The following is a 57671-nucleotide window of genomic DNA, read 5'->3' on the forward strand; positions in this document are numbered from 1 at the left end:
GTATTGATAGCCATCATTTCATTTAGTGTATTATTTGGGGGTTGTAAATTTTTACTAGGGAATCTCCTGTGGTCAACTTGGGAGTACAAGGTAAAAGATTTTGATACCTATAAAAGCGATTTCCAGACTATAGCGGACTTGGCTTATCGTGAGTTTGGCAAAGGTCAAATGAAGCGCTCTTATATATTTGTAAATGAGAATCCTGATGGAACAGTCAATTTAAGTTATGAAAATGTTAACAGTGAAGATATCGTTGAAGTAACGATGAGCCAAAAAGAGAAAAAGTCTCTGGAGAAAATTGTGGCAAAGGCTTTTCATCAAGGCGATATGGCTTATTTATCTGTTATCAGAGTTTATAAAGACCAAGTAGAATTTGAAATCGAAAATGGTCAGTATTCATTGATATACAGAAAAGATGAACATAAACCTAAATTTTTAAACAAGTCGTCATCTATCCAAGGAACCTTTAAAGTGAAGAAGATATCAGATCACTGGTATCATGCAAGGTTCGTAGAAGATTAGTAAATGTTTGATTCAATAATTATAACGAATAGAGAGAGCCTAAAAGATTGGACAGTAGGCTAGGTACTTCAACTTGTCGAAGCTTCAGTATGGATAAAAGCCCATCTCCCGGAATAGCGGAGGAAGGGCTTTATTATAGGGCGAATTTCAAACCCTTCTGCATATCACTATTCACATGTTATCATTCAGGTTGGTGCTTTATGCAATCACCGCACGCTCTCAACAGTATTTTTCAGTTCCTGTTCGGATACAGGCTTAGTAAATTGCACGGAATAGGAGAAGCCGTCGCTTTGCCAAAGCGCAAGTACGTATTGATGATCAGTTCCTTTCATAGTCACGATGTTTCCATTAATGGTTAAGTCCTTAATACTGGTGTATTCTGCGTAATCTCCACTTACTTCCTCGTTGCCGGATGACATTCTGAACACAACGCTATTGGCTTCTCCCGTGTAGGTGACTTGCCCAAGCTCATTCCAGTAAGCCGTATACTGTACGCTATCAACGATAAATGGTAAATGTTCGGGTTCCCGCATGGTGAATCCTACAGCCTTGGACAAGTCTTGAACTGAATGGAGTTCAACGATGTTGGGTTTCACCATAACCGGAGGGTCGCTTGGTGTTTGGGTAGCATGGTGGATTATTAATGAACCCGCCAACAAAAACATGAAACATGCTGCTATGGCGATGTACCTTCTGTAAGTTGAAAAAGAGAAACTTGTTTTGTTTGGTTCCTGTTCCCAATCCAGCTTTTGAAGATGGTCTAGAATGCGCTCTTGTATCTCTGGGGTAACTTCTATCCTCTCCATCACTTCATTATACTTATTCTTCAAAATCGTACCCCTCCTTCAGTACAACCTTAAGCTTGGCTCTTGCTCGCAGCAGACATGAACGTACCGTTGACTCTCTGGCTGTTAATAAAGATGCGATTTGAGCCGTAGAATAGCCCTCATGATAATAAAGGTGCACGACCTCACGATATTTCATGGGAAGCTGCTTGACAGCCTCCCACAAAAAAGCCAGATCCTCTGCGGCGCTTGCTACCAGGTCTTCATTGAGATCATCGGTTTTACGGACCTTATTATAATTGATCTTGTTTTTGCTAATATTCATGGCAACCCTTAGAAACCATGCCTTTTCATGCTCGGGGGATTCAAAATGAGGTTGAGCTTTTATATATTGTATCAATGCATCCTGCAAGACATCCTCTGCATCACTCGTGTTGTGCAGATAAGAATAGGCAAGACGCAAGACACTTTTCCCATAGAGAGACATTAATTTCTGGGCTTGGTCATTTATCTGTGCTGACCGTAAATGCTCCTGCATGGGAAGTACCTTTTTACGGCTGTCCCCGGCTGCCGCAGAAAACAAGGAGTACAACGGGGAACAAAGCTCCATCCTTAAGAGAAGGAACCATTCCCAAATCAGATTCCGCTTCCTGCATATACCAATCATCCGATCACCTTCCTGAATTAGGCTATGGCGGTCCTGCGGCTACAGTCCCGCCATCCCCGTACATCCTCTGGTTTAATTAATGAATCGTGTCAACCATTGCACTTACGGCAGCAGCATCGAGGACAGCCTCGTCACTTGTAGACGAGATCGAATAGGTATATTCCCCGTCAATCCATGTAGCAACGCGGATTTTACCATCATCCCCTTTGGTTACGACTTTCTTGTCGCCAACCGTCAACGAAAGATTTTCGCTATATTTGTTATGATCTCCGCTAATATCCTTACTGCCCTTTGCTTTACGGATCACTAACTGCTCATCGCCAGATTGATAAGTAATCTGAATCATGTCATTTTTAATCGCCTCGATCAGCTTCTGGGTGTAGCCTGCAGGCACTTGGGATGGCAGTGTAATAGTAACCCCGGCAAACGTTTCTGCTTCTGCAATGCTGTCGAATTTTTGAAAAGGATTGGGGATCTGGGCATTCTTTGCCCCGATGACTTGCGTACTTTTCGGCGCTTGAGAATTGTTTTTTGCAGACCCATTAGTAGAACACGCCGTAAAGGACATCAACATCATACCGCTAAGCACAACAGCTACCACTTTTTTCATTGTTATAACTCCCTCTCTTATTTGGCTCAAAATTTACCACCGTTTCCGTGGTTCTGCCCTATATACATTTGAGGAAGCGATTATGTTGCAATGCTAAAAAATTATTCACAAAAACATTTGCCTTGAAGTAAGCTGGACAGGGAAAAGTTCTTGTTGAAAAAATGTATTTGTATGGTTTTGACAAAGAGGACCCATGGTGAGGAGAGAATGAATGTCAGTTTATTATTTGGACAAAGTCTTTCAGGGAAGAAATAACGGTATGGATTTTTTATTGGACATTATATATAGCTTTCCTGCCGGTGGAGAATATTTGTATTTTGAATACGGTTATTCATACGATAACGAGTTCCCCTATGAGAATGTTGTGAATTTCGAGGATGCAGTTCATCGTATTTGGTATCAACCCAAAGACAAAGAAGAGGCAAAATCAATCCTCAATTTTGATTTTCTAGTGAATGCTATGGTCTTGATGAAAGATAAAGATATTGAATCGTGCAAGTACAGACTTAGGGTTGTTGAAGGCCTTGAATCAATTGAGTTAATGGTTACAGAAATGAGAGAGGGTGATTTTCAGGTTCTGCTTAAGACTAGTTTAAAACCCTTTCTGGAGCAAGGCGTGAAGGTTTTGACAGAATAGATAGAATAACATTCTCGAGAAACATATTAGCCGCAGCAGATTTTATTGTAAAAATCCGTAAATCCCCTTTCAGCAGGGAAATGGTGTAAACGGTGCGATGAACCATACAGCCCCTTCGGGCAGAACGTGCAGGGAACTCATGATTTCATGATTCCGGCTACGTCTGTTAGAAGGGGTTTTTGTAGTTTGCGGTGTACAAAACGCCAGCAGCGCCTGATACAGGCACTGCTGGCGTTTTGGGTCCGGGACCATTCTTAGAGCACCCCCACGTTACACCGGGACTTCCCGGCTGCTCTTCTCCATCGGGGAGCTACACAGCGGGCATGGTTTGGAGGACAGGTGATCCTCGGCGCCGCCTACCTTCATCCTTGTCCAGCCCGGACAGCTGCTGCCGGTGCAATTCCAGACGGGAACCGTATGGGTTCTTCCCCCGTGGGATCGGCCGGAGGAAGTGCGTGCTGCTGCCGGGGTTCTGCTTACGGCAGCTGCGCTGGCCGGAGTAGCCGGGGCAGCAGATACGGCAGAGCGGAAGGCGGACAGCATAAATCTGGAGACCTCCGCCTTCTTGCCCCGGTGCCGCGCCGGCGAGCTAATGAACAGTTCCTCGCGGGCCCGGGTCACGGCCACATAAGCCAGCCGCCGCTCCTCTTCAAGCGCGTCGAGGCCTGCTGCATTGCCAACAACTACCGTGCTGCTTTGGCTGCCCGGTGCTGTTTTTGCAGTTTTTCGGTCCTTCAGCCGATCGCCCTCCAGCGCAGAGCTATGAGGGAGAATGCCTTCGGATGCCCCAAGTAGGAAGACTACCGGGAACTCCAGCCCTTTCGACTTATGAATTGTCATCAGCGCAACCCGGTTTCCTTGCTCTTTGAGGCCGGGCAGGCGGCTCTGCTCATTGCGTTCGGTCACATGATCGATGAACTCCAGGAATACCGGGAGGCTGTCGAACCGTTCCGCTGACGCTTCCAGCTCATCGAGCATTTCTTTTAGCATCTCCCGGTGGAGGGTGGCTTGATGCCGCTCATTGGCTTCGATGAAGTAGTCATAGAAGGTAGTGCGGATCTGGCGGATTGCCTGAACGGGGGTCAACTGAGCCAGACCACGGATCAGCTCCAGCCGTTCCTTCAGCTTTGCGCCTTTGAAATCCTCCATCCCCGGCAGGGACATCAGGTGAATCAGCGGCCCTTGCTTGGGCTGAACGGCTTCCATCCGGCGGATGTGGTTCATACCTTTTTCCCGGTTCATGTACAGAGTCGGCAGAATATTCTCTATCGCTGCGAAGTTTCGCCGGTTCAGCGACAACCGCAGATGATCGAGTACCGGAGAGATCAGCCAATGCTCGTAGAGCAGCTGGCCTTCACCGTAGTCAATATACGGAACATCGCGCAGCAGCAGCAGCTCCAGCAAAGCCCGGTTGCTGCTGGAAGCCCGGTAGAGCAGGGCGAAATCGCTGTATGCTCGATTTCCGCCAGCCACCTCACTCAGGATATGATCCACGATCTGCTCGGCTTCCTCGTCCGCGGTCTGCGGGCGCAGGTACCGGGGCTGGCGTCCGCTGCCCTTGGCCGCTTGCAGCGTTTTGGATCTCCGCCGTCTATTGTGGCGGATAATTCCGTTGCCGAGGCCGACAATCGCGGGGCCGGAACGGTAATTAATATCGAGTGTGATAACCCTGGCACCCGGATATAACTTCTCGAATTCAAGAATGAACTCGCTGCGCGCTCCGTTGAAGGAATAGATCGTCTGGTCATCGTCACCGACCACCATCAGATTATGCTGCGGGTGGGCGATCATTTTGACAAGCTCATACTGCAGCGCATTCGTATCCTGGAACTCATCAACCATTACATACAGAAACCTCATCTGTAGCTCCAGCAAAAGCGCGGGCTTCTCCCTTAGCATCCGGTAGGCAATCAGCAGCACATCATCAAAGTCGATTTTGAAATTGTCGGTCTTCCACTGCTCATAGAGCATCAGAACCGCCTTCATTTCCTGCTCAGCGGTTGATGTTTCCGGAAGATCGCCAGGCTCACCCAGGTTCATCTTGCAGGAGGAGAGCAGAGCGAGCAGGGTTTCCGGGGGATAGGCATCCTTCGGCAGCCCCAGCTCGCGCATGATCTGCTTCAGCAGAATATGCTGGCGGCGGGTCTCATTGAAAATTTCCTGCTGAAGGCCCTGACGGCGCAGGAAATAAAGGAAAAAAGAATGAAACGTGCGGGCCTGAAGGCGGGCGGCGTCACTCTCGCTGACGCCAGGCAACAGGGCGATCCGGTCGCGCATTTCCGCCGCTGCTTTATTGGAGAAGGTTAGCAGCAGCAGTTGACTCGGGGAGATTCCCCGGACGGACAGCAAATATCCGGTTCTGCAGATCAGCACCGAGGTTTTGCCGGAGCCTGCTCCGGCCAGGGTCAACAGCGGGCCCTGGTGATGCCGCACCGCAGCGATCTGCGGAGAGTTGAGCAGAATTCCGCCCTCCTCCAGCCTGCGGAAGTAAGCGCCATCGGGGTCTCCGGGCTTCACGATGTCGCGGCTTGTCCGGGCAGAGGCGATGTTCGCCTGCGGAATGCGTTCACCGGTAGCTCCCAGCGGTATATTGTGAAATAAAAGCTTGTTCATTAGATTCACCTTCGTTTATATCATTGCGGGATAAATTAAATTTTAGCCGATCTATACTATACCATCAGATTTGCAATGTTGTCCCTGCAATCGACGAATTGGAACAGTTCTACTTAATTAAATCGGTTAAGGGTGTCACTCCTTGGGGGCTGTGAATATTCTGACTAGTATACGTATGCTATGCTCTGAAATCTATTACTCCAAAGGTGTGATCGTGATGAAGCCTGTCACCCGGATAAGAAAGCCGACAGTGAAAAGGAAACACCCGGGCCTTCTGGCAGGCCCTCCAAAAACCTTGCTCTACCAGAGCCCGAAGTATGGCTTCAGCATCAGGCTCCCCCGCAGCTGGAAATGCTACACAGTGGTCAGAAGCAGAACCCGGCGGCTGGAGGATGCAGAATACGCTCTGGATTTCCTTTTTAAATATAAAGGGAAAGTCTATGAATCGGCGCTCACACTGCTGGTGTTCCGGATGACTCTGAAGCAGTGGCGGGCCAAGGGCTACGATGAATCCCCTATAGTCAGACTGGCTGTGCGTAACGGGCTAATCTACGCTTACCTGGTTCCCGAGGAGCTTCCCGACGAGTTTCTGAATGCCAAAGGCGATGACTATGATTATGCAAGATTCGGCAGACCGATCCGCATCCTGTCCCGCATGGTAAATGACGATATCCCCGGAATCGTCCGAACGTTCAAGCTTCGCTGATCTTGTCCGCCCGTCCGTGGTGTTTCATTGTAATTGTCCAAGAACGGCATTCACCTTGCGCTCATATGTCCTCGGGTTGTCCTCTTTGATCTCCTCCAGCAGAAACGCCAGTGATTTCTTGATTCTTGGGCTCATTCCGGCGGCGATATCGGCGTATTCCCTGCGGCTGATGTCGTCGTCCAGAATTCTTTGGTTCAGCACAATGGCCCAGTTGCGCGCATTCTCCAGCATGTCCGGCAGGGACTCCAGCAGCTGCGTAAGGTACATCTCCATCTGGTAGCTCTCCACGAAATGGACAAGTCCGAACATAATCTCCTCCTGCTCGGTATCATCATCGAAGACGCGGAAGATTTGCTGGATCACTGCATCCTCTGTATCTCCAGCCAGTCCTTCCAGGGCCAGATCAAATGCCTCGCATTCCAGCTCTGTCCGCAGCATACGGTTATGATATAACTGGGCAATCCCAGGATACATATTCAACTTGTGATTCCCCCTAATGTTTGTATTGTTTGGCATTTCGGCAATCTCCCGTACATATTAACATATTAGCATTCAGGCAGGGGAGCGCAGGGCTGGTCCATTAACCGGATATTCGGGCATTGTGCAAATAAATAGGCGCGGTTCAATGCGGGTTCCGTTTTTTGACAGCTTGTACTAAAATATTACACAGAGGAGGTGGAACGATGCAGAACAATGATAGTGCGACACTGCTTCGTGTAGAACGTGCCAGGGAGAAGCTATACCAGATGCAAAAAAAATACGGGTTCTTGACACATCCCAAGGTGATTGAACAGTCTGTAGCTTTGGATCATCTGCTTAATCAATACAGCACTCCAAAAACCGTCTGCTAACGGGGTACCTTTATTAATTATGAATAGGGAGGAAAATTATGTTTATTCCAATTCTGACTGCACTGACAACGACGCAACATTTGATCCTTTTAATTTTGCTAACGGTGAATATTGGAGCTATATACTGCATCGTCAGATATAGAGCAGGCCGGCACTAGGACTCTCATTATTCCCCCTACCTCTCTTCAAAATAGATGTGCATACCCCCAGTGGCACTATTCTTCGCGTAGCTCCCCGCAACAAAGTCGGCCGTTTCTTTTAGAACCGGTGCGGCGTTCTTCGTGGCAATTCGGTAGCCGGCCAGCCCGATCATCAATAGGTTCGCATCCAGCCCGTCTCCTCTTGAATATCCTCATCATACAGCTCGAACTGTTCTTCCACATTTCCCCTGCTTGTCGAGCTCCATACATACGTTATCTTCTGTGAATCCCTCATCATACAATTCAGGAATCCCGTTCATCCAGCACATTCCGGCTCCGCGGGAGCAATTACTCTTAGTCCAGTAATGGAGGATTTTTCGAAAAGAGTTCTGCCGTGGTACAATATAAGGCAGACCTACAGATAGCATCCATTCATTTAGGCAAGGGGGAACTGCGAATGAAATCCAGAAATTTAGCGACTATCTCGCTGGCTGTTATGGCCTGCGGTTTTTTGATTACACTCTTTTTGCCGGAAAATTTGGCCGTTATCCTGCTGAGGGGCGGCTTTGAGGCCGGACTGGTTGGGGGGATTGCTGACTGGTTCGCCGTCACTGCGCTCTTCCGTCATCCGCTTGGATTGCCCATTCCTCATACCTCACTTCTGCTGAAGAATCGGGACAAAATTATTCAATCGTTGATCTCTGCGATGGAGAATGAGCTGCTGAACAAGGCGAGTATCGAGAACAAACTTCGCAAGATCCGCATAGTGGCGCTTGGCAGCACTCTTCTAACCCGGCTGTTCGCCCGGAAAAAAGCGAGAATTGAAATGCTGGAGCAGATCAGCAGCTTCGTACAGAAGCTTCCGGTCATTCAGGCTGTGCCTTATATTCAGTCAGCAGCCGCCAGCTATATCCGTGAAGCGAAGCTTGGTTCGGCAGCGGATACCATTATCACCAAGCTCATGAATGACGGGAAGGACGTTGCTGCCCTGGATTATGCACTGGGTGGAATCTCCGGCTGGACGGCCCGTCCTGAGACACGGGCGATGCTGGGCAAGATCGCCAGCGAGAAATTGGCTGAGGTGAAGCTGGGCGGACTCAAGGGAATGGCTTTTCAGGCTTTCGTCGGATTTGTGGATGCCGAGATGCTGGGAGAAATGCTGCAGGGTATGGTGCAATCCGGTATCCGTGATTTCCGCGAAGAGGATAGTCCTTATCGTGACCAGATCATCCAGGAGATCCGTGTTGCCATTTTTCAACTGGTGAATGACGAGGCGCGGATCGCTGCGATTAAGGATTGGGGCTTGAATGAACTGCAGAGTGAATCCACTGTGGCGTTCCTGCAGGAGCAGCTTGAAGGATTCCGCGGCAAGGCGGTTGCCCTGCTGGAAGAAGAGAAGTCTGCGGGGGGGCGCAGGCTGTTTGGACTGTATGCCATGCTGGCCCGCCGTGTCAGCAAGGAGCAGGAGTGGATTCAAGGCTGGGAGGAGCGGATTCGTGCTTCCCTGATCAACTTCGTAGAAGCGAATCATTACCGGCTGGGACTTCTGGTCAAAGAGAACCTGGATCAGATGGATGACGCCAGTCTGGTAGATATGCTGGAGGATAAGGTGGGTAAGGATCTGCAATGGATTCGGGTCAATGGCGCGGTGTGCGGCTTTGTAGTGGGGCTGGTCCTGACCGTTATCCAGATGTTTTGAACCGGAGAGCATTAGTATACAAAAAGGCAGCAAGCGGTATCCCCTGAATCAGATTCTGAACAGGGATGCGCTTTGCTGCCTTTTTCGCAGGTGTTTATCATAGATGGACAAGTAGCCTATAACTGGTTCTTTCCGTTGCTGATCGTGTAGGCTTCCTGCACAGGCAGCACGAATATTTTACCGTCACCGAAGGAGCCGTGCTCACCGGTTCTTGCCGTTCTCATAATAATGCTGATGACATCTTCCTTCTCATCATCCTGGATGACGATCATCAGCAGCTTCTTGGAGATTTGATCATAATGATTGGTGCCGACCTGAATCCCTTTTTGTTTGCCGCGGCCGAGCAGATCCATCTTACTGATGGAGGGGAAACCGGCAAGCAGCAGTTCAGCCATAACTGCATCCGCCTTCTCGGGTCTTACTATAGCCTTGATCATTAACATAACGATGCACCCTTTCTACAGCGAATAGTGTGTTGTAGGGGGTTGCCAATGTCTAGGTAGCCGTATAAGTGATACATTTGCATAATGGCAACGCTTACAATCTAAGTATAATATTAACTGTAGCTGTATCCTGCGAATATGATCACAAATTCTGTGTTACACATTGTCGCATAGTCAGGGAGCTGGCGGCTTCCCTGAATTCTCCTTATATGGCAAAAGAACACGGTACAGATTCTCCATTGCTGCCGCCGTCTGCTGCCATCCGAAATTCTGCAGCGCGTCACTCCGCCCCTGGAGTCCGATCCTGGCTGCCAGCTGCGGCTGGCGGCCTATCTGCAGCAGGTATTTGGCGAATGGAGCCGCTTCACGGTAACGATCCACTAAATATCCGTTATGACCGGATACGATGATCTCCCGGATACCGCCGTTGTTCGAGGCGATGACCGGCAGTGCTGAGGCCATTGCCTCCACGTTGACCAGTCCGAAGGATTCATGCCGCTGGGACGGGCAGACGAAGACATCGGCCGCCTGATACAGACCATGAATATCTTCATGGGCGATCTTGCCGATAAAGGTGACCCGAACCCCCAGGCGCCGGGACATGGCCTTAAGCTGCCGGATATACCGCGGCTTGCCGTGGCCGGCGATAATCAACTGTGCCGGCAGACGTCTATTGAGCAGTCGCATGGCTCTAATTAATATGGGCACTCCCTTACGGGGGATAATCCGTCCGACGAACAGAACAGTAAAAACAGGACCCAGGCGAAAGATCCTGCGCGCCTGCTGCTTTTCCGCTTGCTCTGCCGGAAAGAACCGGGTCAAGTCGGCACCTAGTGGTACCACCCGGATGTTTCCGCCCAGACCGTGGAACCGCCGGGACAGTCTCTGCTGCAGCGAACGGCTGTTGACCGCGATAAGATCAGCCCTTGCCAGGCTGCGGGCAATCCGGGTTTCAGCCGGAACAAAGGTCAAGGAGTGGAGGAACAGGACCACCGGTGTGCGTGGATGCCGGCGCTTAACGGCGGCCATCAGCTGGGGGCGGTTGTCGACCTGTATCACATCGAAATGCTCCCCTTCAAGGTAGTCCAGCACCGAAGCAAGATAACGTGCAGGTGTACCTGAAGCCAGACGGATCATGTGCACCTGCTCCAGTTTATCGGCTTCGGGAAGTCCCGGAGCCTTCCGGCTTACGATTGTCACTGTATGCCGCCGGGCCAGTTCTCTGGCGATTGCCCAGATACAGATTTCCACAGAGCCATCTCCCGGCACCGGAAACTGTTCCGGCGCGATCATACAGATATGCATAGATGTAAGCCTCCTTCATCCTATAGCTGTGCCTCTTACCTAACATATGCCGATCAGCAGGCGGAAGACACATTTGTGGGGATCAGGATGTAATCTGTCTGGAGGCGGCTGCGATTACAGCGGCAACCTTTTGTTCCAGTTCAATAATCTTTTGCTTGCTGGCTGCGATCTGCCGGTGGCCGGAGAGCAATGATGTCAAGGAGCCGCCAGTCAGGGCAGGGTTCTTCTTGCGGATGGCAGATTTGAAGTCACTCCAATCTGCAGTCAGGCGTTTGTTCAGTGAAACGGCAACACTTTTCTGTGTCTTGATGGACGTCTGCGGACTTTCAATCCCGGCCAGTGTCTTGCGTACTGCAGCTATTTTCTTGGTCCGGATATCCTTGGCGGCTTTGAGTTGTGCCTCTTGGTCGCGGATGTCCTGGCGTGCCATCTGGACAAGGATTTTCATAGCATCGGACTGGGCACGCAGTATAGAATTTAAGGACTTGTCCTTAAGGCCCCTGAGCAGGGAGATGCGGGTGTTCAGCGCACTGTACTGGTCAAAGAGCGGCTGGTAGCGGCCCTTGGTGCTGACAACCACAGCACTAAGCCGGGTTACAGTGGCCTGATCAATATTCTTGATTTGCTCCTTCACGGCTATGAGTGACTGTGCGTTGTCTTCATGAAGCTTGCGGATTTGTTCCTCTCTGCTGTCATATTGCGCCGACAATGCAGACAATTCGCTGTACTGGCTCTTCAGCTTGCTTCTTGATGAAGAATCGGCAACCGCGGCAGTTAAATCAAAAGCGGCCTGAATCGAAGGGGTTAGCTCCGTTCCGGAAGCTGCCGTCAGACCTGCAAGGGGCAGCGATAGAAGCAGCAACGACAGAAGGGCCAGGACAGCATGTTTAAGAGTATTCATTTTTCTCCTCCTATGGGGTCATCCGTCTGCCTGTACCCAACAAAAAAAGCACCCGCAGCAAAGGCTAATAAGCCTTCATTACGGGTGCTTCCGGTAACAGGTCACGAATAAATTATTAACTTAAACTATAGATGAACCTCCTATATCCGTCAATATTCACAATTTATTTTGTTCTCATTTGAAAAAAGGGGCGGCTCATTTCTTTCCTTAATTCTCTTATCGTATACTTGGGTAAATAGACAACAGTGAGTCTGCACCAGCAGCGGCTCGTGATGAGGGAGGCCTGATTGATTTGGATAACAATAACAGGGGAATTCTGGATCAAGCGTTCCTGATGTCTCCGATGGGGATGGGAGTATTGTCTTCAGAAGAGGCCGAGTGGATAAAAGTTAATCCTGCTTTCTGTCAACTTCTTGGCTGCAGTGAACAGGAGTTCCTGGCGGAGGGTTTGCTCTACAATGCTTCTGCTTCGCGGGAGGAAGCCCGGCAATTGCACAACCATCTTATAAATGAACTAGACTCTTCTGCGGCGGGCTCTCTGGTCAAGGAGAAAAGATTCCAAGCCCGTTCGGGACGTACGGTATGGCTTCTGCTTACATTCGTCAAGGCTATGGAGGGACTGGCTTACCGGCATGTTATCGTGTACGCCCAGGATATCACCGACCGCAAAATTGCCGATCAGCTGACCGTGGACAGCCGTGATTTGTATGATTTATTTATAAAAGATGAACAAACGATGATTTCCTTCACCCTGCCTGATGGAACGCTGAGTTTCATTTCTCCTTCTTCGCTGCTGCAAATCGGTTTCGCCCCTGAGGAGTTAATTGGTAAGAACCGGCTGGAGTTCTACCATCCAGATGATACTGAAGGAATGAATAACCAGTCCGAAGGACTCCTGGAGAATAAAATTAATGTCCGCCGGCTGCGCCATAAAGAGGGGCATTATCTGTGGTTCGAGTCTTCTTTTCATATCATCCGTGATGAAAACGGTGAAGTCGTACGGATCATGGGCGTTGGCCGTAATGTGAACAGCCGCAAGCTGAACGAGGAGGCCTTGGCCACTGCCCAGCGGGTTGCCAAAATAGGCTCCTGGGTTTGGGATTTGTCCAAAGAAAGGCTGACGTTCTCAGAAGAACTGCAGCGGATGCTCCACTTTAGTACAGGGAAGAACGTGAATTATAAGACCTTCCTGTCTCTGGTGTATCCTGAGGACATGGTATTGCTGACTGAGGGAGTCGAACGGGCTGTGGAAAAAGGGGAATCCGGCGAAACCTCCTTCCGTCTGGTTCTTTCTGATGCCACAGTACTTGCAGTACACATTCAGTGGGATGTCATGCGCGGTCCCGACGGCAAGCCTGTGCAGCTGATCGGCATGATGCAGGATATTACCGAGCGGCGGCAGATGGAGCAGCAGCTTAGAGAGAGCGAACGGAATTACCGGCTGATGTCAGAGAACTCCATCGATATGATTTCGCGTCAATCGGTAGCAGGCACTGTCTTTCTCTATTGCTCTTCTGCCAGCCGCTCCCTGCTGGGCTACGAGCCCGAGGAGATGGTAGGGACAAGTGCCTTGGATTACCTGCATCCCGATGACCTGCAGCGGTTGAAGAAGACACTGGCCGAAAGTGAGCACTCCGGATTCATTCCCGTAGTAACCTTCCGGTACCGCCGCAAGGATGGAAGCTACGCCTGGTTTGAGACGAATAGCCGGTATATTTATGATGACCATGGCCAGATCCTGGAGATTATATCAGTCAGCCGTGATATCACCGAGCGCAAGCGTTTTGATTCTATGCTTCAGGAGAGTGAGCAACGCTACAAGTCTCTCTTCGAATATAATCCATCCGCGGTCTATTCCATGAATCTGCAGGGGGATTATCTGACAGCGAATGCCAATCTGGAGGAACTGACAGGTTATAGTCTGGATGAATTGATTGGAATGTATTTTGGACCTATTGTGCATGAGAAGGATATCGCGAAGACCCTGCATCATTTCACACTGGCCAGCCAGGGAGAGCCCCAGAGCTATGATCTGACACTGATCCATAAAGATGGGCATCTTATTGAAATCAATACCATCAATATCCCGATTATTGTCGACAGACAGGTGGTGGGTGTATTTGGGATTTCCCGTGATATCACTGAGCGTATCCGGTATACCGAGCAGATTGAGAAGCTCAGCAATGAATACACGCTGATTCTGAATGCGGTGTCCGAAGGTATATTCGGTCTGGATACCGAGGGGAGAATCACCTTCATCAATCCGGCGGGAGAGCGGATACTGGGGTTTGAGCATAACGAAATTATGGGCCGTTCTTACTTGGATCATATCCGGCAAACGGCGCCGGACGGCATTCATTACCGGCCTGAGGATTCTCCCCTGATGCGGGTTATCCGGACAGGAGAGTTCCAGCGGAGTATGGATGCGGTACTGTGGCGCAAGGACGGCTCCAGCTTTCTTGCGGAGTATCAGGCAACACCGCTGTTCGACAAAGGAGAACGCAAAGGGGCGGTTGTCGTATTCAGGGACATTACCGATGAGCAGGAAATTATCCGTGCCAAGGAGTCGGCCGAGAAGGCGGATCAGGCCAAATCCGAGTTTCTTGCGGTGATGAGCCATGAGCTGCGGACCCCGATGAATGGAATTATGGGGATGACAGATCTTCTGGCGGAGACGGAGCTTAATGAGGAACAACGCGGTTATGCGGAGATCATCAGCCAGAGCAGCGCTTCCCTGCTGTATATTCTCAATGAAATTCTGGATTTCAGTAAAATCGAAGCCGGTAAAATGACACTTGCTCATGAACCGGTTAGTGTGGAGTCTGTCATGGAGATGGTTACCGAGCTGTTTTCACCTAAAGCCAGGGAAAAGAATGTCCGGCTATCCAGCCGCATCGCCGAAGATGTTCCGGAGCTGATCATGGGTGACGCGGACCGTCTGCGCCAGGTGCTCGTGAATTTGGTGAGCAATGCGGTCAAGTTTACCGAAGAAGGGCAGGTCTCTATTGCTGTCGAAACGGAATATTGCCCGAACGCCAAGAAGCTGAACCTGAAGTTCAGTGTACGGGATACGGGAATTGGCATTCCAACCGCCAAGCAGCCGCTGCTGTTTCAATCGTTCTCCCAATTGCATCCGTCGATTAACCGCAAATATGGGGGTACAGGCCTGGGACTTGCGATCTGCAAACGGCTTGTCGAGCTTATGGGCGGAGCGATTGGAGTGGAGAGCGCAGAGGACGAAGGTTCGACCTTCTACTTCACCCTTCCCATCATTACCGATGAGGAGTGGAAAGAGAATAAGGCAGATGACAATCCGTTGCCCATTAATTCTGAAGCACGGAATGGCAGTGTTCATCCTGAGTCCAATACCAACCAGAACCAAGTACAGGTGGAGAATGGCAGTATACCGCCAGCCGCTAGCCCCGCGCCCGCTCTGCCTGAAGCGAAGTATGGCCCCCTGCGGATATTGGTTGCGGAGGATCATCCCGTCAATCAAAAGCTTATACTGACGATGCTGGAGAAACGGGGATATAGGGCGGATCTGGTGGAGAATGGCCAGCAGGCGCTTCAGGCCGTTCTTGAGCGTCCGTATGACCTGTTGTTAATGGATGTCCAGATGCCCGTGATGAGCGGAATTACTGCGTCGGCCAGAATCAGGGAGCAGGCTCCGCTTCACCACCGGCCGTTCATCGTTGCGGTAACGGCTTATGCCAGACCAGAGGATCGGGAGCGGTGCCTCATGGCAGGCATGGAAGACTTCGTCAGCAAGCCGTTTCTCGCCTCAGATATTGAGCGGATACTCAGGGAACGGAAGGAAAAGATATCCTTATGATCGAGGAAAGGTCTGAATATCGGCTGGAAGTGGAACCATATACACAATGGGAGCCGGGCGTAGCCTCTCCCGGCTCTGCCTGCGGGCCGGCGACCATGGCCGCTTTAATCGAATATTGGCATACCAGGAGAGGTTATGGGCGTATTCCAGGTTCGGGTCATTTTGACTCCAAAGCGGAGCATATCAATTATATATACAGCCATCATGGGGGGACTCCGTTGGGGATGAGTGCGCGCAGTTTTGCCAAAGGCCTTCAGGCCTATATTGGTGCTGCTCTCCCGCGCGTAGAGCGCAGGCACCGGCCGGTTTCAGTATCTGTTTTTAATGACATGGGGAGGTATCGGGCGGAGATTGACGCCGGGCGACCGGTGGCCGTGAAGTTTGACAAATGGTTCAGCCTCCGCTGGAGGGGAAGGTATGCCTATGATTATCATTGGGTGCTGGGAATCGGATACGATCTGACCGATACGGGAGCGGGACCTGCGCTGATTGTCCAAGATAACGGTATACGCCATAAGAACGGAGGGTTTACCCCTGGCCGGGAGCGCCATATTCCTTATTTGCCGAACCAGCCTATTCTTACCATGGTAGCGCTGAACATAGAATGACGGAACCTGAAATACAGCCGTACAGAATTCAGACCCCCGCTCATCCCATCTAAAAAATCTTTCTGTACAAACGTTTGCGCGAAGCGGATAATTAGGTTGTAATATCCATTTAATAAAGGGTAAAGGGGACAGATTGCTTTGTCAGTACAAAGGGAAATGGAAGAAACCATCTTTTATGGGGATCCTGCAGCTACCGGAGGCATTTCCGTATTCGACCAGGATTTTGACGAGCTGTTCAGCTATGACGGAGACGATCTTGGCCTCATCTATACTTCTGCTTACTCCGCCTTTTGTCTATGGGCTCCCACGGCGCAGGAAGCGGAAGTGGTGCTGTACGACTCTTGGCAGCAGACCGCCGGCGACCGCCTGCCCATGATACGTGAGGTGCGGGGGACCTGGAGGCTGACGGTTTCCGGTGATCTGGATGGCAAGCTGTATACCTATCGTGTACGTATCGGGGACCAGTGGAATGAGGCAGCGGACCCGTACGCACGTGCAGTCGGTGTAAATGGGGACAGAGCGGCCATTCTTGACCTGCGCAAGACGGATCCTGAGCGTTGGACTACGGATAAGCCGCCTTTGGCGAGCCCTATGGACGCAGTCATCTATGAGCTTCATGTGCGGGATTTGTCCATTCATCCGGCCAGCGGAACTGCCTACAAGGGACAATTTCTGGGTCTCGCCGAAGGCGGAACACGGGGTCCCGGGGGGATTCTGACCGGGCTCGATCATATTGCCGATCTTGGGGTGACGCATGTTCAGCTGCTGCCAGTCTATGACTTAGCCACAGAGAGCGTGGATGAAACCAGGCTGGACCAGCCGCACTATAACTGGGGGTATGATCCGAAGAATTATAACGTGCCGGAGGGCTCTTACGCGACAGACCCGTATCTGCCGGATGTGCGCATTACCGAGCTCAAAACCATGATTCAGGCGCTGCATGACCGTGGTCTGCGCGTAATCATGGATGTGGTCTATAACCATGTGTATGACGGGTACCGTGTGAATTTTACCAAGCTGGTTCCCGGCTATTATCTGCGCTACAAGCGGGACGGCAGTCTGTCAAACGGTTCGGGCTGCGGCAACGATGTCGCTTCCGAGCGGACCATGATGTCCCGGTTTATTGTGGATTCGGTTCTCTACTGGGCCACAGAATATCATATGGACGGCTTCCGGTTTGACCTGATGGGTCTGATTGATGTTGACACGATGGCGGAAATCCGCCGCCGTCTGGATGAAGTCGACCCTTCGATCATGACCATCGGCGAGGGATGGATCATGGAGACCGAGCTTGCCACGGAACGGCTGGCCAATCAGAGTAACGCAGACGCACTGCCGGGAATCGGACAATTTAACGACGGTTTTCGGGACGCGGTGAAGGGCAATATTTTCAGGTATGAGGAACCAGGCTTTATCGGCGGCAGGTCGGGACTGGAACAGGTGGTGAAGACAGGCATTACAGGGGGAGTGGTGTACGGACAGACTACCGGCCAGTTTGCCGATGAACCCCGGCAGTGCGTGAATTATATGGAATGCCACGACAATCATACCTTGTGGGATAAAATCGTCCTGTCCTCTGCCGGAGTATCCGACAAGCAGCGCAGGGCGATGCACCGGCTGGCTTCAGCCATGGTGCTGACGAGCCAGGGGATTCCGTTCCTTCATGCCGGACAGGAATTTATGCGTACCAAAGAAGGTGTGGAGAACAGCTTTGAATCACCGGTAGAGATCAATTGGCTGGACTGGGAGCGCTGCGCTGCTTATGCGGACGAGGTGGCTTACATGAAAAAGCTCATATCGCTGCGCCGGGCACATCCCGCCTTCCGCTTGCACAGTGCAGAGGAAATCCGTGCGAAGCTATTCTTCGAGAAGGCGCCTGCGGGTACAGTGGCATATACGCTTCGGGAGCATGCCGGAGGTGATGCAGCGAAGCACCTGTACGTGGTCTACAATACCAATCCGGGCGGATCAACGCTTTCGCTGCCGCCGCTGGGGGTATGGGAGCCACTGTTTGGGGAGGAACTGGCAGTATTGGGGACAGAGGGGCAACTGACCGTTAAGGGTCTCGGAATGGTCGTTCTGGCCGTTCAGGCTTAGCACGATTAACACCGGAATACCTAGATGAGGAACATGAAGACTGTTTTGTAGGCAGAGCCATCTGCCGACTGGACAGTCTTTTTCCTGTGAAAATTCTAAAAACAGGATTACTTTTGAAATTTAGTACTACACCTGTCGTAGTAATCATGCTACAATATTATTACTACGACAGATGTAGTACGACAGATGCAGTAGGGAGGAAGGATATTGATCAGCAGCGATGTGATCCGCGGATACAACGATACATTTATTCTATATATGCTTTTGGACGGAGAATCCTATGGCTACGAGATATCCAAGAATATCAGGAGGCTGTCGGATGAGAAATATATTATGAAGGAAACCACCCTGTATTCCGCGTTTACCCGGCTGGAGAAGAATGGGTACATCTGCTCGTTTTATAAGGATGAGACCCTGGGGAAGCGGCGTACCTACTACCGCATTACTCCGGAGGGGCTGGCGTATTATCATGACAAATGTGCGGAGTGGCTGATCACCCAGGAAGTTGTGAACAAATTTATTAAGGAGCTGTGATTAGGAATGGAAACCATCATCAGTTATTTGAACAATATGTTTGCCGCTCTCCCCAGAACCGCGCAGATGGATGGGGTCAAGCAGGACCTGCTGTCGAGCATGGAAGAGAAGTACCATGAATTGAAGCAGGAAGGCAAAACCGAAAATGAAGCCGTGGGCATCGTGATTTCCGAGTTTGGCAACATTGATGAACTGATCGAAGAACTTGATATTCCCGTTGAAGGGGAGGAGAACAAGCTTCTGATGCTTGCTCCGGAGGATACATTTAGCTATATGGCTGCCAAAAAGAAATCGGGCTTCATGGTGGGGCTAGGTGTAATGTTGTGCATTATCGGTCCCGCATTGCTGATTCTGCTGAACACTCTGACCGAGTCCGGATTTCTTAAAGGGGTCATTTCAGAGGATGCTGCATCCATTCTTGGTGTGGTTGCTTTGCTTATACTGGTGGCATTGGCAGTGGGTCTGTTCATTTTCAGCGGCATGATGCTGGAGAAATATAAATATCTGCACAAAGGCTTTAACCTGCCATATGATTTAGGGTCCGAGATTCAGCACCGCAGCAGTGCATTTGTCTCTACGTATACCTTGTCGCTCGTGATGGGCGTATGCCTGTGTGTATTAAGTCCGGTTCCGGTGATTGCATGGTCTCTGATCAATGAAGATTCTACCGGTTATGGCGTGGTCATTTTGCTTCTGCTGATTGCTTTGGCGGTCTTTCTGTTCATTTATTATGGTAACATTAAGGAGAGCTTCAGCTTCCTGCTTAAGGAAGGCGAGTTCACCCGGGAAAAGAAAGAAGAGAAGCGCGTCATGGGCAACGTCTCAGCGATTATCTGGCCGGTGGCAGTCTGCATTTTTCTGATCAGCGGGTTTGTTTTTGAGAACTGGGATATCAACTGGATCGTGTTCCCGGTAACCGCGATAGTCAACTCCGTGTATAGTGCTGCCAAAGAAAAATAACCTCTGATAGCCGCTTTGCCCATCTCCGAAATTTTATCTAAAAATGTGACTTTCCTCATTTAGGCTATACAGGATAGATGATAATATAGAGTCATTTCAGGCGGGAAACCGTCTTGTCACAGCTTCTTGCTTTGCTGCTTTACAGTGACAAATAATCAGTCGGTGACAGAGAGTAACTGTCTTTTTGGAGCCGAATGGGGCAACAATGCCGCCTTTGGGTGATTCGGCGGCCAATCAGAGAGACTCGGAGGATGACAGGTATGGGTAAAGCAACAGGATTTCTTGAATATCAGCGGCAGACTCCTGCGGAGTGCGAGCCTTTGGAACGGATTAAGAACTGGAATGAATTTTCGCAGAAGATGGACGAGGAGAAGCTGAAGGAGCAGGGCGCGCGCTGCATGGATTGCGGTACACCGTTCTGCCATGTTGGACGGCTGCTCTCCGGGATGGCCTCCGGCTGTCCGCTGCATAATCTTATTCCGGAATGGAATGATATGGTATACCGCGGCAACTGGGAGGTTGCGCTTAAACGGCTTCACAAGACCAACAACTTTCCGGAGTTTACCGGACGTGTCTGTCCAGCACCTTGTGAAGGCGCTTGTACAGTGGGGATGAACGGCAATCCGGTCACGATCAAATCGATTGAGAAGGCCATCGTGGACAGAGGTTTTGCTGAGGGTTGGATCGTTCCCCAGCCGCCGCTCAGCCGTACCGGCAAAAAAGTCGCCGTAGTCGGCTCCGGTCCTGCAGGTCTTGCTTGTGCCGCACAGCTTAACAAAGCCGGACATAGTGTAACCGTGTATGAACGTGCGGACCGAATCGGCGGCCTGTTGACCTACGGAATTCCGAATATGAAGCTGGACAAACAAACGGTACAGCGCCGAGTAGATCTGCTGGCGGCAGAAGGCGTTACCTTCGTTACCCGGACCGAGATCGGCAGAGATATTGAAGCATCAAAGCTGAAGGAAGAGCATGATGCATTGGTGCTGTGCGGCGGCTCTACGCAGGCACGTGATCTGGCGCTGGAAGGGCGCGAGCTTCGGGGCATTCATCAGGCGATGGAATTCCTGACACTGAACACGAAGAGTCTGCTCGACTCCGGCCTCGCAGACGGGGAATACATCTCAGCAGCCGGCAAAGATGTGGTCGTTATTGGCGGCGGGGATACAGGTACGGACTGTGTCGCTACCTCCATCCGCCACGGCTGCCGCAGTGTAGTTCAACTGGAGATTATGCCGCAGGCGCCGCTTACCCGCCAGGCGGGCAACCCTTGGCCGGAATGGCCGAAGGTGATGAAGGTGGATTACGGCCAGCAGGAAGCAGCGGCCTTGTATCAGGAAGATCCGCGTCGTTATCTTGTGAATACGAAGCGTTTTGTCGGCGACGACGGCGGACATGTGCAGGAACTGCACACCGTGCGCATCGAATGGACCCGGAATGAGCAGGGCCGGATGGTGCCGGTAGAGGTTCCAGGCAGTGAAGAAGTCATCCAGGCACAGCTTGTGCTGCTTGCCCTGGGATTCACCGGACCGGAAGAAACGGTGCTGGGCCAGCTAGGGGTTGAGCGTGATGAGCGCTCCAACGCCAAAGCCGAGTTCGGAACGCAGGCTACCAATGTGGAAGGCGTGTTTGCTGCTGGAGATATACGGCGCGGCCAGAGCCTTGTGGTATGGGCTATTAATGAAGGACGGCAGGCAGCGCGCGAGGTGGACCGGTTCCTGATGGGTTCTTCCAATCTGCCATAATTCATAATATAAGAATGTAAAGTGCAGGGCGCCCCGCGGGCGCCCGCTTTGCGTTAGGGACTCAAGGAGAGTTAAAATAATTAGATACATAGGACAATAAATAAACAATGAAAAGGAGAATGCATCATGAAACTGATGTTCATTTCAGATATTCACGGATCACTGCATTGGCTGGAGCAGGCTTTGGCTAAGGCTGAGGAGGAGCAGCCGCACACTCTCGTTATTCTTGGAGACTTCCTGTACCACGGGCCACGAAATCCGCTGCCGGATGGCTATGATCCCCAAGGAGTCGCAGCCAGGCTGAATGCCTATGGCAAATCACTGGTGGCCGTACGCGGCAACTGCGACGCCGAGGTCGATCAGATGCTGCTGCAGTTCCCGATGATGGGCGACTATGTGCTGATCCTTCATGAAGGCCGGAAGATCTATGCTACCCACGGACATGGCTTCAGCATCGACAATCTGCCACAGCTGACACCGGGCGATGTTTTTATTCAAGGTCACACCCATCTGCCGGTAGCGGATGTCAAGGAGGGCATCACGGTGCTGAACCCCGGCTCCATCTCGCTGCCGAAAGAGAACCATCCCAATTCCTACGGGATTCTGGAGAATGGGGATTTCATCATCAAGGACTTTGCGGGAAATATAGTGAAACAGATCAAGCTCTAAAATACAGCTAGACTCTGATCCCCCTGGATTTTCCCAGGGGGATTTGCTTGTCCGGCAATTGAGCGCATCCTCATATTATTGTATGATGGGTAAGGAGCTTTTCCGGGACAGCCGGGCGCTCCAAATATGAATAGCAGAGGTAATTATAAGAATGTATCCCAAAGAATTAAACTATACCATGCCACCCGAATGGGATGAGCATGAACGTACTTTTATTTCCTGGCCGGTCGAGGCTTCCATGGTGTTTCCCGACAATTATGAAGCCGTGAGGGGCGGCTATGCCGAGATTATCCGGGCTATTGCCGAGTTCGAGCCGGTAACCGTAGTAGTGAACCCGGAAGAGTTGGAGCAGGTGGACAAGCTGGCTCTGGGAGACAATGTTACGCTGCTGCCGATCCGGCATAATGATGCCTGGCTGCGTGACAACGGTCCAACCTTTGTTAAGGGTGAGGATGGAACACTTGCAGGCGTGAACTGGAAATTCAATGCCTGGGGCGGCAAATATTCACCTTGGGACCTGGATGATGAGGTGGCTCCTCAGATTCTGAAGCAGGTGCAGGTTACCCGTTACGATGCTCCGCTGGTCATGGAGGGTGGATCTATCCATAGCGATGGGGAAGGAACACTTCTTACCACAGAGGAATGTCTGCTGAACAAGAACCGCAATCCGGAGCTGGACCGGGAAGAGATTGAAGAATACGTGTGTAAATATACAGGTACAGAAGCCATCATCTGGCTGAAACGCGGCCTGAGCGGTGATGAAACCGATGGGCATGTCGATAATATTGCCTGCTTCGCCGCACCTGGCAAAGTAATCATCCAGGTCTGCGATGACCCGCAGGACGAGAATTATTCGATTACCCAGGAGAACTTAAGGATTCTGGAAAATGCCGTGGACGCCAAAGGACGGAAGCTGGAGATCATCACGATTCAGCAGCCGCCTCGTACGGATTATGAGGACAGCCGTCTGACGCTGAGCTATTTGAATTTCTATTTTGTGAACGGAGGGATTATTCTGCCGGTGTTCGGAGGAACTGCTGCGGAGACAGATAAACTTGCCGAACAGAAGCTTGCCGAACAGTTCCCGGACCGCAGAATCCGCACGGTGAATGGAATGGCCGTAATTGGCGAAGGCGGCAATGTACACTGCACCACCCAGCAGATGCCTGCCGGGAGATCATAATTTTTGCAAGGAGGACTGAATGGTGAGAAAAGTAAAAGTAGCCGCGACACAAATGAGCTGTTCCGGTGATATTGATGAGAATATCCGCAAGGCGGAAACCCTGGTTAGGGAAGCTGCTGCCCAAGGCGCGCAGATTATCCTGCTTCAGGAGCTGTTTGAAACTCCGTATTTCTGCCAGAAGGAGAAATCAGATTATTATGCTTATGCGACCGAGCTTGAGCACAACAAAGCGGTGAACCATTTCAAAGCGGTAGCGAAAGAACTGCAAGTGGTGCTGCCGATCAGCTTTTATGAAAAGAAAAACTATGCCCGTTACAACTCCCTGGCTGTGATTGATGCTGATGGCACGGTGCTGGGCAAATACCGCAAAAGCCACATCCCCGATGGCCCCGGCTATGAAGAGAAGTTCTACTTCAATCCCGGAGATACCGGCTTTAAAGTGTGGAATACCCGTTACGCCAAAATTGGTGTCGGCGTCTGCTGGGATCAATGGTACCCGGAAGCCGCACGGGTGATGAGTCTGATGGGAGCCGAGATTTTGTTCTACCCTACAGCCATCGGTTCGGAGCCGCAGGACGGGTCGATTGACTCCAAAGACCACTGGCAGACCTGTATGCTGGGCCATGCGGCAGCGAATCTGATTCCTGTCGTGGCCTCCAACCGGATCGGAGAGGAAACGGATGAGGAGTCCAGCATTAACTTCTATGGCTCCTCATTTATCGCCGGTCCTCAGGGCAACAAGATTGTCGAAGCCGGACGGGATGAACAGACTGTATTGGTCAGTGAATTCGACCTGGACGCCTTGGAGGTTGGCCGGATCGAATGGGGGATCTTCCGCGACCGGCGTCCGGAGCTGTATCGGTTAATTGCTTCGTATGACGGGGATTTGACGTTTTAATCTGTACAACGTTAATGAAAGATAACAAAGGCTGAAATACAGCATAGCAATGGCACCGCCGGGGATATTCACATCTCATGGCGGTGCCTTTTTTTGATAATAGAGACGGTAGTAGGGATGGATCCTCCAGCGGATAAGTGAATGAGCAGAGTCCAGTAAAGGGAGGAAATGCTACAATATAACGATTTCGTGTTATAAAACATTACATAGAATAGAAAAGTTAATTGTCATCACTACTTTAATCTGATAAAATCTCCTTAAGTTATTACACGAATAAGTAGGGGGATTGAAGAATGGGAATTAAAAATAAATGGTTTATGTCAGCTTTGATGTCATTCGTAGTGCTTGCAATGGTGGGCTGCAGTTCCGACAATAAGGCAGACAGCGGCAGCGCCGGCGGGGAGACGATTAAGTTCGCCAGTGACGCGAGCTATGCACCGATGGAGTATATGGATACAGATACAATCAAAGGATTTGACATCGATTTCATCAAGGCGGTAATGGATGAAGCTGGCATCGGCTATACCGTTACGAACACGGGGTGGGACACTATGCTGACCAGCGTGAAGCAAGGCACGGAATACCAAGCTGGTTTGTCTTCGGTTTCTATTACAGACGAGCGGAAAGAAACCTATGATTATTCCATTCCTTATTTTGAATCCACCAACATGATTATGGTTAAGGAAGGCAGTGACATCAAGAGTGCGCTTGACCTGAAGGGTAAAAGGGTTGCTGTGCAGGCGGCGACTACGGCGGATGAGCTGATGAGCGGAATTATGGGTGTCGACAACGCCAAACTTAAGCGTTTTGACAGCAACGCGGTAGCCCTGATGGAGCTGAATAAAGGTGGAGCTGATGCGGTGGTGGCAGATATCGCTATCGTCAACGAATATATCAAGAACAACCCGAAAGAGAAATTGACAGGGATCATCGATAAGGAAAACTTCGGCTCTGAATATTATGGCATCTTATATCCTAAGGGCAGTGAATGGAAAGCCAAGCTTGACCCGGCGATCAAGAAAATTATTGAGAACGGCAAATATGCCGAAATCTACAAAACCTGGTTCGGTAAAGATCCGGACACCCAGACTCTCTTGAACGCAGAGTAAGCGGACGAACAATTGAGCATGCGTAATGATTGCTATTGCGCATGCTTCTTTTTTTGAAATAGAAGAGAAGGGAAGAGTCCTATGGATTTCAGATTTGACATTATCGCTCATTATATACCGGTATTGCTGAGGGGCACCGCATTTACCATTGGCGTATCTATTGTCTCCATTATATTGGGTTCAGTTCTGGGGCTGGGCATTGGTTTTGGCAAAATGGCACCGAAAGCGTATTTCCGCTGGCCGTTTCATTGTTACATCAATTTTTTCCGCGGGACCCCGTTGTATGTGCAGATTTTGATTGTCCACTTTGGGGTGATCCCGGCGTTTTACGGCAGCACCAATGTGTTAATGACCTCTTTTGTGGCACTCTCCCTGAACTCTGCCGCTTATTCCGCCGAGATTTTCCGCGCCGGTATCCAGTCTATTGATCCGGGGCAGCGGGAAGCGGCGGTTTCGCTCGGAATGACCCAATTTCAGGCCATGCGCTTTATCATTCTGCCGCAGGCGGTCAAACGGATGGTTCCTGCATTCGGGAATGAATTTATTGTGCTGGTGAAAGACTCTTCCCTGCTCGCGCTGATTGCCGCACCGGAGATTATGTATTGGAGCAACACGATGAAAGGCCAGTATTTACGGATATGGGAGCCGTATTTGACTGCCGCATTGATCTATTTCATTCTTACCTATTCCCTCAGCAAGCTGCTCAATTATATCGAACGGAAGGTGTAACCGCATATGGAGCCTATGATCTCAGTTAGACATCTGCATAAATCATTCGGGACGCACAAGGTGCTCACTGACATCAGCGTCGATATTCATATCCGGGAGGTAGTAGTGGTGATCGGGCCTTCGGGCTCGGGCAAATCGACCTTTCTGCGCTGCCTGAACCTGCTGGAGCAGCCGCAAGAGGGCGACATTATTATTGAAGGCACTTCCTTGATGGCCAAAACCACTAGGATTAATGATATCCGCACAGAGCTTGGCATGGTTTTTCAGCAGTTCAATCTGTTCCCTCACAAAAAAGTAATCGAAAATATTATGCTCGCCCCGGTTCGGGTCCGAAAATGGCCTGTCGGGCAAGCCCGTCAGAAGGCGCTGGAGCTGCTGGACAAGGTCGGTTTAAGGGAAAAAGCAGACGTCTATCCGGCCTCACTCTCCGGCGGTCAAGCCCAGCGGGTGGCAATTGCCCGGGCGCTGGCCATGGAGCCCAAGATCATGCTGTTTGATGAGCCCACCTCTGCACTTGACCCGGAAATGGTTGGTGAGGTGCTGGCGGTCATGAAGGATTTGGCGCGTGAAGGGATGACAATGGTCGTAGTTACACATGAGATGGGCTTTGCCCGTGAGGTGGGAGACCGCGTGCTGTTTATGGAGCAGGGTGTGGTGGTTGAGGAGGGGGACCCGGAGCAATTGTTCGGCCATCCAGCGCATGAGCGTACACAAGCCTTCCTGTCCAAGGTGCTGTGAAATTCTGGCAAAGTAGAATCTTCTCGATGAATCGGTTATATTAGAAGTGTAAGCACTTGGATATGGAACATTAAGTAAATGTTTGTCGAAACGGCGGAGAGGAGGCTCTGGGATATCTTTTGTTTATCATCACTTAATGATAGAAGGAGAATACGATGAGCACATTTAAAAACTGGTTGAACAACACAAAAAACGGACTGACCGAACAGGTGAAAAAGTTTAAAAATAAAGATTTCATGAACGCAGTTGTTGCGGGCTGTGCCCTGGTAGCTGCTGCCGACGGCAAGATTGAGGAATCCGAAAAGAACAAAATGGCCGGATATATGAATCTCAGCAATGAACTGAAGGTATTTGACATGAGAGATGTCATTAACCAGTTCAACTTCTATGTCAGCAATTTCGAGTTTTCTCCGGAGATTGGCAAGCAGGAAGCGCTGAAGTCCATCGCCAAATTCAGCAACAAACCAGAAATTGGACGCGTCATTGTAGGCGTATGCTCTGCAATTGGGGCGGCTGACGGTGATTTTGACGAGCAGGAAAAAGCGGTTGTGCGGAACATTTGCAGCGTACTGGGACTGAGTCCAAGCGAATTCAGCCTGTAAGCATATTACCGAAGTTCACTATAAAAGGTTGAAACGTATTTGTTTTTGTGTCGTATCACTGGTATAACACCCACAAGTAAGACTTACAGCTGTGATTCTTTCCGAAACGGAGGTACGTAAATTTGGCTGGTATTAATCTGGTAAAAGGTCAGAAGATTGATTTAACAAAAGGAAATGCCGGACTTTCCGGTGTTATCGTAGGGCTTGGCTGGGACCCGGCTGAGCCGGCACGCGGATTCTTCGGTGTCAAGAAGCAGGCGAACGTGGACTGCGATGCCTCGGCGCTGCTCCTGAACGAGAATGGCAAGCTGACCAACAAGCTGAATCTGGTCTGCTTTCACAACAAGCAGAATCCGAACAGCTCCGTTGTTCACTCCGGGGATAACCTGACAGGTGAGGGTGACGGAGACGACGAGCAGATCAATGTGAACCTGAAGGCGATTCCTGCCGATGTGCACAAGGTCCTGGTCGTAGTCAACATTTATGATGCCGTGAACCGCAAGCAGGATTTCGGGATGATTAAATCGGCGTATATCCGGGTTATTAATGCCACAGGCAATGCCGAACTGATCAAGTTCAACTTGACGGACAATTACACAGGTTTTACTGCACTGATCTGCGGAGAGCTCTACCGGCATGGCGAGGAATGGAAATTCGCAGCCATCGGCGAAGGAGCACACGCAGCACATATCAACCAATTGGCTGAGCGTTACATCTAATTCCAATATAAGAAAAGAGGTTTCTATTCATGGCGATTAATTTATCCAAAGGTCAAAAGATCGATTTGACCAAAACGAACCCGGGTTTGTCCAAAATTACAGTCGGTCTCGGCTGGGACACCAATAAATACGACGGCGGTAAAGATTTCGACTTGGACGTTTCCGTCTTTTTGACGAATGCCAGCGGCAAAGTGGATAAAGAGACCAATTTTATCTTCTTCAATAACAAACAGAACGAGAATGCTTCCGTTGTACACACTGGTGACAACCGTACAGGTGAAGGCGACGGAGACGATGAGCAAATTCAGGTGGATCTGCTCAATATTCCGGCAGACGTAGATAAAGTGGCATTTACCATTACCATCTACGAAGCTGAGAGCAGAAGCCAGAATTTTGGTCAGGTTTCCCGCTCGTACGTGCGTATCGTAAATGATGCCAACAGCGAAGAATTGATCCGTTTTGACCTGGGAGAAGATTTCTCTGTTGAAACAGGCGTAGTTGTAGGCGAATTGTACCGCAACGGTGCAGAGTGGAAATTTAATGCTATCGGAAGCGGTTATAAGGACGGTCTTGCCGGTCTGACCCGCGATTACGGTCTGCAATAAATTACTGCTCCCGTAAATGAAATTATTCACGAAAGAAGGTTATTGCCAGTGACGATCAGTCTTTCCAAAGGACAGCGGATTGATCTTACCAAGACCAATCCGGGTCTGACGAAGGTAGTTGTGGGACTGGGCTGGGATACGAACAAATATAGCGGCGGCAAGGATTTTGACCTTGATGCCTCAGCCTTTCTCCTCCATGAGGACGGTAAAGCCAAAGGCGAGGATGATTTTGTTTTCTACAACAATCCATCCGGCGGTACCGGCTCTGTAACCCATACGGGAGATAACCGTACAGGGGAGGGCGATGGGGATGACGAACAGATCCTGGTTGATTTCAGCAAAGTTCCCGCCAATATTGAGCGTATCGGGATTACGGTAACTATTTATGATTATGAAGCAAGGGTCCAGAACTTTGGACAAGTCTCCAACGCATTTGTGCGCGTCGTGGATGCCTCCAGTGACCGTGAAATTCTGCGTTTCGATCTGGGCGAGGATTTCTCAACAGAAACCGCCGTTGTGTTCTGTGAATTCTACCGCAACGGGACGGATTGGAAGTTCCAGGCGGTGGGAAGCGGTTTTGCCGGCGGCCTTAGTGCCTTGTGCAGGAACTACGGACTGGACGCGCAATAGAAGCTTCAAAGGCGGGATCATTAGCGATCCTGCCCTTTTTATACTCTTCTCCATTCATAAAGGTGGCGTAAGAATGAGCATTCAAGTGGTGAAAGGGCAGAAAGCAGATCTGACCAAAAGCAACCCGGGGCTCGATCAAATGGTAGTAGAGATCACCTGGCAAGCCCCTTCTTCAATGGAAATTGACGCCTCGGCGTTCCTCCTGGACTCTCAAGGCAAGGTGCGTGGGGACGATGACCTTATCTTTTATAATAATCCGGCTACATCGTATATCGGCTATAAGGACGTGCCGGGCCAGGCCTCAGGAGGCCGCAAGCATTTCGAGGTGGAACTCGGCAAGATTCCGCCAGGCATTATGAAAATCGCATTTACGCTTACACTCTATGACGGCGAAAACCGCAAGCAGATGTTCGGGCAAATGAGTGAAGCGCATTGCCGGATTCTGAACCGGACGACGGGCTCGGAGATCCTGCAATGTAATCTTGGAAATCATTTCTCCGTAGAAACAGCTGTTGTGGTAGGAGAATTATATAGATACAGCGGTGAATGGAAATTCAGCGCCATTGTTGCGGGTTTTGACGGGGGGCTGCAGGCGCTTTGCAGCAACTATGGTATTGAAGTATCTGAAGAACCGCCGCCAGCCGCCCAAAAACCGGACTTGCAAGGGATACCCGTGCCGCCAGCGCCGGAGATTCCGGTTGTCCGGCCGCCGGCTGTATCCCAACCGCCTTCACAGCGGCAGGAGGCACCTCCTTCTCCGCCGCTGAATCTTAATCTGAAGAAGATTGAGCTGAAGAAAAAGGGGGATTCCATCAACTTGAAGAAATCGGCCTCCGGTCTGGGAGAGGTTCTGGTTAACCTTAACTGGAATCAGAAGCAGGGCGGGGGGCTGTTCAGCCGAAAGGGCGGCGTAGATCTGGATCTTGCCTGTCTCTATGAACTGAAGAATGGCCGCAAGGGCGTTGTTCAGGCGCTTGGTAATGCTTTTGGACATCTCCAGCAGCCTCCCTTTGTCATGCTGGATGGGGATGACCGGACAGGCTCCGTAACCTCGGGAGAAAACCTGCGTATAAACGGAAGTAAGGTTGCAGAGATCGAACGGATCTTGATTTTTGCTTTTATCTACAAGGGAGTTACCCATTGGTCTGAAGCAGATGGTGTGGTTACCATCAAACAGGGTGAAGGGCCGGATATTATCGTCAACTTGGACGAGCATAACAACCGTAAGGGAATGTGTGCCATAGCCATGATTCGGAATGTGGGGAATGAAACATTCAGTATTGAAAGGCTCGTGCAATATTTCAGCGGGCACCGTGAGATGGACCAGGCATATGGATGGGGGCTGCAATGGGTAGCGGGCAGCAAATAAACTATTTTACCGGAGGCATAAGGGGATGAACTGGTTCAGCGATTTTTTTAGGAGTATTAGTGATAACTATGGGCATTTCTTCTCGTGGAGCGATATTACAGGCACTCTCTCTGACCCTGTAAGCTGGGGGATCATCGGGAGTTTGGTGCTGCTGGAAGGCCTGCTCTCCGCTGATAATGCGCTCGTGCTTGCAGTTATGGTCAAGCATTTACCGAAAGAGCAGCAGAAGAAGGCGTTGTTCTACGGGATTCTGGGAGCTTATCTATTCAGATTCCTGGCCATTGGCCTCGGAACCTATCTAATTGGATTCTGGGAGGTTAAGGTTGCAGGCGCGCTGTACCTCTTCTATATTGCCTACAAAGGATTATTTAAAGGCGGTGGCGAGGAGGGCGAGACGAAGAACAGAGGTACCTCTTTCTGGAAGACTGTACTCCTGGTTGAATTAATGGATATTGCGTTCAGCATCGATAGTGTCATTGCTGCATTTGGTCTTAGCAATAAAGTCTGGGTGCTCTTCCTGGGCGGTATCCTCGGCGTGTTGATGATGCGCGGAGTGGCGCAGCTGTTCCTGAAGCTGATTGCCAGATTCCCTGAACTGGAGCAAACGGCGTTTCTGCTCATTGCTATTATTGCCGGCAAGATGCTGGCGGGAGCTATTGGCTATGAAATGCCACATGTGGTGTTCTTCACCATCCTGATCGCAGTGTTCGTGGGAACGATCTTGTACAGCTCCGGCAAGAAGAAAAGAGAAGCCAACCGCAAGGCTTAATCCTGTGGAAGTAAAAGAAGTTTGTCAGTGTTTTATAGGAGATGGGAGTGCGCAGGGAAGGTGCACCTCCCTCATCTGCCGGGTAATCTTATAGGTTATAGCATGGCCCTTTGCTTGTATTTGAGAAAGCCGGATGCCGTCCCCGAGAGGACGGCACAGCCGGTTCTACTGCTCTTTATAAGGAGAGGTTATTTGTTGTTTAAGCGCTTCTTCGTGAACCAATAAGGGGGAAAGGCCTTGAGATACTTCGATTACCTGACCAAAGAGCAAGAAATGTCCTTATTCTATTCTTCGCCTGTTAAGTTTGACTCATCTACCCCCAAGGAGCTCCTGGCCTACGCCGTTGGAGCTGCCCTGTATATGCCAGCTACCCGTTCCAGTGTCGCTGAAGATATTTTGAAGCTCAAGGCTTCAGGTTTGGTAACGGTGATTATGGATCTGGAGGATGCGATTGGCGACGGTGAGGTTGATTTTGCCGAGGAGTCTGTCGTAAGACACCTTGCCTTCCTGTCCGCGTATGCCGACAATGAGCCTGATTTACGGAACAGTCTTCCATTGCTGTTCATCCGTGTACGTAATCCGGAGCAGCTGCAGCAGCTGATTTTCCGGCTGGGCACCCTGATTACCATGGTGACTGGCTTTGTTTTCCCGAAATTTACTTTAGAGAATGGTGTGGAATATTTCGAAGCGATCGCTGATTATAACAGCTCCCGCAGCTATTCGGCGCCTGTGCTGTACGGTATGCCGATCCTGGAGAGCGCACCGGTTATTTACCGGGAAAGCCGGCTGGATACCCTGCTGGGAATCCGCGCTTTATTAGGAGAATACCGTGACTATGTGCTGAATGTCCGCATTGGGGCGACGGATTTCTCCAGCCTGTTCGGGTTGCGGCGCAGTCCCGATATCAGTATTTATGATCTGACACCAATCCGCGACTGCATCTCGGATATTATCAATGTGTTCGGCCGGGTGGAAGAAGGTTACGTCATCTCGGGACCGGTGTGGGAATATTTCGGGAGCAAGGGACACCGGGTGCTGCGTCCTCAGCTCAGGCAGACTCCTTTTGAAGAAACCTACGGCAAACAGGGCCGCGAAATCCGTGAGTCCTATATTACCAGGTCAGAGGATGGGCTGTTCCGTGAAGTGCTTTTGGATAAGGAAAACGGAATTGTCGGCAAAACGATCATTCACCCCTCCCATCTTAGACCTGTACAGGCCATGTATACCGTCATGCATGAGGAGTATGTGGATGCCCTGAGTATTGTGGAGAGCAATGATGGGAGCCGTGGTGTGTTCAAAAGCGAATACTACAACAAGATGAATGAAATTAAGCCGCATTTGAACTGGGCAAAACGTATCTTACTACGATCTCAAATATACGGGGTGTTACATGAACAACAGCATTTTGTCGGATTATTGCCCGAGAACGAATACACACACGTTTAATATCGTCGAAAACCTGGAGGTCAAGGTCACTGAAACCTCTAATCCTTTTCATATGCCGGTTGAAACCTTATTCTCCATGGCAGCCCGCATCAACAAAAAACGTTCGTTCCTCTTTGTCAGCAAGGTGCTCGGTAAGCATATCCCTGTTAATCCATATACCCCGCTGCTCAGCGGAGCTGCGCTGGCACTCTTGCTCTATCGGGAGATGAACGGAGAAGCTGCGTATGACTCGATGATGGACAGGCTTCTGGATCAAGCGGTTCAAGGCATGATTCATCCGGAGTATGCGGAGGCGGCTTATCATGATCTGCTCGAAGCCCGGCTGGTTCTTCCTGAGCGTGTATTGTTCATTGGCTTTGCCGAAACGGCAACGGCCCTTGGGCATAGTATGTACAACATATTCGCTGCGGGTGCATCCTATATTCATACTACCCGTGAAGACATTCCGCAGCTTGCATCGGTGGTCAGCTTTGAGGAAGAACATTCTCATGCGGTTGATCATTTATGCTATGCCCTGAATGCTGAGCTGCTGTCCGGGGAAGAACCGATTGTGCTGGTGGACGATGAAATTACTACCGGCAATACAGCGATTAATACAATCCGTGATATCCAGTCTAAGTTTCCGCGCAAGGAATATGTGGTCGCTTCACTGCTCGATTGGCGCAGCGACTCCAATATTCAGGCTTACCGTAATCTGGAGCAGGAGCTGGGCATCCGTATTCGGGCATTAAGTTTGCTGCAGGGAACGATTGAAGTCACAGGCACCCCTCAGCTTAACTTGGTAGAATCGGGTTCCCACACTTTCTCAGCCACTGAAGCCCCTGTGATTATCACGTATGTACAGGATGGTCTGGAACGGCTGAATGTGACCTCCGCGGATTCTTTAGGAGAAATCAACGCTTCACCCTATCTGAGGCAGAGCGGCCGTTTTGGAGTGGAATCGCAGGATAACAGGCAGCTGGATCAAGGGATAGCGCAGGTAGCGTCACAGCTTCGCGCTCTGCGTGAAGGGGCAACTGCGCTTGTGCTTGGCGTTGGCGAGTTCATGTATCTGCCTATGAGGATTGCAGCGGAGATGGGTGAAGGGGTCAAGTATCAATCCTCCACCCGCAGCCCGATTCATCCCGACCGGCGTCCGGATTATGGTGTACACAGCGCAGCGGCGTATCCTTCGGCTGGCGATCCCGGAATTTCGAATTATATTTATAATGTGGATCCGGGCCGGTATGACGATATTTTTGTACTTCTTGAGCGTGATGTGCCCCGCCGGAGGATTGAACCGATGACGGATATTCTGAAGCGGCTGGCAGGGAACAAGGTGCATCTGGTCATACTTGCCCCGGATACGGAAGAGGGAGGTTTGGCCGGATGAAGGGAATAGAACTTGATGAGCTTATGAATAGAAGAATCGCACCGCCCGTACCGCTGGGCAGTTATCCCCCGTCCGATGTTACGTTCCTGCTTAAGGATCTCAGCAATGTGTCATTGGAGCGCCCGACCGCTGAACGGGAAAAGGCGATCCAGTCCGGTGTACATTATTCTGAAATGCTCCCGGTTGAATATCAGCCGACAGCCCAGTATATTGAACTGTTCCATGAGACGCTTCAGCTATCGGCGGAGAAAGTAGCGCTGGAAGTAGCTATTGTCTCCGAAATGATTGTGGCTCAGCGGGGGACTGAGGATACCGTGCTGGTGTCCCTGGCGAGAGCGGGCACACCCATTGGAGTGTTGATTAAACGATATATCGCTGAGCGTTACGGGGTGGAGCTGCCCCATTACAGCATTTCAATTATCCGGGGCAAAGGCATTGATGAGAATGCAATCCTCTATATACTTCAGCGGCATGGAATGGATGCGAAGCTGCAATTTATTGACGGCTGGACCGGCAAGGGCGCCATCCGCCGGGTATTGATAGAGGCTTGCAGCAGCATGTATAAGAAATATGGAATTATTCTTAGCGATGATCTGGCAGTGCTTGCCGATCCGGGGCATTGTTCGGGAACTTTTGGGACCCGTGAGGACTATCTGGTTCCGAGTGCGTGTCTGAACTCTACGGTGTCAGGGCTGATGAGCCGTACGGTTCTGCGTGGCGACCTCATTGGACCCGAGGAGTTCCATGGTGCCAAGTTTTACAAGGAGTGGCTGGAGACAGATCTCTCGAATGTGTTCATTGAGGCGATTACACCCTATTATCCTTCGGTGATAGAGGAAGCCCAAGCCGTTGCTGCAGGTATGCTGGCTTCTCCTCCTGAGATTTCCTGGCAGGGGCTGAGGGATATCCAGAGTATTCAGGAAACCTTCGGCATAGCGGATATTAATCTGGTGAAGCCCGGGGTCGGCGAGACTACCCGCGTGCTGCTGCGCAGAGTACCATGGAAAATTCTTGTCGATACTATGGACAACCCGAATCTTCGTCATATTCTGCTGCTGGCGGAGGACCGCGGCGTTCCGGTCGAGGTTTTCCCCGGCCTTACTTATTCCTGTTGCGGGATTATCAAGCCGCTCAAAGGGGAGAGCGAATGATCTATGCCAGCGATCTGGACCGTACCCTGATCTACTCCCCCAGTGCGATTGGCGTTCCCGAGGATTCACCGGGCCTTATTCCGGCTGAGGTGATCGACGGGAGGACGGCATCCTATATATCGCAGCATGCTCTGGAGCTGCTTAAGGAGCTTGCAGCCAAAATAATTTTTATGCCGGTCACTACACGGACCCTGGCACAGTACAGACGGATTCACCTGTTCCAGGACACGGTCATTCCCGATTACGCGGTAACCAGCAATGGCGGAAACATTCTGGTGAACGGGGTTGTGGATCAAGAGTGGCGGGCAACGATAGGCAGGCTGGTGGAGCAGGGGTCAGTGGCGGCTGAAGAAGCCAGAAGGCTTGTACAATCTGTGGTCCGGGCAGAATGGATCATCAGTGAGCGTTATTGCGACGAGCTGTTTTACACCTTTGTCGTTCATCGTGATTTGCTTCCCTTAGATGAAATCACAAGGCTGGCAGAGCATTTGGACGGCATGGGCTGGAAGGTTTCGCTTCAGGGCCGGAAGCTGTACGTAGTCCCTGAGGCAGTCAATAAAAGCGATGCAATCATCCATGTGCGGCGTACCGTTCACTCTGAGCCCATGGTGGCTTCAGGCGATTCCCTGCTGGACAAAAGCCTGCTGGCGAGCGCTGATTACGCGATAGCCCCTTGCCATGGAGAAATATTTGCCGAGCAGCAGGCAGGTCTAGTAAAATTAGAATATCCTTTTACGAAGAAGGCCGGTGTATTTGCCGGGGATGAGATTATGGAATACGTACAGAGGCTGTACAACAATTTGACAGCACTAGGAGTTGGGCCATAATGAAAAAGGTAAACATTTATTTTAACCGATGGTTTTCCGTAGCCTTTCATTATATGAACCTCATCCGCAACAATGAGGATGGCATCCCTGTTCAAATCTTCGCCACCCATCCCGATATCCGGCATATGTCGCTGCAAGGCGCTGATGTTGCCGGAACGGAGCCCATGCTTGAAGGGATCGAATATGTGCAGTTCTGTGTGGATTTCTGCCGCAGCAATGAGATCGATATTTTTATTCCGCGGCTGCACATGCTGGACATTGCCTTACACGCATCTTTGTTCGATGCCATAGGCACCAAGGTGCTTGTCTGCCGTGATGTGGACCTGCTGGAGAAGATTATGGACAAGGGCAAGTTTTATGAGAGTGTCAAAGAGACCGGAATCATGACGATTCCGGATTACCATGTGGTTAGCACAGCGGAGCAATTCAAGGCAGCCTATGAGGATCTTGCGGCCAAAGGGCATCAGGTTTGCTTCAAGCCGACTGAAACCGAAGGCGGGCTTGGCTTCCGTATCATTGATAATACCCGCAATCCTTTGCAGGAGCTTTTTGACCATGTCACGCCTTACATATCTTTTGAAGATGCACACCGAATTCTCTCCAGTGTGGATTCTTTTCCGAATCTGATGGTGATGGAGCTTCTTGAAGGTTTTGAGTACAGCATAGACTGTCTGGCCGACGAGAATGGAAGACTGCTTGCGGCGGTGCCGCGCCGCAAGGCGGGCGGGCGTCTGCGGCTGATGGAGCATATTCCCGAGCTGGAGCAAATTGCTTCACGTGTGGCCGAATCTTACCGGATTCCGTTCAATTTCAATATCCAAATGAAATACAGCGGCACGATCCCCAAGCTGCTTGAGATTAATCCCCGGATGTCCGGAGGGCTCCATATCTCCTGCCTGTCGGGAATTAACTTCCCTTACCTGGCAGTCAAAAGCGCGCTGGGCGGCGAGGTCCAGCCGGCGGGATTCGCCGGCAACGTGCTGGCCAGCCATGTGGAACAGCCGCTGATCATGAGAATAAACAGCGAGTCCGTAGTTACAGATGCCGTGAACCTGAGCGGCGGTTCATAAGTCTGCTCACAAGAGGTGAGAATAATGCAATTAAAAGGGAAAGTATTGTTGTATGGCGGAGCCGGCTATATTGTTGCCTTGCTGACGAGTGCTTTTATACCTGAGATAATCTCTCTGCTGCTGCCGGTGGCCGGTGCAGGCGTCGCGATTATAGGCGGTACACAGCGGATTAATCTGCCGGCAGAGGTTCTTCCGGCTGGACAGCGTGAAGGGGAAGAAGCGATAGCCCCTTCACCTGCAGCCCGTAGCCTTGAGGCGGTCGGCGCTTCCAGCGGGTCTGCCGCTGCAGATGGACAAGCCTTTGCCGGACGGGAGAGAGCCGGGATTCAGATTGGGGCGGAATTCGCTCCGGTGGTGGAGTATCTCAGCATTTTGGAGGATATGATTATTTCTGAAGGGCAGAAGGATACGCTCGATAATGAGATTGTCGAGAAGTCGCTGGCGCTCTTTGCCAGGCTGCAGCGCATCATTCCTTTGCTGCAGGAGCTGGGTAACGGGGAGATTAATCATACCGTCCGCAGGCTGGTGCTGAAGGATCTCAATGGTGTAATCAATCCGTTTCTGCGTTTGGGTGGTGAAGCCAAAACAAGAAACCGGAGAATGCTGCTGAACGGTCTGCGTGATGTCGATACCAAGATTTCGGATATCGCCTCGACGATCGAGCATAAAGACCTGATGGAACTTCAGACCAAGGCGGAACTGATTCATCAGCGGTACAGCAGTTCCGAATTATAGGAGGAGGGAAACCCATGTCCACGCAGTTGATTGAGCTCAAAAAAGAAGATGAGCAGAAAGTTGCCCTGGAGGCCTCTCAGCTGATTGAGAAGGTCGCCAAGACAGACACCGTTGCCCTGGATTCCTTAATGGATGATATCGGCAAGCTGGGAGTGAAGACGCAGGAGAAGGCGGGGCAGACCCTGAAGCTGCTGGACCGTCCGGTGAATGATCTGATGTCCGGCAAACGGGTAGAAGTGCCGAATATGATTATGAAGCTGCGCAATGAGTGCGAGACGCTCCAGCAGAGCAAGAACGTCAGCTTTTTTGGAAAAATGCTCCGTAAGAGTCCGCTCAAGAATTACGTATACAAGTATCAGTCCGTCCGCACGAATATTGATGCGATTGTAACCGGCTTGCGTGACGGACGCGATACGCTCGAAGAGAGCATCGTCAATATGCGCCAGCTCAAACGCACCTCTATGGAGGAGATTTACAACCTGCAGACCAAGATCGCCTTCGGCAACAAGCTGAAGGAGCTGTTCGAGGCTGAAATCGCCAAACCCGAAAATGAGTTCCGCAAGGCATATCTGGAACGCGGGCTGCGTAAGGTTATGGTCCGAATCCAGTCTATGACCGAAATGATTCTCCTGTATAACCAAGCCATTGCCGCTACGGATATCATCAACGACAACAATGATAAGCTGATCGATTCCGTAAATAACGCGATTGATAAAACATCGAATCTGATCACTGTCTCGGCGATGATTGCCATGTCTCTGGCCGATCAGGAGAATGTCATCTCTGCGGTGGAAGCGACGAATAAGACCATTGAAGATCAGTTCAAGGAGAACGCGCGTCTGCTGCGTACCACTACGGAGAAAACAACAGAATTGCTCTCCAAGCCCTCTATGTCGCTCGAAGCCGTTAATCAGGCTATTGGCGATCTGCTGAGCGCCTTGGATACCTCTGAACAGTCCAACCGCCGGATCATCGAGAGCTGCCAGGATTATACGTCCAAAATGACAACCATCAACACGCAGCTGAACAACCGCCTCGGATTGAATGAAGGCTCACAGCCGCAGGCCTTGAAGCAGGCGGAACCCGACAGCGGGCTTAGTAACTTTTTGAACTAAGGATTTTAATCAGCGGATCAAACTTAAATTGGACAAGCCTGCTCAGCTTTTGGCAGGCTTTTTTGGTGCTTGATTGCATACTTCTATTTCTATTAATTGTGTAATTTGCAATGTACTGATATATTTGCATAGAATAAAAAGGTAATGTTTCCAATTGTGCTTGCTGAGGGCTACATAACGGACACACAAAACAGGGAGGGACAGGAAATGGGCAGGATATTTCGCGGATTGTTGACGGGTGCGCTAGGAATAGGCGTGCTGTTTGGCTCGATGGGTGCTGCTGCGGCTGAAACGGTGAAGGACTATGAAGGCCACTGGGCGCAGAATACGATTGAAAAGTGGCTGGACAAAGGCCTACTGAAAGGGTTTGAAGATGGATCGGTAAAACCCGATCAATCCATAACCAGAGCCGAGTTTATGGCGATTGTAAACCGCTCTTTTGAGATTGCTAGTTTATTCGACAAGAAAGAAGTTCCGAAAATAACGTTCTCTGATGTCAGTGCCACCAGTTGGGCCTACAAAGAGGTGGCTATGGCCGTTGGGGCAGGCTATGTTCAGGGCTACAACAACAAGGCGCGCCCGAATGCACAGATTACCCGCCAAGAGGCGGCGGTTATTATAAGCAGGTTGTTGAAGTTTGAATTAACGCAAAATAAAGCAGAGGCTCTGGCGGGCTTCAGTGACCGTGGAGAGGTTGCGGCATGGAGTGCAGGCAGTGTCACTGCGCTTATTAACGCTGATCTAATGAAAGGGTACCCGGATGGGACATTTAAACCTAAGAAGCCGTTGACCCGGGCGGAAGCGGTAACTCTAATTGAGCCGATGCTTCAAGTGAGCGGCGGCGCAGAAATTTTTGATCATGCGGGTGTTTATGGAGGAGAGGATGAACAGAACCGGTGGACTTCCGAGACTGTAGTTATCTCCGCCGACGGAGTTACACTCCAGAACGTGACAATCGTGGGTAATCTTCTGCTGGATGCCGGAATTGGCAATGGAGACGTGACCTTGAAGAATGTAACCGTTCGTGGCACTACTACTGTCAAGGGAGGGGGAGGCGATTCTGTTCACTTCATTAACTCCCAACTGGGGGATGTGGTTGTGAACAAAGCGGGTGGAGCGGTCCGGTTAGTATCCGAAGGCACCACCAGTGTGAAGCAGGTAACAGTGCAGACCTCCGCCAAGCTTGAGGAAAGCGGGGTTACAGGTGCTGGGTTCACCAATGTTACGGTTGATCAGGACCTCACTTCCAGCGGTCCCTTTGTTCTGTCTGGAGCATTTGATACTGTAAATATTAACGCCAAAGCCGTCATGCAGCTGACTAAGGGTTCAGTGGCAGCACTCAGCATAGGTGCTGCGGCGGGGAATGCCTCAGTAGATATTGCGAGTGGAACTAAGGTAACCAAAGCGGTGCTGGATGCGTTCACCAAGGTGACCGGAACCGGCCAAGTGGAGACAGCGATCCTTAATGACGGGGCTAAAGGCTCTTCGTTTAATACCAAGCCGCTCACCATAGAGGGTCCGCAAAAGGATTCTTTAGTTATTACGACGGCTTCTGCAACGCCAACACCGGCAGTGATCATTGGCGGAGGTGGCGGTGGAGGAGGAGGAATAGCTACGGCTACACCAACCGTAACTATAGCGCCAACTCCAGCTCCAACGGCGACACCAGTTCCGACCGCGACTCCGGCATCAACGGCCACACCAGTGCCAACAACGCCGGTTAAAGAGATCCCGCTACTTCAAACCTATATTATTGCTTCTCCAGATGCTACGGTAACGAATGCTGTGTACTTGCAGTTTGATTTTAGTTCGATTCCTGAGTCAATTCTCAAAAGCACAGGCACCGCCTCCTACTATATTACTTCCACACCCATTGATGACAGGGATCTGCGTTGGGAGTTATACAATAAAAGAGCTTTCTTAACTATGAGTACCCTTCCGTACCAATACAATCCGATCTATAAAATGACAGTGCCCAGCGATTATGTCGGAACAGGCGGAGACAAATATGTGACGGTTGTGTTCAGGGGTAAGGATGGGGCAGCCGGCTACAGTACTCAAAAGGTGAATTTACATCCTTCACTTACCAGCTCAGCGGCCAATATTGCAAAGCTTGCAAGTGGTGTAACGATTGAGCGGGATAAGCAAATGATTGACGGAAGCGCAAAATATTCCGACATTGTAGATGTTTCGAATGTTTTATCTCAGAATGAAGAGGCGGCTTATTACACTATTACTCCAAAGTACGTGGACACTGTTGCCGCCAATCATGAATTGAGCGATCTGCTCTCTTTTTCGCTCAGACTGTATAACCAAAAGCGTATCCGGGTAGTAGAGGCTTATAATTATACCCAGCCTGTAGATGATATCCCATTGGCTGTTGAAGTGCTGAAGGATCTGAAAACCAATGTTGAGCAGGAGTACACTATTATCTTTTACGATAAGACCTTGCAGGCTATCAGCTATTATGAAGGAAAGGTTCATCTTAGTGACCAACTGGCCGTCGAAGCCGCCAAGGAAAGAATTAGTGAAATTCAGGGCTACTCGACGACAGTGCTGGAAGCAGAGAACTCCATCCTGAAGGCTTCGAACGCGTATTCCGTACTGAGTGATGCACAGAAGGCGCAGATTAGCCAGACTGACAAAGACAAGCTGGAAAAGGCGCTAGGCGATCTGGAGACGATGCGGCATGCGGGCCCGCTGGGCAGCAGTCTTTCACAGATTTATTCCGATATTCGGATAAGTGATACGGAATTCAACGGAACAACTATATTCGCATATAACCAGTATTATCCTTATACCTTGAGAAGTGAAACTTCATTCATGTCTTTCTATCTCACGGAAAATCCAATTACCTTGGCGGATATCAAAGGCTCAAAAGGAATCGGCATCCAGCCCTTTGCGGACTTGGCCTACCTTCGGAAGCTGGACAAAAAAGGCGATTACTACGTAACCGTAGTGTTCTACGATAAAAGTCTTCAGCCCGCACGTTATGCTACTCAGCGGATCACCATGTCTCCCAGTACGCCTGTATGGGATGGCACAGCCGTTCAGGTCAAGGAAGGCGTATCCTTGCTGCGGGAATATGGCAACAGCCTGCGAATGGATTATGTTACGTTTAAGGATTATCTGAAGGCACACCCAGAAGCGGCCTATTTTTCATTCACGACTGGATCTACTCTCAATGCCGCCGGAAAAAGCTTCACTGCGGAGCAAGCGGTACAACAGATGAATCCATATCATCCGACCGATTTCAGCGATACGTACTACCCGATGCTATTTGAAGACAATCAAGCTTTGAATGGAAAGTCTGAGGATTACATTATCGTTTTCTATGATAAGAATTTTAAAGCCATCAGCTATTACATGGGAAGCTTGGCCGACTAATCTAGAAGTGGTTCCCGATCATATTCCACCACTCCCCCACATAAGTTGTCACTGAGGCGGCATATGGAGGAAGTGGGGATAAGCGGATGGTTCTGGGGTGTTTGATACTTGTGCTTATCGTCGTAGCCAGCAGTGAGAAGGCAGCGGCTATTGTCAGGTTGAATGATCCGGGCGATGACAGTTAGGGCAGCAGTGTTGGGGTTCTCCGATTAGAATCCAAAAAATTTAAGATATTCCGTGGTTCAAGCGATTTCCAGCGGTTTATTGGGTATAATAACCCGGAGGCTGTCTTCAGCCTCACATCGCTGAAAATACGAAGCTAATGCGGAGGTCACATGGAGAACGAGGCACTGCTGCAGGTAGAGAAGTTGGCTCTGAAGAAACAGAAGATTTACAAGCAGAGTATTTTCCGTTATATCGCCAGGGCAATGCTGGCCAGTATGTTCATTGGCTTCGGTGTCATCGTAGCGTTCAAGACCGGTAACTTTTTCTACATGGAGCATTCGCCGATGACGTATCCGATGGCGGCGATTACGTTTGGAGCAGCCATCATTCTGATCTCGTATGGCGGAGGCGATTTATTCACTGGAGACACCTTTTATTACACGTATGCCGCCTTAAGACGCAAAATGCAGTGGACCGAGGTTGTACGGATGTGGGTCATGAGCTACATCGGTAATATTCTCGGGGCCACTGCATTTGCGCTGCTGATTTTTTTGACGGGGTTATTCTATGACTCCAGTGTGAACGGATTTCTGCTGAATGTGGTGGCGCACAAGATGGAAGCCCCAACGATGCAATTGTTCTTCCGTGCAATTCTTTGTAATTGGCTGGTATGTCTGGCCTTTTTTGTCCCCATGTCTATGAAAAGCGATGGAGCCAAAATGTTCGCCATGGTTCTGTTCGTCTTCTGCTTCTTCATTTCCGGCTATGAGCACAGTATCGCGAATATGTGTACGTTTGCGATTGCACTCGTACTGGATCATCCCGGTACAATCTCCTGGGGCGGTGTTCTCCACAATCTGGTGCCGGTCACTTTGGGGAATCTAATCGGAGGCGGCGTGCTGATGGGCGTAATGTATTATTATGTGAACAAGCCGTTTCTGGATGAGCAGCATGATGAGCCTAAGGATACGCACTAAGAAAAGAGGTTCAGCCACATGATCAGCGGCTCTGCAGTGTGCTGATAACCGGCTGTAGCGAATCGGCATCAGCCAAAGCCAAAGCCCCAAGCAAGCCCGCTTCCGCCTAACCGTGGAGGACGGGCTTGTTTGATGTTAAATAATTTCCGCCAAATAATAGACTGTCATCCAAATAAGGCAGATAGAACACTTATTCCTGCCGCGTATTCCAGTATAGGGGTGCTTTCTCGCCAAGCGTGCCTTCCAGTGCCCCACCTTCTTTGCGCCAGTACTCGATACCTCCGAGCATTTCCTTCACCGGATAGCCCTGAGCAGCCAGTCTGGCAGCAGCTTTGCTGGCTCCATTGCAGGCAGGGCCCCAGCAGTAGAGTACCAGGACCTCTCCAGTGGAGAACTCGGGAGAGCCGCTAGCAAGACGGCCCGAAGGCAGGGAGACAGCTCCCGGCAGGTGGGCTTCCCCGTAGGAACGGGTGTCGCGGACATCCACCAGCGTAAACCCGGTGATGCCCTCGCGCAGATCAAACGCCACATCAGCCACATCGGTTTCAAAAGAGCCCTTAGCTGTAAAATAATTCAGGGCTGCTGCAGGGTCGGCTGCGGGCACAGCCAGTACCTGTGATTTAGGTGTGATGATCATAAAGATTCCTCCTCTGGGATATCGTGCTGGCTTTATTGTATAATGAATCTATAATTGTAGTTATCTATAGTACTTGATGATAAATATCGAAATTTTCGATAGTTCGGGAGAAATTACGATGGAACTCACCTATTTGCGGACCTTTTGTGAAGTAGTATCCAGCGGAAGTTACACGCGGGCGGCAGAGAAATTAGGCTACGCCCAATCGAGTGTGACTGCTCAAGTTGCCAAGCTTGAGGAAATGTACAGGGCGATCCTGCTCGAGCGTTCGGGACGGGGGATGATTCCGACCTTTGCGGGGAATAATCTTCTGCCGTATGCCCGGCAAATGCTGGCGCTCAGCGAAGAGGCCAAGGGAATGATTGCGGGAGGGGACCGGGGCGTACTGAATATCGGGGCCATAGAGACCCTTGCGGCCTATTACCTGCCACACCGGCTGCACCGCTATAGATTGCGGTATCCCGAGGTACAGCTTCGTGTTCAGCCCGGCTCGGAGGAAGGGATTATTACGGCGGTTAAAGATAAATCAGCAGATTTCGGACTGATCTTTGATGTGACGTACAGGTCCGATGAGATTATCGCGCTGCCGCTGCGCCAGGAACCGTTGTATGTAGTCACCCATCCGGAGCATAGGCTTGCCAAAGAAACGGAGGTTACTTCCAATCAGCTGGCTGACGAGCCGTTGGTGCTGACGGAGGATACATGTACTTACCGCAAGCAGTTGCTGCAGGAGCTCAAGGCGGCGGGCATTGCTCCGCGTATAGACATGGAATTCGGAAACCTTGAGGGAATCAAGCAGGCGGTGCGGCATCAGTGGGGAACAGCCTTCTTGCCGCGCTATGCTATTGAGGAGGAACTGAACACTGGCGTCTTAACCGGAATTCCCTTAACCGGGAAGCAAGAGAAGTTTTACATTCAGCTCATATACCGCAAGGAGCGCATGCTATCCCCGGCTTTTGAACACTTTATTGCAGAGATGAGGCAGTAATGAATTGCCCTTTAAAGTCCAAATATAAGAATCCATATGTCACGCATGAAATGATCCTTCACTTATTTGCACAGCTCCCAAGGTAACAACTGCATTCCGGCAAAAAACGCCTCCGGCCAGAAATTGGGCCGGAGGCGTTTCGGATAAATCTGAATGTCTATCATTTGGAGCCGCCAGAGGAGTTTCTGCCGGATTTGCCTCCCCCGCCTCCCCAGGACGATCCCCCGGAGGAACGGCCGCCGCCTCCCCATGAGGAGCCTCCAGAGGATCGTCCTCCGCCGAATCCACCCCCAGAGGAGGAGCGCCTGCGCGCCTGCTCCCGGCGCTGCTGTTCCCGCAGGATCGCCAGCTGTGCCAGGCGCTCCTCTTCTTCTTTCTGGCGTATCAGCCGGTTCGCTTCCTCTACGAAGGAAGAAATCCGGGATGCATAGGAGCGTCCCGCGGCCTCCAGCTCATCAAGGTTGTAAGGCCGGGTAGCCAGTCGCTGCTCCAGTTCAGCATGCTCCGGCAGCAGGGAGAGCTGGAAGGGGCTTCTGGAAGCGATCCCCTTGCTTTGCAGCCGGTTCTGGGCCGTATCAACCTGGGCTTGCCCCTCAGAGAAGAGCCGGGTAATGTCAGACAAGCGTTGATTCAATGTGCTCAGACTTTCGCTGATATGATCGAATTTCTGTACGGTTTCTTCTTGCAGCTGAAGCAGCCGGTCCAGGCCGCTGCGGGCGTTGTCGTATTCCCCGCGCTGGTCGCTGGTCCAGGTTTCGATCTGCGGCACTTCGCCCGCACCCTGACGGAGCTGTGTGCCCGATGTCTCAAGCGCTTCTGCAAGAGGACTTAGATGATACTCCTCAAATCGGCTGCGGGCTTCAGTAATCTGGCCTTGCAGCTCATTGCGCCGCTGAGTCAGCTCACTCCAGCGGCCGCGAATCGTAGCCAGATCCCTCAGGTTATTCTGGCGGATCAGTGCCTGACGTTCTGTCATGAGGACGGCTTCACCAAGCAAGGTGTCCATTTGGGCAGCGATTCTGCGTACTTCATCCATATCCCCGATACGGAGAGGCGCTTCAAGCGTTGCTGAGGCTGAAGAGGCCTGGTCAAGACTATCATAAGGCTTAACCTTCATATTGTGGAGGGAGTTCTGTTCAATCAGTGTTGCAATTTTGCTGCGTGCAGCTGCCACAACCCCTGGAAATTTATTGAGTTTATCGTCATAAGTATCAACATCCCGCAGATCCTGCTCGATTTGTTCCTGCCGTTCTTGGGCTTCCCCGGTCATATCCTGTGCGGCAATCGGGTCGAAGAGCTCCAGCTCATCCGCTTTGGCAGTTTCCTCGGCCAGTTCCTTCAGATCCTCCGCGATTTCCTCCAGCCCATAGCCGGTCTCCTTCACTGCGCTCTGGAGATATTCATTCAATTCAGGCGCATCCTTTTTCAGCTCTGTAATCTGCTGTTTGACATTGCGGTCGGCATCACTGATTACAGCTATATGCTGCTCCTCTTCCTCAAGTGCTGAGCGGTAAGCCTCCTCGGCCTGCTGCAGCTCTGTACTGGCTTCTTTGAGTGCCTTCAAATGATAGAACGGAGGCAGGGAACTCTGGCCTGAGCTTTGTAATGCGGAGATTTCCACCAGCTTGGCTGACAGCCTTTTGGAAATTCCCTCGACCATTTCCCCGGTTTTCCCCTGAACAATGCCCTGGAACGGCTGAAGGGATTCCAGGGCATGATTGGCCCTTACCAGCAGGTCTGCCAACTGCTCCTGCTGGCTGCTAAGCTGTCTCCGTCTGCGCAGACCAGTGAACAGCACATACAGTACTATTGCCAGCAGTACAATCCCAATGACGAGCGCTGCTAGTGTGAGTAGCCCAAGGCCGGAACTGCCGCTCTCTGCACGTCCAGAACCGCCGCTGTTCCGGCTGTCCGTGGTACTGCCTGCTGCTGCGCCGCTGTTCGGGGACCCGGAACTTCCACCGTCTGCAACTGCACCGCCGCTTGTGCCGGCAAAGGAATGAAGCTCCTTAATCATGGAGCGGATACCCCCGGCAAAATCGCCTTCCCGCACATAGGGAATGAAGTACGTATCCAGTATTCTCTGGATGGCCGCAGTACCCGCAGCCCCGCCGTGGGCTTGGGACCAGGTGTTGATCTCCTTCTGGAGACCCGGGTTCAGGAAATTCAGTTCAACCTGCTGGTCTTGGGCAGATATTAAGAGAAGAACATCCTGCGGCGTTAAGGCCCAGGAGTCATATACGTCTGTGGCATAGGCAGAAGCCTCAGCCCCATCCAGGGAATCCACGGTCAATACCCGAATGGTATAGAGGTCACCAGCAGCAATGGCTGCAATATCAGCCGCCTCCTGATTGGTGAGCAGACCGGCTTTATCGGTAACCATTCCCTCCTGTGCAGGAATTCCCGCCGCATACACATTAGGCATCCATAGGAGGCTGAACATCAGGAACAAGACAACATATTTTTTCAAAGGGGCACGCTCCGATCTGAAGGGGGTCTAGTGTACTGTATATTATGCTGATAATTATACTATATCATTAAACACCCTACGGCTGTTCACTTGGGATTCAACACCCGAAGAACCCAAAAAGCCGCATTCCCTCAAGGGGATGCGGCGTAACTGCAGGACTGCTATCTGGTTTGCAGGCAGAGTATATATTGCAATCTGGATTTGATTTCCTTTTGCCATTTCAAATCTCCAACTTTTACAGCAAGATTGAGCAGATCCAGATAATCGTCAACCTTCAGTGCCGTCCGGGTAGTGGCTGCGTTCATGGGTGTTCAGTCTCCTTTATTTCAAATATAGTGAAGGGAATGATTGAATTTTCTCAATAATGATAATCATTATCAACCGTTAATGCTATTATCCACATTTTTTATCTAAAAAGCAATATAAAAAAGTGAAGGACTTCAATTTTTTTGTTACAGGTGTACTTAGGAGGAATTGCATAATTTATCGCAGTTGCAGGGGCCTCTTGCAGGAAACATACCGTTTTTTGTCGAATAGAGCTTGATATAAATGATAGCGTGAAGCATAAAAATTCTTATATTTTGGAAAAAGGAGAATTGCGATGAAGCGGTGTAAACTCTTGCTTCTAATTAGCATTGTGCTCATGCTTGCGCCCCCTGCATCCGCTCACGCCGAAAGACAGGAAATCCGATACCAGGCAGAACTCGACTATCCGCCATACAAGTATATACAGAACGGATACCTGACCGGCTTCGATATTAACCTGACGAGTATGATTTTTGAGAATCGGGAATATCTGATTCACTACAGTACCGGCGAATGGGAGGATACATACAAACGGCTGACGCGGGGAGAAATTGATACAACAGGTCTTACCGCAATAACTGAGGAACGGAAGAAGCAGATCCTGTTCTCCAAGCCTGTACTCAAAAGCTATATATCCGTGTATTCCCGTCAGACTCTCCAAGAAGACATTAAGTTAAGCACCCTGAAGAATTACATAATCGGCGTCGGCAAGGACCAATATTCCGAGAGCGTTCTCCGAAATAAAACAGATGCCTCACAATACATAGAATATGCAACAGTACCAGAAGCGCTGGAAGCCCTGCGGAAAGGCGAGATTGACCTGCTCTTTGAAAATCAGGGAGTGGTAGACTATTTAATCGTTGAGCAGGGCTTAACCGGCAATATCGTCCGGAAAATGAGTGATTTATACCCCTTAGATGTCGCTTTTGGCGTTAGTAAGTCTAAGCCTCAGCTCGTCTCTTATATTAATGGGCGGCTGGACCGGCTGGAGCGGTCGGGGGCTTATGAGGAGCTGTACCAGCAATATTTTTTCACCCATTCCGAAAACTTCAGATCGATGATGCGCGGCCGGATAATATCCGGAATTATCATTGGTATATTACTCTTGGCCGCCGTGATTGCTGCGCTCAGAGTATATATCAGGCATCTCCGGCGGACCATCCATTCGGAGCAGGAGTTCTTCGGGGATGTCATTGAGCACAGCGGCATGATTGTATGGGCGGTGCAAGGGGATAAGCGGGTTGTAAAGTTCAATCACTATGCGGCAGCAATGACCGGACTTAGCGAGAAGGATGTGCTGGATGTGAGCCTTGAGAAGCTGTCAGGGCTCGATGGCGGGACGGAAATGCTAAGAGAGCTTCTCATCCGGGCGGTGCATCAAGATTACGTAAGTAATGTGGAGCTGAAGCTTCCGGCACATTCACACGAAGCACGCTACTTCTCGTTCCGGACAACGCTGATCCGTGGAATGGACCCGCGGGCCAAGGATATATTTGTGCTCGTCGGGATGGATATAGATGAATGCAAGCAGAATGAACTCAAGCTGCAGCTCAGCTATGAGGAGCTGGAGGCCACATACGAAGAACTGTCGGCGACCGAGGAGGAACTGAAAGATCAGTTGAGCAAGCTTGCCGTAAGTGAACGCCGGTTCCGGCTTTCTTCCGAGGGCTCCGGTGCCTACATGTGGGAGCTGGACTACGAGAACGGGAGATATAAACTGTCGGAACGCTGGTATGAGGTCATGGGCTACACGGAAGAAGAGATCAACCTGTTCGAGGGCGGTGTTCTCAGCATCATCCATCCCGACGACCAGGAGCCCGCGCGCAAAGCCCGGCAGGAGCACTTGGCCGGATTGACTCCAATCTATGAACTGGAGTACCGGATGCGTACTAAGGACAACAGCTACGTCTGGTTTGAAGTGCGCGGCAAGGCTATTGTAGACCACAAAGACCAAATGATGTTGTTCCTGGGCTCCTTAATTGATATCAGCAAGCGCAAGCAGGCTGAGTTCCAGCTAAGTAACAGCTACCAGGAGCTTGAAGCTACCTATGAGCAGCTGACAGCCACGCAGGATGAGCTTGTAGGCCAGTATGATATGCTGCTGGAGAATCAAAAGAATATGCACCGTTTGGCGTATATGGATTCACTCAGTAACCTGCCCAACCGTATTCTTTTACTGGAGACTATGGAGAGTTATTTCCACCGTCCCGGAGGCAAGGCGGCGCTTCTGTTCGTGGATACGGATAATTTCAAATATATTAATGATACGCTGGGCCATAAATCCGGTGATATCCTGATCCGTCAGGCCAGTGAACGGCTGCAGTCCGTTGTGCGCGAAGGGGACATGCTGTCCCGACTTGGCGGTGATGAGTTTGTGGTGTTTGTCAAAGATACAGAGAACCCCATAGAGGTCCTTGAACTGGCAGAGCGTATTCTGCGTTCCTTCCGCAGGTCATTTCTGATCGGAGAGAGCAATTTGTATGTTTCTGTGAGTATTGGGATTTCCTTCTACCCGGAAGATGGTGAAACTACGGAAGAGATACTGATGAATGCAGATGTCGCCATGTATAGAGCCAAAGAGGAAGGGAAAAACACCTTTGTGGTCTACGACAAGTCCATGCATATGCCATTCAATGAACGGATGAACATTGAGAAGCATCTGCGCAGTGCGATGATTAACAATGAATTTCAGCTGCATTACCAGCCGCAGGTGGAGATCCGGACAGGACTTATCTCGGGTTTTGAAGCGCTGATCCGCTGGAACAGTCCGGTTCTGGGCTTTGTATCTCCGCTGTCCTTTATCAAAATTGCCGAAGATTCCAGGCTGATCATCTATATCGGGGAATGGGTGCTTAGAGAGGCCTGCAATTTCATGAAAAGCATCAATGACCGAACGGGCTTACCCTACAAAATTTCAGTAAACATATCCATTATTCAGCTGCTGCAGGATGATTTCGTGGAGATTGTGCTCGACAGTCTGAAGGAAAGCGGCCTTGCGCCTAATTGTCTGGAGCTTGAAATTACGGAATCCATCTTCATGGAATCCTTTGAAAACACAGTGAGCAAGCTGGAATTCCTGAAATCCCGCGGAATTCGTATCGCTCTGGATGATTTTGGAACGGGGTATTCATCCCTGAGCTATTTGCAGCAGTTACCGATCTCCACACTCAAAATGGACAAAATCTTCATCGACTCGCTGGTGGAAAAGGCCTACAGCCAATCCTTTGTCCAGACCATCATCATTCTCGGGCATAAAATGGGCCTGGAGGTTGTAGCAGAAGGAGTAGAGGATGCTGACCAGCTGGCGTTTCTCAAGGAATCAGATTGTGACAAGGTACAGGGATATCTCATTAGCCGTCCGGTGCCGCAGCACGGAGTGATTGAGCTGCTGGAGCCTCAGAGACGTCATGGCCCCGAATATCTGCATTGAATAAATTCAGTTGCCGCAGGGCACGGAAAAAGGCTTCAGAGCTTCTTGCTCTGAGGCCTTTTTTGAATGTATGACCGTTTAATCAGGCAATAACGATTTTATTCTTGCCGGATTTTTTGGCCTCGTACAGTGCATCATCTGCCTGCTGAAAGGTGGAGCTTTTGGAGTCCGTACCGGTGTAGTCATGCATGCCTATGCTGACGGTTATTGAAGCTCCATCCATTTCGGTAATAGGCAGCTCGGCAATGGCAGTTAGAATACGCGTCATGATCCTGCGTGAATCCTCGAGCTTTTTAGCCGTCAGAATCACAACAAACTCTTCTCCCCCATACCGGGCGGCGAAATCATCCGCACCAATATGCTTCAGCACCATCGCGGCAACCTGTCTCAGTACAATATCACCGACCCAGTGTCCATACTGATCATTTACTTTTTTGAAATTATCGATATCCAGAATAGCCAGCTGCATCGGAAACGGATTACTCTGCTGGTGATCAATCAGCCAGCCAAGATATTCATGAAAGGTTTTGTGGTTATACAGATCGGTCAAAGGATCAATCTTGGACAGCCGGTCCATAATGATATTTTGTATGCGCAGGTCCTGCTCCGATTTCAGCGAGTTCTCGAGAGAATTCATCAGTTCACGCCCCCGGGCAATGATGCCAAAACCCGCAAGAGCAGCCCCTGTTAAAATTAGGGCAATCATAACATTTTGGACGCGCACCATATAGTTAGAAGCATGTGTACTCAGGAACAGCAGGATCATATATATCAGACAAAGAATGGAACTGGCTTTCAAATAGATATTTCTCAAATAGAGCATGGAGACCAGCAAAGGGATGAGCATAATCAGAGGCTTCACATGGAATTCGTCACTGATATTCGAAATCATCAATATTGCGATCAAATGGCTGGCAATAATGATGGAGAGTTCTGACAACAGGGGACGCCATTTATGTATGGCTTCCAGCATAAGCAAGGAACCCAGAATGATAAGGTCAGGAATCAGTATATTATTGATCAAGAAGCTTTTACCTGAAAAGTCGGGGCGTTCCCCGCTTATGGATAAAGAGATTATGATTTGAGTGGCCAGATAGACAAGCAGTACTACCCAGAATGCATTTAGGATCAGACGGTTCCAGTACGTTTGGCGAGGAGTTGGCGGTGGAATATGCATAGGATGTTCCTCTTTTCCAGTGGCAATGTATCTATAGATTCGACAAAAATCACTGTTTTCCTCCAAAAAACGAATGAGACATTCGTACTATATATTGGAATTCTCCATTTCCTATCCTGGGATTTATTCATCAATACTAATATGCTGGAATTATGAATGTTCGTGTTTAGGTGTCTATTCAGTGTGTTTCCTAGAGTTTATATGCCATATGTGCATGGAACACGAATTATTGGCACCAAAACTCCTTGACACATCCGCATATGTTCTGTAATATTCCTATTGGCTGATAAAACAATGATTAGCTGTTCGTATATCCTCAAAGATAAGGTTTGGGGGTTTCTACAGGGAACCGTAAATTCCTGGCTACGAATAGGATGCTTTTAGCATACCTATGAAGTGGTCAGGATTTTTTGTGCTGCGTTATAGAAGAACTATGATTACCGCAGAAACGGATACCGTCCTTGTTAGATACATGAGGCCCGTTTCAGCCTGGGAGGAACAGAGAAACCGATGAGTAAATATGATGTGATTGTCGTAGGTGCCGGTCCGGCCGGAATCTTCGCCTGCTATGAATTGACGCGCAAAGCCCCTGAGTTGAAAGTGCTGCTGGTGGACAAGGGTCATGATATCTACCGGCGCAATTGCCCGATTCTGGAGGAGAAAATCAAACTCTGCCCTCCAGCCTCGGGACGCAAGGAATTCGCCGGCTGTCTGCCTGCCTGCTCCATCACCGCCGGATTTGGGGGAGCGGGTGCCTACAGCGATGGCAAGTTCAATATCACCACTGAATTTGGCGGCTGGATGACCGATTATCTGGCACCATCCAAAGTGCTGGAGCTGATCCAGTATGTGGATGACATCAATCTGGAGCATGGAGCTACACCGGTCATTACGGATCCGACAACCGAAAGCATCCGGGGCATCGAGCAGCGGGGATACGCCGCCGGGCTTAAGCTGCTGCGGGCGCAGGTGCGCCATCTCGGAACAGAGCAGAACCTGGAAATCCTGAAATCCATCTATGAATATTTGCGGACACGCATAGATATGCTGTTCAAAACTGAGGTTCAAGATATCGTTACAGCTAAAGAAGAGGGCAAACACCGGATTACAGGCATTGTGCTGAAGAATGGCGAGAGCTATGAGGCAGGCAAGGTTATGATCGCTCCGGGGCGTGACGGCTCGGCGTGGCTGACGGATGTGCTGAAGAGACGCCGGCTCAAGATGTACAACAATCAGGTGGATGTTGGCGTTAGAGTGGAAACGTCGGACGTCGTGATGCGGGAGATTAATGAGCATCTCTATGAAGGGAAGTTCATCTTCAACACCTCCGTAGGCACACGTGTCCGTACGTTCTGCAGCAACCCATCCGGACATGTTGTCGTGGAGAATCACAGCGGAGTTATGGCGGCCAATGGGCATTCCTACAAAGACCCTGCGCTGGGTTCCATGAATACCAACTTTGCGCTGCTGGTTTCGCATACCTTTACGGAGCCTTTTGACAAGCCGAATGAATATGCGCGGGAAATCTGCAAGCGGGCCAATGATCTGTCCAGCGGCGGTGTCATTGTCCAGAAATATGGGGATATTCTGCGCGGACGGCGCTCCACTGAAACACGGATTAAGGAAGGGTTTCTGGAGCCCACGCTGAAGGAAGCGGTACCTGGGGATCTCGGGCTGGTGCTGCCGTATACAACGATGAAGAGTCTGATTGAAATGGTAGAGGCACTGGAAAAAGTCACTCCGGGCATTGCCTCCGAGCATACGCTGTTCTATGGCGTGGAAGCGAAATTCTATTCCGCCCGGCCGAAGCTGACAGAGAAGCTGGAAACGGAAATTTCCGGCCTCTACTGTGGCGGTGACGGAGCGGGCATCACCCGCGGGCTGGCCCAGGCTGGTGCTGCAGGGGTCTGGATTGCGCGGGGGATGCTGGAGTAAGAGACCTTCGGGTTCTGCAATGCAAAAGGAACTGTAGAATCTGAGGACAAAAGGGGTGCGTGTGGGGAGCTGCTGGAAGTGAAGTGGAACGAGTCCACTTCAATAGACGAAAAAGCTTTTCATGGAGGCAATAGTGGGACAAAGTAGACTTGATTTAAGCGGATTCACACAAAAGGATGGAAAAGGGTCGGATTAGATCTACTTTTTCCAGCTAGCGCTAGGGGAGAACCGGGATAAGATCGATTTAAGTTCACTTTTTCCAATTAACCTGCCGCCGAATCTAATGAGGCTATCCAGTCAGCTCTAACCAGGAAAATCTATAACGGCTACGCTGTTCAATAAAGGACAGTGTAGCCATCACGAAGCAATCGTGCATTACTCTCTCCAGAGCGGTCAAAGACCGGCGGGGAGAGATTATTGGTGTAGTGGGCATAGAACTGGCAGTGTAGAATCAGGCGATTAATCCTGTATGGAAAGGACTTGAAGCTGGTTCCAGATCCGCTGCCAGTTCTTCTTCGCCATCCGGGATTCATAGATCGAATGCAGCTTGGGGTTGGCGCTAAAATGCGGGGAGGGGCGGACGATCATCCGGATCACATCCGAGACCCCGTGCGGAGCAGCCAACCTAAGCTCCCCGTATTCGTCCATCGCCAGACCTAGCGCAGTCGCTGTCTCGGGGAACTTGGACATGCCATCTATGGACGAGGAGTACGGGGCAATGCCGTTAACCTCATGCATTCTCGCCTGGTTTTTGACTGACCAGGGGATAAAAGGGTACTCACTCCGCAGCTTTTCCTCCCAGATCTTCTCGACCTCCTCCCGCAGGTCTTCCGGGTCGTAATAGATCACATCCACATCCGCCAAGGGTGTTCTCTCAACAAAGCCATGCTGCATATCCCAGACTTTGGAGCGCACAAATCCGGCACATACCCAGGAGTCTGGTAATTGCAGCTCCCTTGCAGCCGCCAAAATATCCATCATCCAGCGATCTTCTTTCACCGCCTGCAGCAAATCCTCTTCATTATGTATCCGCAGCATCAGCACCTCCATGAATTACACGCATTATTCTCATTATAAACCTTATTTTGAAGAGCTCACTAGATACTCCCCATGATTCGGTGAACCTCTGTAATCACAGCGATTCATTGGGCCACATCATCTAATTCTTAAGTTCAGTTTATGTAGTGGATTGCTTATGCAGCAAGGTGCATTCTATAATGGACCGATAGATTGACCTTTGGAGGCGTGGCTGTGGGACATAATCTGACGATACTGCTGCAATTGTTTGAGAGGGCGGCGCTGCTGCTGATGTGTCTGTTCGTGCTGACACGGGTGCCGCGGTTTAAGGAAATCTTCGTTAAAGGGGCGTATGCTCCCCAGGAACTCGCGATGGTGACGGTGGTCTTCAGTCTGTTTGCAATCCTCGGTACCTATACAGGCATAAATGTAGAAGGCTCCCTGGTGAATGTGCGGATTATTGCCATCGTGGCCGGAGGGATTCTGTTTGGTCCATGGGTAGGCTTGATTACAGGCATTATCTCCGGGGTTCACCGTTTTCTCATTGATATCGGGGGAATCACTTCAGTACCCTGCCTGATTACGAGCATTACAGCGGGGATAGTCTCAGGAATCATTTATCGCCGGACCTCCGCAGAGCGCCGCTGGATCGCGGGAATTCTGGCCGGAATGGCCTGTGAAGCGCTGACGATGGTGCTGATTCTGGTTATGGCGAATCCGGCGTCCCTGGGTGCGGACATCGTCTCCAAGATTGCTTTTCCAATGATTGTCGGCCAGATCAGTGTGGGTCTTATCGTCATGCTCGTGCAGAGCGTGGAAGGGGAGAAAGAGCGGATTGCCGCGAAGCAGTCCAAGCTGGCTCTCGACATTGCCAATAAGACGCTGCCGTATTTCCGGAACATCAACCCCCAGTCGCTGCGGACCATTTGCGGGATTATCAAGGATGATATTGGAGCCGATGCAGTCGCCATTACCGATACCCGCTACATCCGCGCCTATGTTGGCGTTGGAGAGGAATATTATGCGGAAGCAAACGAGATTATCAGCGAAGAAACAAAAATGACCCTCCGAAGCGGCGAGATTACCATCCGCGACGATGATACGGAATATATGAACCGGGCGATCCGCTCACTGATCATTATCCCGCTCAAGGAGAAGGGCGAGGTCACGGGCGCGCTCAAGATTTATTACACCAAAGCCCATAAAATCACCTACTCCCTGCAGGCTATGGCGGTGGGGCTGTCGCAGATTATCTCTACGCTGATGGAGGTGTCCCGGGTGGAGGGCATCAAGGAGATGGCCAACAAGGCGGAGCTGAAGGCGCTGCAGACGAGCATTAATCCCCATTTTCTGTTCAATGCGCTGAACGCGATCATTTCTTCCATCCGCATCGACCCGGATAAGGCGCGGGAGCTGATCGTCAATCTGTCAGGCTATATGCGCTACAATCTGGAGCTGACTGACGAATTCATTGATATCCGGCGCGAGCTGCAGCAGGTCCAGCAATATGTGGAGATCGAAAAAGCGCGCTTCGGCAGCCGGCTTGCCGTGGAGTATGACATTGACGAGGTAGAGGTGCGGATTCCCAGTCTGATCATTCAGCCGCTGGTGGAGAATGCGATTGTCCATGGCATCCTGAAGGTAAAGGGTCAAGGGACGGTGACGATTTCCGTGAAGGACCTGGGAGGGATGGTGCGGATAGGTATTACCGATACGGGTGTAGGGATCAATCAGGAAACGATTGAGAAGGTCTACAGCGGAGATATGCCGGATAACAAAATCGGGCTGTAC

Annotated in this window: 50 protein-coding genes and 1 riboswitch (1 of these 51 running past the window's edge); of the genes, 36 read left to right on the top strand and 14 right to left on the bottom strand. The window is 50.5% G+C overall.

Annotated elements, in window-relative coordinates:
* On the top strand, nt 1-522 hold a 522-nt coding region (locus A3842_RS32600; protein ID WP_178382372.1), incomplete at its 5' end, for a hypothetical protein.
* 206 nt (nt 523-728) lie between these two features.
* On the opposite strand, the gene A3842_RS17760 is transcribed toward A3842_RS32600, so the two are convergent.
* The 3 genes from A3842_RS17760 to A3842_RS17770 form a co-directional block, all read right to left on the bottom strand.
* Nucleotides 729-1352, bottom strand: a complete 624-nt coding sequence (locus A3842_RS17760) for a hypothetical protein (protein WP_074102247.1) — start codon at nt 1350-1352, stop codon at nt 729-731.
* Nucleotides 1342-1974 (bottom strand): RNA polymerase sigma factor, encoded by a 633-nt coding sequence (locus A3842_RS17765; RefSeq protein ID WP_305953391.1) that lies wholly within the window; start codon nt 1972-1974, stop codon nt 1342-1344. The genes A3842_RS17760 and A3842_RS17765 overlap by 11 nt, the downstream gene beginning before the upstream one ends.
* A gap of 76 nt (nt 1975-2050) precedes the next feature.
* Complete coding sequence (locus A3842_RS17770; RefSeq protein ID WP_074102248.1) at nt 2051-2584, bottom strand: hypothetical protein; 534 nt, start codon at nt 2582-2584, stop codon at nt 2051-2053.
* A gap of 211 nt (nt 2585-2795) precedes the next feature.
* Here A3842_RS17770 and A3842_RS17775 point away from each other — a divergent pair, with 211 nt between their 5' ends.
* Nucleotides 2796-3221, top strand: coding sequence for a hypothetical protein (locus tag A3842_RS17775; protein WP_074102249.1), 426 nt, complete (start codon nt 2796-2798; stop codon nt 3219-3221).
* Between the two features lie 270 nt (nt 3222-3491).
* On the opposite strand, the gene A3842_RS17780 is transcribed toward A3842_RS17775, so the two are convergent.
* A complete protein-coding gene (locus tag A3842_RS17780; RefSeq protein ID WP_074102250.1) occupies nt 3492-5834 on the bottom strand; it encodes a UvrD-helicase domain-containing protein in 2343 nt (780 codons plus the stop codon).
* A 250-nt stretch (nt 5835-6084) separates the two neighbouring features.
* Between A3842_RS17780 and A3842_RS17785 the strand changes: the two genes are divergently transcribed.
* Nucleotides 6085-6540 carry a hypothetical protein gene (locus tag A3842_RS17785; protein ID WP_256701745.1) on the top strand — a complete coding sequence of 152 codons (456 nt, stop codon included), beginning with the start codon at nt 6085-6087 and terminating at the stop codon, nt 6538-6540.
* A gap of 24 nt (nt 6541-6564) precedes the next feature.
* Here A3842_RS17785 and A3842_RS17790 read toward each other — a convergent pair whose 3' ends face one another.
* Nucleotides 6565-7014: an Imm30 family immunity protein gene (locus A3842_RS17790; RefSeq protein ID WP_074086869.1), complete on the bottom strand. Its 450-nt coding sequence runs from the start codon at nt 7012-7014 to the stop codon at nt 6565-6567.
* 209 nt (nt 7015-7223) lie between these two features.
* On the opposite strand from A3842_RS17790, the gene A3842_RS17795 reads away from it, so the two are divergent.
* Complete coding sequence (locus A3842_RS17795) at nt 7224-7391, top strand: aspartyl-phosphate phosphatase Spo0E family protein (RefSeq protein WP_074086614.1); 168 nt, start codon at nt 7224-7226, stop codon at nt 7389-7391.
* Between the two features lie 312 nt (nt 7392-7703).
* Here the strand turns inward: A3842_RS17795 and A3842_RS33345 are convergent, their stop codons facing one another.
* Entirely contained in the window at nt 7704-7829 is a 126-nt protein-coding gene (locus A3842_RS33345) for a hypothetical protein (protein WP_256701746.1), read from the bottom strand.
* Nucleotides 7830-7988: 159 nt separating this feature from the next.
* Here A3842_RS33345 and A3842_RS17800 point away from each other — a divergent pair, with 159 nt between their 5' ends.
* Nucleotides 7989-9230 carry a DUF445 domain-containing protein gene (locus A3842_RS17800; protein ID WP_074102251.1) on the top strand — a complete coding sequence of 414 codons (1242 nt, stop codon included), beginning with the start codon at nt 7989-7991 and terminating at the stop codon, nt 9228-9230.
* Nucleotides 9231-9346: 116 nt separating this feature from the next.
* On the opposite strand, the gene A3842_RS17805 is transcribed toward A3842_RS17800, so the two are convergent.
* From A3842_RS17805 to A3842_RS17815, 3 genes are all read right to left on the bottom strand, one after another.
* Entirely contained in the window at nt 9347-9673 is a 327-nt protein-coding gene (locus A3842_RS17805; RefSeq protein WP_074086616.1) for a P-II family nitrogen regulator, read from the bottom strand.
* Between the two features lie 174 nt (nt 9674-9847).
* Entirely contained in the window at nt 9848-10978 is a 1131-nt protein-coding gene (locus A3842_RS17810) for a glycosyltransferase family 4 protein (protein ID WP_074102252.1), read from the bottom strand.
* An 82-nt stretch (nt 10979-11060) separates the two neighbouring features.
* Nucleotides 11061-11879, bottom strand: a complete 819-nt coding sequence (locus A3842_RS17815; protein WP_074102253.1) for a hypothetical protein — start codon at nt 11877-11879, stop codon at nt 11061-11063.
* A gap of 292 nt (nt 11880-12171) precedes the next feature.
* Here A3842_RS17815 and A3842_RS17820 point away from each other — a divergent pair, with 292 nt between their 5' ends.
* The 27 genes from A3842_RS17820 to A3842_RS17950 all read left to right on the top strand — a co-directional run bounded on the left by A3842_RS17820 (nt 12172) and on the right by A3842_RS17950 (nt 43920).
* Nucleotides 12172-15711, top strand: coding sequence for a PAS domain S-box protein (locus A3842_RS17820; RefSeq protein WP_074102254.1), 3540 nt, complete (start codon nt 12172-12174; stop codon nt 15709-15711).
* Nucleotides 15708-16319, top strand: coding sequence for a C39 family peptidase (locus A3842_RS17825; RefSeq protein ID WP_074102255.1), 612 nt, complete (start codon nt 15708-15710; stop codon nt 16317-16319). The genes A3842_RS17820 and A3842_RS17825 overlap by 4 nt, the downstream gene beginning before the upstream one ends.
* A 138-nt stretch (nt 16320-16457) precedes the next feature.
* Nucleotides 16458-18416 (top strand): type I pullulanase, encoded by a 1959-nt coding sequence (gene pulA, locus A3842_RS17830; RefSeq protein ID WP_074102256.1) that lies wholly within the window; start codon nt 16458-16460, stop codon nt 18414-18416.
* Nucleotides 18417-18623: 207 nt separating this feature from the next.
* Complete coding sequence (locus A3842_RS17835) at nt 18624-18950, top strand: PadR family transcriptional regulator (protein ID WP_074086622.1); 327 nt, start codon at nt 18624-18626, stop codon at nt 18948-18950.
* Nucleotides 18951-18956: 6 nt separating this feature from the next.
* Nucleotides 18957-19910 (top strand): permease prefix domain 1-containing protein, encoded by a 954-nt coding sequence (locus A3842_RS17840; RefSeq protein WP_074102257.1) that lies wholly within the window; start codon nt 18957-18959, stop codon nt 19908-19910.
* A 260-nt stretch (nt 19911-20170) separates the two neighbouring features.
* Nucleotides 20171-21655: a glutamate synthase subunit beta gene (locus tag A3842_RS17845; protein ID WP_074102258.1), complete on the top strand. Its 1485-nt coding sequence runs from the start codon at nt 20171-20173 to the stop codon at nt 21653-21655.
* Nucleotides 21656-21781: 126 nt separating this feature from the next.
* Nucleotides 21782-22324: a phosphodiesterase gene (yfcE, locus tag A3842_RS17850; RefSeq protein ID WP_074102259.1), complete on the top strand. Its 543-nt coding sequence runs from the start codon at nt 21782-21784 to the stop codon at nt 22322-22324.
* A 151-nt stretch (nt 22325-22475) separates the two neighbouring features.
* The gene (locus A3842_RS17855) at nt 22476-23507 is read left to right on the top strand and encodes an agmatine deiminase family protein (RefSeq protein ID WP_074102260.1); all 1032 of its coding nucleotides are present in this window, start codon (nt 22476-22478) and stop codon (nt 23505-23507) included.
* 22 nt (nt 23508-23529) lie between these two features.
* The gene (gene aguB / locus A3842_RS17860; RefSeq protein ID WP_074086870.1) at nt 23530-24405 is read left to right on the top strand and encodes an N-carbamoylputrescine amidase; all 876 of its coding nucleotides are present in this window, start codon (nt 23530-23532) and stop codon (nt 24403-24405) included.
* A 293-nt stretch (nt 24406-24698) separates the two neighbouring features.
* On the top strand, nt 24699-25514 hold the full coding sequence (locus A3842_RS17865) for a transporter substrate-binding domain-containing protein (RefSeq protein ID WP_143186312.1): 816 nt from the start codon (nt 24699-24701) through the stop codon (nt 25512-25514).
* Between the two features lie 81 nt (nt 25515-25595).
* Nucleotides 25596-26243: an amino acid ABC transporter permease gene (locus tag A3842_RS17870; RefSeq protein WP_074086626.1), complete on the top strand. Its 648-nt coding sequence runs from the start codon at nt 25596-25598 to the stop codon at nt 26241-26243.
* A gap of 15 nt (nt 26244-26258) precedes the next feature.
* On the top strand, nt 26259-26981 hold the full coding sequence (locus A3842_RS17875; protein ID WP_074086872.1) for an amino acid ABC transporter ATP-binding protein: 723 nt from the start codon (nt 26259-26261) through the stop codon (nt 26979-26981).
* Nucleotides 26982-27136: 155 nt separating this feature from the next.
* Nucleotides 27137-27583: a tellurite resistance TerB family protein gene (locus A3842_RS17880; protein ID WP_074086627.1), complete on the top strand. Its 447-nt coding sequence runs from the start codon at nt 27137-27139 to the stop codon at nt 27581-27583.
* Nucleotides 27584-27705: 122 nt separating this feature from the next.
* Nucleotides 27706-28302: a TerD family protein gene (locus tag A3842_RS17885; protein WP_074086628.1), complete on the top strand. Its 597-nt coding sequence runs from the start codon at nt 27706-27708 to the stop codon at nt 28300-28302.
* A 29-nt stretch (nt 28303-28331) separates the two neighbouring features.
* Entirely contained in the window at nt 28332-28907 is a 576-nt protein-coding gene (locus A3842_RS17890; protein ID WP_074086629.1) for a TerD family protein, read from the top strand.
* 48 nt (nt 28908-28955) lie between these two features.
* A complete protein-coding gene (locus A3842_RS17895) occupies nt 28956-29537 on the top strand; it encodes a TerD family protein (RefSeq protein ID WP_074102261.1) in 582 nt (193 codons plus the stop codon).
* A gap of 73 nt (nt 29538-29610) precedes the next feature.
* Entirely contained in the window at nt 29611-30906 is a 1296-nt protein-coding gene (locus A3842_RS17900) for a TerD family protein (protein WP_074102262.1), read from the top strand.
* A gap of 25 nt (nt 30907-30931) precedes the next feature.
* Nucleotides 30932-31675, top strand: coding sequence for a TerC family protein (locus A3842_RS17905; RefSeq protein WP_074086632.1), 744 nt, complete (start codon nt 30932-30934; stop codon nt 31673-31675).
* Between the two features lie 237 nt (nt 31676-31912).
* Nucleotides 31913-33121 carry an HpcH/HpaI aldolase/citrate lyase family protein gene (locus A3842_RS17910; RefSeq protein ID WP_178382373.1) on the top strand — a complete coding sequence of 403 codons (1209 nt, stop codon included), beginning with the start codon at nt 31913-31915 and terminating at the stop codon, nt 33119-33121.
* Between the two features lie 76 nt (nt 33122-33197).
* Entirely contained in the window at nt 33198-34493 is a 1296-nt protein-coding gene (locus tag A3842_RS17915; protein WP_074102281.1) for a phosphoribosyltransferase family protein, read from the top strand.
* Complete coding sequence (locus A3842_RS17920; protein ID WP_074102263.1) at nt 34490-35644, top strand: cysteine protease StiP family protein; 1155 nt, start codon at nt 34490-34492, stop codon at nt 35642-35644. The genes A3842_RS17915 and A3842_RS17920 overlap by 4 nt, the downstream gene beginning before the upstream one ends.
* Nucleotides 35641-36471, top strand: a complete 831-nt coding sequence (locus A3842_RS17925) for an HAD family hydrolase (protein WP_074102264.1) — start codon at nt 35641-35643, stop codon at nt 36469-36471. Before A3842_RS17920 ends, A3842_RS17925 begins: the two co-directional genes overlap by 4 nt.
* Complete coding sequence (locus tag A3842_RS17930; protein WP_074102265.1) at nt 36471-37541, top strand: ATP-grasp domain-containing protein; 1071 nt, start codon at nt 36471-36473, stop codon at nt 37539-37541. The genes A3842_RS17925 and A3842_RS17930 overlap by 1 nt, the downstream gene beginning before the upstream one ends.
* Before the next feature lie 24 nt (nt 37542-37565).
* Nucleotides 37566-38276: a hypothetical protein gene (locus A3842_RS17935; RefSeq protein WP_074102266.1), complete on the top strand. Its 711-nt coding sequence runs from the start codon at nt 37566-37568 to the stop codon at nt 38274-38276.
* 14 nt (nt 38277-38290) lie between these two features.
* Entirely contained in the window at nt 38291-39391 is a 1101-nt protein-coding gene (locus A3842_RS17940; protein ID WP_074086637.1) for a toxic anion resistance protein, read from the top strand.
* Nucleotides 39392-39598: 207 nt separating this feature from the next.
* Nucleotides 39599-42778, top strand: a complete 3180-nt coding sequence (locus A3842_RS17945) for an S-layer homology domain-containing protein (RefSeq protein WP_074102267.1) — start codon at nt 39599-39601, stop codon at nt 42776-42778.
* Nucleotides 42779-43113: 335 nt separating this feature from the next.
* Entirely contained in the window at nt 43114-43920 is an 807-nt protein-coding gene (locus tag A3842_RS17950; protein ID WP_074102268.1) for a formate/nitrite transporter family protein, read from the top strand.
* Between the two features lie 190 nt (nt 43921-44110).
* Here the strand turns inward: A3842_RS17950 and A3842_RS17955 are convergent, their stop codons facing one another.
* Nucleotides 44111-44557: a rhodanese-like domain-containing protein gene (locus A3842_RS17955; RefSeq protein WP_074086640.1), complete on the bottom strand. Its 447-nt coding sequence runs from the start codon at nt 44555-44557 to the stop codon at nt 44111-44113.
* Nucleotides 44558-44675: 118 nt separating this feature from the next.
* Between A3842_RS17955 and A3842_RS17960 the strand changes: the two genes are divergently transcribed.
* On the top strand, nt 44676-45545 hold the full coding sequence (locus A3842_RS17960) for a LysR family transcriptional regulator (protein WP_074102269.1): 870 nt from the start codon (nt 44676-44678) through the stop codon (nt 45543-45545).
* A gap of 160 nt (nt 45546-45705) precedes the next feature.
* Here the strand turns inward: A3842_RS17960 and A3842_RS17965 are convergent, their stop codons facing one another.
* Together A3842_RS17965 and A3842_RS32605 are read right to left on the bottom strand one after the other, a co-directional pair.
* On the bottom strand, nt 45706-48015 hold the full coding sequence (locus tag A3842_RS17965) for a TPM domain-containing protein (protein WP_074102270.1): 2310 nt from the start codon (nt 48013-48015) through the stop codon (nt 45706-45708).
* Between the two features lie 161 nt (nt 48016-48176).
* Nucleotides 48177-48320 carry a hypothetical protein gene (locus A3842_RS32605; protein WP_167330798.1) on the bottom strand — a complete coding sequence of 48 codons (144 nt, stop codon included), beginning with the start codon at nt 48318-48320 and terminating at the stop codon, nt 48177-48179.
* 296 nt (nt 48321-48616) lie between these two features.
* On the opposite strand from A3842_RS32605, the gene A3842_RS17970 reads away from it, so the two are divergent.
* The gene (locus A3842_RS17970) at nt 48617-51751 is read left to right on the top strand and encodes an EAL domain-containing protein (protein WP_074102271.1); all 3135 of its coding nucleotides are present in this window, start codon (nt 48617-48619) and stop codon (nt 51749-51751) included.
* Nucleotides 51752-51833: 82 nt separating this feature from the next.
* Here the strand turns inward: A3842_RS17970 and A3842_RS17975 are convergent, their stop codons facing one another.
* Nucleotides 51834-52928: a GGDEF domain-containing protein gene (locus A3842_RS17975; protein ID WP_074102272.1), complete on the bottom strand. Its 1095-nt coding sequence runs from the start codon at nt 52926-52928 to the stop codon at nt 51834-51836.
* A 286-nt stretch (nt 52929-53214) separates the two neighbouring features.
* Nucleotides 53215-53314, top strand: a riboswitch (purine riboswitch).
* A 124-nt stretch (nt 53315-53438) separates the two neighbouring features.
* On the opposite strand from A3842_RS17975, the gene A3842_RS17980 reads away from it, so the two are divergent.
* Nucleotides 53439-54863: an NAD(P)/FAD-dependent oxidoreductase gene (locus tag A3842_RS17980; RefSeq protein ID WP_074086645.1), complete on the top strand. Its 1425-nt coding sequence runs from the start codon at nt 53439-53441 to the stop codon at nt 54861-54863.
* Nucleotides 54864-55322: 459 nt separating this feature from the next.
* Here the strand turns inward: A3842_RS17980 and A3842_RS17985 are convergent, their stop codons facing one another.
* Nucleotides 55323-55913, bottom strand: coding sequence for a nucleotidyltransferase family protein (locus tag A3842_RS17985; protein ID WP_256701750.1), 591 nt, complete (start codon nt 55911-55913; stop codon nt 55323-55325).
* A 258-nt stretch (nt 55914-56171) separates the two neighbouring features.
* Here A3842_RS17985 and A3842_RS17990 point away from each other — a divergent pair, with 258 nt between their 5' ends.
* Nucleotides 56172-57671: the 5' portion of a LytS/YhcK type 5TM receptor domain-containing protein gene (locus tag A3842_RS17990; RefSeq protein WP_178382374.1), read on the top strand. The gene runs 105 nt beyond the window's last position; the window shows 1500 of its 1605 coding nt (coding positions 1-1500); the start codon lies at nt 56172-56174; the stop codon falls past the right edge of the window.

The organism is Paenibacillus sp. P3E, assembly GCF_001909045.1.
In the GTDB taxonomy this organism is placed as follows: domain Bacteria; phylum Bacillota; class Bacilli; order Paenibacillales; family Paenibacillaceae; genus Paenibacillus_AQ; species Paenibacillus_AQ helianthi.

Coding starts and splice junctions, on each gene's coding strand:
- A3842_RS17855 (WP_074102260.1), top strand. CDS start 22,476: ATGTATCCCAAAGAATTAAACTATACCATGCCACCCGAATGGGATGAG.
- A3842_RS17870 (WP_074086626.1), top strand. CDS start 25,596: ATGGATTTCAGATTTGACATTATCGCTCATTATATACCGGTATTGCTG.
- A3842_RS17960 (WP_074102269.1), top strand. CDS start 44,676: ATGGAACTCACCTATTTGCGGACCTTTTGTGAAGTAGTATCCAGCGGA.
- A3842_RS17805 (WP_074086616.1), bottom strand. CDS start 9,673: ATGTTAATGATCAAGGCTATAGTAAGACCCGAGAAGGCGGATGCAGTT.
- A3842_RS17940 (WP_074086637.1), top strand. CDS start 38,291: ATGTCCACGCAGTTGATTGAGCTCAAAAAAGAAGATGAGCAGAAAGTT.
- A3842_RS17780 (WP_074102250.1), bottom strand. CDS start 5,834: ATGAACAAGCTTTTATTTCACAATATACCGCTGGGAGCTACCGGTGAA.
- A3842_RS17795 (WP_074086614.1), top strand. CDS start 7,224: ATGCAGAACAATGATAGTGCGACACTGCTTCGTGTAGAACGTGCCAGG.
- A3842_RS17880 (WP_074086627.1), top strand. CDS start 27,137: ATGAGCACATTTAAAAACTGGTTGAACAACACAAAAAACGGACTGACC.
- A3842_RS17825 (WP_074102255.1), top strand. CDS start 15,708: ATGATCGAGGAAAGGTCTGAATATCGGCTGGAAGTGGAACCATATACA.
- A3842_RS17800 (WP_074102251.1), top strand. CDS start 7,989: ATGAAATCCAGAAATTTAGCGACTATCTCGCTGGCTGTTATGGCCTGC.
- A3842_RS17790 (WP_074086869.1), bottom strand. CDS start 7,014: ATGTATCCTGGGATTGCCCAGTTATATCATAACCGTATGCTGCGGACA.
- A3842_RS17900 (WP_074102262.1), top strand. CDS start 29,611: ATGAGCATTCAAGTGGTGAAAGGGCAGAAAGCAGATCTGACCAAAAGC.
- A3842_RS33345 (WP_256701746.1), bottom strand. CDS start 7,829: ATGATGAGGGATTCACAGAAGATAACGTATGTATGGAGCTCGACAAGC.
- A3842_RS17945 (WP_074102267.1), top strand. CDS start 39,599: ATGGGCAGGATATTTCGCGGATTGTTGACGGGTGCGCTAGGAATAGGC.
- yfcE (WP_074102259.1), top strand. CDS start 21,782: ATGAAACTGATGTTCATTTCAGATATTCACGGATCACTGCATTGGCTG.
- A3842_RS17840 (WP_074102257.1), top strand. CDS start 18,957: ATGGAAACCATCATCAGTTATTTGAACAATATGTTTGCCGCTCTCCCC.
- A3842_RS17905 (WP_074086632.1), top strand. CDS start 30,932: ATGAACTGGTTCAGCGATTTTTTTAGGAGTATTAGTGATAACTATGGG.
- A3842_RS17890 (WP_074086629.1), top strand. CDS start 28,332: ATGGCGATTAATTTATCCAAAGGTCAAAAGATCGATTTGACCAAAACG.
- A3842_RS17950 (WP_074102268.1), top strand. CDS start 43,114: ATGGAGAACGAGGCACTGCTGCAGGTAGAGAAGTTGGCTCTGAAGAAA.
- A3842_RS17810 (WP_074102252.1), bottom strand. CDS start 10,978: ATGCATATCTGTATGATCGCGCCGGAACAGTTTCCGGTGCCGGGAGAT.
- A3842_RS17935 (WP_074102266.1), top strand. CDS start 37,566: ATGCAATTAAAAGGGAAAGTATTGTTGTATGGCGGAGCCGGCTATATT.
- A3842_RS17925 (WP_074102264.1), top strand. CDS start 35,641: ATGATCTATGCCAGCGATCTGGACCGTACCCTGATCTACTCCCCCAGT.
- A3842_RS17845 (WP_074102258.1), top strand. CDS start 20,171: ATGGGTAAAGCAACAGGATTTCTTGAATATCAGCGGCAGACTCCTGCG.
- A3842_RS17765 (WP_305953391.1), bottom strand. CDS start 1,974: ATGATTGGTATATGCAGGAAGCGGAATCTGATTTGGGAATGGTTCCTT.
- A3842_RS17985 (WP_256701750.1), bottom strand. CDS start 55,913: ATGGAGGTGCTGATGCTGCGGATACATAATGAAGAGGATTTGCTGCAG.
- A3842_RS17865 (WP_143186312.1), top strand. CDS start 24,699: ATGGGAATTAAAAATAAATGGTTTATGTCAGCTTTGATGTCATTCGTA.
- A3842_RS17970 (WP_074102271.1), top strand. CDS start 48,617: ATGAAGCGGTGTAAACTCTTGCTTCTAATTAGCATTGTGCTCATGCTT.
- A3842_RS17930 (WP_074102265.1), top strand. CDS start 36,471: ATGAAAAAGGTAAACATTTATTTTAACCGATGGTTTTCCGTAGCCTTT.
- A3842_RS17920 (WP_074102263.1), top strand. CDS start 34,490: ATGAAGGGAATAGAACTTGATGAGCTTATGAATAGAAGAATCGCACCG.
- A3842_RS32605 (WP_167330798.1), bottom strand. CDS start 48,320: ATGAACGCAGCCACTACCCGGACGGCACTGAAGGTTGACGATTATCTG.
- A3842_RS17975 (WP_074102272.1), bottom strand. CDS start 52,928: ATGCATATTCCACCGCCAACTCCTCGCCAAACGTACTGGAACCGTCTG.
- A3842_RS17815 (WP_074102253.1), bottom strand. CDS start 11,879: ATGAATACTCTTAAACATGCTGTCCTGGCCCTTCTGTCGTTGCTGCTT.
- A3842_RS17775 (WP_074102249.1), top strand. CDS start 2,796: ATGTCAGTTTATTATTTGGACAAAGTCTTTCAGGGAAGAAATAACGGT.
- A3842_RS17875 (WP_074086872.1), top strand. CDS start 26,259: ATGATCTCAGTTAGACATCTGCATAAATCATTCGGGACGCACAAGGTG.
- A3842_RS17955 (WP_074086640.1), bottom strand. CDS start 44,557: ATGATCATCACACCTAAATCACAGGTACTGGCTGTGCCCGCAGCCGAC.
- A3842_RS17915 (WP_074102281.1), top strand. CDS start 33,198: ATGGCAGCCCGCATCAACAAAAAACGTTCGTTCCTCTTTGTCAGCAAG.
- A3842_RS17770 (WP_074102248.1), bottom strand. CDS start 2,584: ATGAAAAAAGTGGTAGCTGTTGTGCTTAGCGGTATGATGTTGATGTCC.
- A3842_RS17980 (WP_074086645.1), top strand. CDS start 53,439: ATGAGTAAATATGATGTGATTGTCGTAGGTGCCGGTCCGGCCGGAATC.